This is a genomic window from Microcoleus sp. ARI1-B5 (assembly GCF_036705795.1).
Taxonomy (GTDB): Bacteria; Cyanobacteriota; Cyanobacteriia; order Cyanobacteriales; family Microcoleaceae; genus Microcoleus.
Genome location: NZ_JAUBVK010000044.1, coordinates 1 through 52,440 on the forward strand (window position 1 = coordinate 1; position 52,440 = coordinate 52,440).

The window sequence follows — 52,440 nt, forward strand, 5'->3', positions numbered from 1 at the left end:
TCAGGCGTTAACCTGCTTTCATTGGTGGCCTAAAACTAGGGAACTTAATCATCACTAATCAAACGGACATGATATTATTTGGCACTAATTGCAGGATGTTTTCTTCAAGCTTAACATGACTAAGCTCTCGGGTTTTCTAGAAACCAAATATCAACAGGGAGCCGAGTCATTAAATCTATGACTGTTGCCATTTTTCCTGCTCAATGCCCTTTTGGTATATCTTCTAGGCTTTTGAGCTTGCAAAATAATGCTTCGAGCGTTGAACTATCTACTATCCAAATTCTCGAAAATTTGGTTAAGGCCAATTGAATGCTTTCTGGTAAAGGTCGTTGGTTTCTCTGGTACCAAGCAGTTCTTAAACTTGGTAATAAATTTTTGAAGACTCCCTCAAATAAGGAGGCAGGACAACTTAAAAATCTCACTCGACATGGCTTGTTGAGTAACTGTCGTGGGTCGGCACCACAAAAAGCCTTCTCTTGCTAACATTCTTGTGAGTTCTGTTACTCCGGCTACCTCTCGCCACAGCAAAGTTAATACTGCTGCTACCATCAAGGGTAGGTTAAGAATTCTCAGCGAATAAACCTAGTTGACGGTAGTAATTTTCTTGTGAGGTGATGGCTGGTGTTAGTAATGCCGATAGTTGCGAGGCAATCGCATCATCTTCCACCATCGGTCTTGTGGTTTTTTTGGCGTGGGATCGGTTGGTTTTTTGACTCTTAGCCATATTTACTGACCTACACAATCGCTCAATTATTTGTCAATTATATCGTTCGCTCGTACCAACTCTCGCAATCGATCGTCCTCGCCCCGACGCTCGAAAGTACACTTGTGGTGCAACTATTATCGATCGCCCGCCATTATTTATCGATCGCCCGCCATTATTTATCGATCGCCCGCCATTATTTATCGATCGCCCGTCATTATTATCGAGCGTCCGCCATTATTATCGAGCGCCCGTCATTATTATCGAGCGTCCGCCATTATTATCGAGCGCAGTGCCACGCCAATCGAGCCAACAACTTATTAATAATGATAATCGCCCTAGGCGTGGGAGAGTCTGCCACAGGCGGACTCTCCCACCCTTACCCCTTGTTTGATTATCATTATTATCCAATTATATTTATGCACAAAGGGGTATTGACAGAATCTACTCCTTTCTAACTTGTTACCAATGTTGCCTAACTGCAAATGGATTTGAGCGTCGTCTGGCTTAACTTCTAGTGCTTGATGGTAAAGTTGGATATCGTCAGGGTTGGAAGCGATGAGAAAGCGATAATAGCTTATTATTCCCTCTACACCCTGAGTTTGTTGGATAGGACTTGAGTTTTCCCAATTTAGTAATGCTTCATCGCTTTTATTTCCAGCCAATTCAGAAATACCATACCGCGATCTACCCAAGCACCATCTTGGTCTTTTAGCAACTTGAAAAGATGTTTGGCTGTAAAATTGTTCCCAACATCAAAGTTGGCTTCTACTTCGAGTCTTTTGCAAAAAGCGAGTTCAAAGCCGCATTCACTTAAAATATCAATGATTTCTCCGACAGGTCTAATTTTAAGACAAAACTGGCGCTCGATAGCTTCAATGGGATAATCAATCTGACTTTTCATGTTAGGATTATCAGGTCCTCTATATAAATCTTTAATGTAAATAGTTCCCCGTTTTTTAATAATATTTCGTACCGATTGAACAGCTTTTTGGGGATTATGCGAGTGTGTTAAAGATTCTAGGAAGAATACTGCATCAAACTCATCGGCGCTATAATATTTTTCTAACTCATGAAAATCGGCTTTACATACATTGATTGTTCCTTTCAAATTACTTCTTTTAATATTCTCAAGAGCCTACTTCACTTGCGTTTCGGAAATGGTGACAGCTTCGATGTGAATATGGTATTTTTCAGCTAGGATAATTGCAGGGCCGCACACCCCGCATCCGGCATCCAAAACCTTCATTCCATCTCTAACTCCGATAGTTTGTGCAATGTAGTGAATGAGGTCTTCAACATTTTTAGTTAGCAACGCTTGAAATACCTTACCAAAACCTTCGATATAACGATCTGTCCACTTTTGGTAGTAGCGTTCTACGTCTTCTGAGGTGTTGTGCGGCTTTGTATAAGGGGAAGTTTCCTCCTCATATTTACTTTGCTCTTGATATAATTTCTGCAATTGACTGCGAACAGCAGCATTATCAGGTTTGATAATTAGAGCTTTTTGGTAATGAGCAATTAGTTTTTCTAGTCTGTCTGGCATCTTTTTTTGATTCAAAAAATTCTCGGTTGAAGCTGTAAGGCGCGACGGTAAGAGAGACTTGCTTCGTTAAGTTGACTTTGTTCTGCTAAAATATCTCCTAAGTGTTTGTGCGACCAAGAGTAATCTGGATTTAACACGATCGCACGTCGGTAAGCAGCGATCGCCTCATCCCATTTCTGCTCTTTCTCTAAAACCTTTCCTAGCTCTAAGTGTATTTCAAAGTTGTCTGGGTGAAATTGGAGTGCGGTTTGGTAATAGGAGATTGCCTCATCAAAGCGATTTTGTTTAACTAAGGCATTGCCTAATTGCAAATAGATTTGAGCATCATCTGGTTTAACTTCTAGTGCTTGATGGTAAAGTTGGATATCGTCAGGGTTGGAAGCGATGCGAGAGCGATAATAGCTCATTATCCCCTCTACTCCCTGAGTTTGTTGAAGATAAGACTTAAGTTGTGTTAATTCTGTTTGTGATGTTTGTAATTCAGATTGAGATTGTGCTAATTCTGTTTGAGAGATAGATAATTGAGACTGAGATTGTGTCAATTCTTGCTCAGTCTGTTGCAGTTGAGCTTGTAATTGTTGCAGTTCTGTCCGACTTTGTTGAAAATTCCTTGTACTATCTAACAAGCAATACCTAGCTAAAGCTTCTACGCAAAATGCCGTTGTCAACTCAGTCGAGCCAAAAGTCTCTTTATTTGTTTTGCCACCATACATCGGAATTCTCTGCCAGGAACCATCGCATTGCTGAGTTTTGAGTAAGAAATCGATGGCTTTATCTAAGCTGAGAGGTTGAGAATTGAAATTCAGTAACGCACATATGGCTAAAGCTGTCAGCAACTCGTCACCGAATGAGCCGTCAGCTTTCTGTAAACTTAAAATTTTATTAATAACTGGAATTTTTATAACTCCCAGTGAATTAACACCATTAAAATATGCCCTCGAAAGCATATAGTATAAACTTAATTTATGATTATAAAATGAAGTGTTTTCATTTTCGTTTTCTTGAAGAACAATGCTAATTAAATATTCAATTACTCTCTGAGTCTGTCGATTTTCTCCAAGGTATAATAAGACATTAGCATTTACTACACAACAAATATCATCTTTGTCGGTCGTTTTCCAAAATTTATCTAAGTAAGAGAATCTTTTTCCTAATGTTAGCAAATTTAGAACAATTCCTCTGATGGTTCTAGGAAGTAGCCAGGTGTAGAATAATCCCTGTTGGTTTCTGTTATCAAGAATGATTGCAGTATTCGGTTGAATCGGTATACCATTCATCTTCAAAACGTAGGACGCGCAACAAACATCATCCAAGTCAGGAGGAGCGGCATTATGCTTTTCATTCTTTGAAGACCAATACCTCCACAATCCACCTGATTCCATTTCCTGTGATAGAAAGCCTAATCCTCTCTTGATTAGTTGCTGTACCTTACTCTCATAGCTTAGAAAACTCAGAGAATATACAATAAGTGAAGTTACAAAAGGAGAACTATCAAAAACTAGGTTTTTTGTTGCTTCTTGCTTGAAGCCAATTGTTTCGCAAATCGCCTTTAAATTCTCATTGGGTAAAGTTGTCTGAAACTCTCCATCATCTAATTGGGCTTGGGCTAAGAAATCTATAGCTTTAGTGATACTGTCTCTCAATTTATCAGAAGGAAATACAGTAGATATTTCAATCACTTCTTGCTGTTGTTGCTGAATGTTTTCTTGCCTATTGAGACCGCTCCGCAGCAATTTTACTAAATTTGTAACAACCTTTGAGCCTGAAACAAGAAGTGGATTGAATTCAGAGACTCTTTGGGCGATCGCTGGATAAAACAGTCCTATGTGAATGACTAGCAGGCTGAGAAAAAGTGGTTCCCGGATAGCGAGTAGAATGAGCAATGCTAAAGGCAACCACACTTCGTAGAAATCGTGTGACAGTATATAGGTTTTCTGAGCAGGAGCGGGATCTAAAGCAGTAACAGCAGACTGAGTGATGATAATTCTTAACAGAATGTAAAGGGCGCAGAAAATGAGTAGGGAGGGCGCGAACTGGGAGATAACGAGTATTAGTAGAGTGAGTAGTAAAAGTTCAAGGGGAAAGCTAATATAGGTTATCCCAAACTTTGCTGACTCTACGCCTATTTTGGTTATTAATGTTGTTACACCCGCGCTTAAATCGCTGTCTCGATCCCAAATTTGATGGAGTAAAATGCCTCTAATTCCTGCTAGAAATGCCCAAGCAGTAGCGGCAGTCGCTAAAACGGTACTCTCTGGCTGGGGAGTAGCAGCTAAGTGAGAAAATACTGTGGCTACGAGCAAAGTCGGTACTGCATGAACTTGTGCGGCATCTGCGATTACCCCCCAAATGTCCCTTTCTTTCAGTCGCAAGGGAGGAGCGGAGTAGATAGTCAGTAGGATGTATATGGAGGCGAGTAAGATTGCCGATTGAGTACCCAAGCCGATGAATAGCCAGGGGACTAAACCCAAACCTGCCAGGGTTACGCACAGTAAGAGGCGTTGTGGGTTTGAGAGGGAAGCCATTCTGTTCTGTTTGCCTGCTTGCAAGTCTACTTCGACATCAAAAATGTCATTGATGACGTGACCGTAGGCGGCGACGAAGAACATGGAAGCTAAAAGTGTCAGTAACGTAGCAATTGACTGCTGGGGTGGCGTAGCTTGTAACAGGATTTCGGCATAGGCTATAGCAAGTAGAGGTGGAATCTTGTAGAACCACCAGTCGCTACCTCGAAGCAGGTTGAAAAATGATAAAAGCTTTTCTCTAAATCCAGTGTCTTTCTTTACTTGTGCTTGGGGAGAATTCATAAACTCCACAAGCTGTTCCGGCGTTAGCGGATCGACTTCATAATCAAAAGTACCTAAACTTTTAAGCCCTTCAGGTTTCTGGCCTGCGATGTATCTATCGTAAAACTCGTCCTCTACTTCAAACAGTTCTATCTTGTCAGAGATTTGGGACTCTCTGGAGCAAAACTGAGACAGTATTCCTTGGGGAACTAGGCCGCAAATAGCTGCTACTCTTTCAGTAGCAGTTGTATTGGGAGGAGAACCGTGAAACAGTCGCTTATCATAGATCAGTGCTTGTCCTGCTTTCATCGGGAGACTGGTAAGGTAATGCTCTTGCATCAGTGACAGAACTTCTTGATCGTAGGGAAACCAACTAAAAACCCAAAAAGGTCTTGCTTTTGAATTAAGTAAATGGCTTCTGTTAACAACCTGAAGGCAACCATTTTGTTCTTCAACATCTATGAGAGGACACCAAACTCCCAAAGATTTCATAACTGTTTCGTCTGTTAAAGAGCAATCTTGATGAAGATGCATTTTGCTAGACGAAGCATCAGGCTTTTTATAACCTAAAACCCCAAAAGCTATTCTGTAATTGGGGAATAAACTTTTTAGCTTAGAAGTAAATGCTTTTTTTATTTCTTGACTAATTTTCTGGCGATATGATAGTTCGGTCGTTCCTATACTAAAAACCATACCTGGAGAAGCTACCATATCATCAGGGAGAGATTGTTTTTTATAAAAACTTATGAGACTTTTTACTTCATTCTCATTGAGGAAATTAATTACTGCATATCCCTTCGTTTCAATTTCCCGATGAATAATACGCTTATAATCAAACCCATAGGCTATGGCAAGTAGAGGTGAAATCTTGAAAAACCACCAGTCGTTACCTCGAAGCAAGTTAAAAAATGATAAAAATCTTTCTCTGATTCCAGTACCTTTATCTACTTTTGGCTGCGGTTCGCTCATAAATTTCACCAGTTGTTCTGGTGTTACGGGCGCTACTCGCTCGTCCATAACACCTAAACTTACGGCATTTTCTGGTTTTTTTCCTGGGATATAAGTATCGTAAAACGCATCGTCTACTTCAAAAACTTCTAGTAAACCTGGAGCTTGAGAATCTCGACAGTAGAAATAAACCGGGCTATCTTTAGGGATTATAAAGCAGATAACTGCTAGCCTTTCATTATCAGTTATGTTAGGATAAGAACCATGAAAGAGACGATTATCGTATATTAAAGCTTGTCCTGCTTTCATTGGGACACTGGTAAGATAATCCTGTTTCATCAGAGAAAGAATCTCTTGACTATAGGGAAATTCTCTAGAATACCTTGGCTTTAAATTTAGCAAGTGACTTTTTGGAACAGTATAAAAGCAGCCATTCTGCTCGTTAACATCAATCAGAGGACACCAAATTCCCCAAGTCTGTAAACTTGTTTCGTCCGCAAAAGATGGATCTTGATGCAGCTCTACTTCACTGTCAAATTCATTAGTTTTTTTATTAACAAAAGTACAAAACAATATTCTATGATTTGGAAATAAAACCTTTAGCTTGGGAATAAAAACTTTTTTTAGCTTTTGGATTACTCGTTGACGATAGAATAGGTCTGAACTAGCTATAGTGGAAGATAAAATAGATTCTAGTATATCTTTTGGACTTGAGTTTTCTTCATGGAATTTAAGAAGACTTTGTACTTCGTCTTTTCCAAAAAAATCTGTCACCGCATATCCTTTCTTTTCAAGTTCCAGATCGATACTAAGCTTAGAATTAAGTTGTTCTCCGCTGCTCTTTATTTTTTTCTCCTCACATTCTGCTCGATCTAAGCAGATACTTATTTTTTCTGCTAAAAGATTAACATTAGGATCTTTAGTCATCGATAAGTGATTTCCCGCAACCTCATAGACTTCAACTCCCTTGATAATCCAACGATTCCAAGCATTAGGTTGTAATAGCTCGGAAATGAAAGAATCTTCACTCTTCTCCCGAGCAGCAAAGTAAACAACCCGTCCTGAGTATATCTGTGGTAGATGATTGATTGGAATTTGGAGGTTATACTCAAAAACTTTGGGGTTGAAGTGATTTTCAATCGGGCTGGGATCGGAGTCGTCATTTATTAACTTTCCTCTCCACCTCATTTGTTCGCGGGCTATTGCATTCGGATAATCAATTTTCTCTTCTTCTGTAAGTAATGGTTTTGGACTATCTACCATAACCACTAATAAGACTTTATGACCGCGTTTTTTTAGCTGTTGAGCCATTTCAAGAGCAATATTCCCTCCCGTACAACGACCGCCTAGAAGATAGGAGCCTTCAGGCTGAACGGTCTGTATTTCTTGAATATAGTAAGCCGCCATCTCTTCTATACAAGTATGGGGAACTCCTTGTCCATCTCGTCCTACTGCTCGTATTCCATAAAAGGGACGTTCGGGATCGATACATCGCCCCAACGCAGTATCTATGGTGTGACCATCTGCACCATGTATGTAAAAGAAAGGTCGCTTGTATCCACTAGGTTTTACTGAGATGAGGGAGCAAGAGCCTTCTTTTCCGATCTGCGAATTTTTTTTCATCTTAGCTTAAAATCCAATGTATTCTAGCATACTAACCCAATAGATGCTTTAAAGAGCCTCGTTTTGACCTTCGCTGCACGAAGATCTCAGCTTTCATCGGTTATTAACACAAGGTTATTAACGCAAATTTATTCGTTTGGGATAAATTATTTAAGGTTCTTTATTTAACATAAGTATACATCCCTTGACTCCCCTCTAAGGAGAATGTTATCTTTACATCGTACATTACCTGCTCGTCATTCAACTTTCAGTCCGCACTCCATACTCAAAAGCTATTTCACATCAGGATTGACGGTTATCGAGGAGGTCAAAAGTATATAAACCAGGCACGGTCAGGTTTATAATCTATTGTTACCCTTGTGGCTATTGTCAAGTGCATTCTATAAGCGAGTAGTTCACCAAACTCATGCCTGATGGGTGGACGGGTTTCGCACAGGCTTTTTGAGGCAAGAGAGGGAGAGCATCCCATTGCCAGTTAATTTGTAATAGTACGACAGGCGATCGCATCTTACCGACGTGCGATCGAACTGAATCCAGATGACTCCCGGTCGCACAAACACTTGGGAGATATTTTAGCAGAACGGGGTCAGATTAACGAAGCAAGTCTCTCTTACCGCCGCGCCTTACAGCTTCTACCGAGAATTTTCTGAGATCTAACAATTCTCCAAAATAGATTCTTCAGTATATTTGCTCATTGACAAAAAGCACACTGTCTGTATCTAGAGAACCGGGGAGCGATCGCATTTTAAATTCATTTTTCATTCATTAAATAATTTACAAAACGACATAAATATCTTTTCTTGACATTTCCTTAATCGTGATGTTAGACTTATTGCATGGATTACTTAATCGTAATTCAAGTTTCATCACCCCCCATACTTAAAAGTTTTTCACATCAGGGTTTGTTCAGTTATCGAGAGTGCCATTCGTCTATAAATTAGACTGGATAGGGTTTAGCGTCTATTATCACCCTTGTGCCTCGTATCGGGTGCGTAGAAAAGCCTAGTGGTTCCCCAAACTAATACGTGATGGGTGGACAGGTTTTGGCACAAGCTTTCCAAGGAAGAGAGAGAAAGCATCTCATTGCAAACCAATTCGTATAGGACAGGCGTTTGAACCTGTCCGCTAGATGTAGCGTAGGTGACATAGGATCGCCCTGAGCGAAATTTTAATTCGTATGTGGGATGCAATTGAGTTGAGAGAGGAAGAGAAGGGACGGCTTTTTAAGACATTTGTCTTGCACCAATTAGGTACACTACCAGGTCAGGAGTTATGACAGAATTACAATCAGTTGCTGCATCAAGCCTGTGGGATTGCGCTGAAGATATAGGGACAGCTTTTTGGCAGCATTGGCAGCAGTATCGAGACTCTCTTTACCGTTGCTGCATCAAGTGGATGGGTGGGAACCCGACTGATGCTGAAGATGCACTGAGTCGGGCAATGCTCAAAGCTTGGGAAAAGGTGCAAAAGTATGAAACGGGGGAAATTGTTAATTTTAAGGCTTGGTTGACAAGAGTGACTCATAATCTCTGCGTGGATATTCATCGAGAACGCAGTCGCGGTGCAAATAGAGTTGAGGATATAGAAGTATACGCCTCAAGCGAGGAGCAAGGACTGGTACGGAGTGAGGATACGCCAGAAAGCGCTTTGGAGACAGACGAGAAAAGGATTGTGATTCGTCGTGCGATCGCTAATTTACCGACAAGGCTGCGCGAGACGTTTATCCTGCACTTCGATCGGGAACTGTTGCAGTAAAGTAGATTACTTTTTGTAAATTTCCGGTAATTTCTTGAAAATGCGTTATCCTAATTGCCATGGGAGCGAAGAGCAAGCAGCTAAACATAATCTGACTTGCAAGCTCAATCAAGTGCTGAAGCGTCAAGCAGCTAAATAGCTGTGTTGTAGTAAGCATGACAGAAAAGCACATATTTGTAAGTTGTTTTTCGTCTAACCATAATTTAGGTTGTGGTTCAAAGAGCGCTTTCGATATTTTATTGGAAGCTTTGAGAGATACCTCTTTGACTAGGAGTTTCAATAATTCCAAGTCTTACTATACTTAGTAATCTCGGATTGTCCGGGATTTACCAGGTTAAATGTATCTGTCTTATCCAGAGATTGCCCAACAGCAAGAGATTTCCTACCCGAATGTCTGCAAGCGTATTTCGCAGGCGCGGAAGATTTTGCGAGAGGAGTTGAGGGGATATTTTATCGGGGAGGAAGATGAGGGTTCGTTTCTTTTAAGTCAAAATTCCTCAAATTAGCTTTATCCCAAGGGGAACTTTTGGCGATGCCTTATGGCAAGGTTCGTCTGTTCGGTGTGGATTTTTGTAATCTGTTGGGAAAGCTGGTTCTATGGGGTGGATCGGGTTAGGCAAAAGTGCCTCTAACTTTAAATTTTCAGAAAGTGATTGATGGAATCGTTATTTAGCTCAGGAATGGTTTCGCATTTCATCTAGTTTTTATCACCAAAAGGAGAAACTAAAAAATGGCATCTGATGTTACTTCCGATATCATAGATATTGCCACTATCACGGCAAGCTTTTACTGCTTCCAAAAGCTCAGCAACGGAAACTGGGGAAGGAATTCAAACTTCTTAAGTATTGATATTGAGCAGAAAAAGGAAGGTGAGAAGGAAGGTGTTGTGCGGGTTGGAAAGAAACTTGTTAAAAACGTTGAGTATAACACTAACGTATTAACTTGGAACAACTCTTCCTTCTCTGGGGTCGTCCAAGGTGAGATTAGAATCAGTCGAGACGTTAATGGTTTTTTGATTAAAGGTGAACTGTTTTTAGGAAAAGATATAACAAAGGCTTCAAGGTATGAAATTATAGGGTTCTCAGTGAAGCCAGTCACTTACACGATCCAAATATCTTCAGATACCTTTCCATCTGACACAACCGAACTACCCAATTTGAAGGATATCGTATGGAAAGACTGTGGCGAGATGCAGATCGATTATGGTGTTGAGGGCACACTACCTAAACCAAAAATATCGATTGGACTGAACGGTGATGAAATAACTGATGATTTTGTAGTCGTCTCATGTACTCAAAAAGAATCTCAGATTGAGGTAAAAAAAGAAGTTAATTTTAGGCAGTTCCCCGGTGAAAAATTTAAACTCAAGCTTACATTTGACCACTATCTAGATGTCTATAAAGCACCGACACTAGCAGAAGTTATCGGTCAGACAACCTTAAGATATGTTCAATTGAATGCCAAGCCCGATCAAGAGAATGTTGGCGTTCCTTATCCGGAAGTAGAAGATGATGAATCCTCTCAAGGCCATGATTCCTCTCTGAGTGTTGCAGCTTTGCGAGCGATAAATATCTCGCCTGAAAAAATTGCCGAGTCTACCAACGCCCTCTTGTCGCGCAATATGAAATGGGCTATGGGACAAGATCCAGTACAAAAGGACTGGTTAAACAGAATCTATGGCGAGGAACCCCCAAGCTTGGATATCAGGTCGCAGAAACTCGCTAAAAATGATGAAGTATGGTATCGCAATACCTTCTCAAAGGTTTTACTCACTGACAGCATAAACCAATTTAGTTTAGAGAAGGGGGTTAATATCCACCTGTCTCAGGAACAGAGTCAGAAACTGAAGTATTTCATCAAGCATATGCTCCCTCGGTCAGTTAATTACGTGCGTCAGGCCGAGGGGCTAGCGAGAGAAGCCGTACTGAATTCTTACCCATCACTACTTTCCTATGTGGCTGGTGAAGAAGGAGAGAAATGGGCTAAACGTCTATTCAATTCTCTGTGCGATCGCCATTCATTGATTCAGATGATCGAGCGAGTTCATTCATCGTCAGAACCAAGTTTGGCAATGGAACCAGTTCAAAAGCTTGCTACTCTTTTGGGGACATTACAACCGAGTGGAGACTGTGCGAAACAATACTATACACTTGTGTTGCACGGAGTTATCGGCAAGCTATTAGAAGATTTTTCTCTTCATGATAAAGAACTGCTCAGCGAATGGTTGCCGGAAGGCATTAAAGCCTTTTTGCAAAAAATTGGTGATGGTACGCTTAAATTTGATGAAGCTGAGCTAAGCGAGAAAGCCGTGCGCGATTTGCAGGACTATTACAGCCATAATGCTGTTGAGTTCAATGAACTCTTTATCAAATCGCTTGATGTATCAGGGGCAGGAGAGACTTTATACACCACTATAAATGGCGAAAAGTTTAGATTGAATGCAAAAGCAATTATAAACCGATACCCGAAACTGACCTTGGTAGTGCGCAGTTGCCACATTTTGCTTGTAGCTTATTCAATCTATAGCATGTATAAATTATTATCTCATTCGGATGACCGCGTGGCGATTCCGCTTCGAGAGAAGATCCAGCTTGTTGGAGAATGCGTTATGTTGGCTTCGCAATTCGTTGAGGCATCGCACAATCTATATATAGCGGGTCGGGAAGTCTTTAGGCCAACAAAAGTTTTGTTTAGCTACGAAGGACTGAAGGCTATGGAAGGATTATCAGAGCAGATGGCCGTCGCCAAAGTGCATACAGAGCCGAGTATCGCCTCAGAATCTGTTTTTATCAGACGAGCTGGTCAAAGAATGCTGAAGACTATCAGGGATGCGAAAAACTCGGCTGTGTTAGAAGAAGAAACATCGTTCAAACGGATATTCAGATCTGGTAGGGTGATTGGAACTGTTCGTCTAATTGGCGGTGTCGCTGCGGTTGTACTTGCCGCTTGTTCAGTTTGGCAACTCTGTGAGAGCCTAAGCGATGAAAAAAGGGAAACAACACAAAAGTGGTTGGATGGGGTTGAGACTGGTATTAGTGTCGTTACTAGCTGTCTCATGGTTGCGGAGCTATTTGTCGTTTCACCCTACTTGCTGCCTGTGGCAATGGTTTTGATCGTGGGTGGCTTAATTTTTAACTGGACGCGGCAGGGGTTGTATCCGCCAGAAAGTCAATTAGATAAATATATGAGGGAGGTTGGTGTTCCCTTTGTCAAAGGCATTGATCTGGACGCTAAGGTCGAGGCGCTTGTTGCAAACAAGGATATGGATGGGGCGCTTAAACTTCTTCAAGACAATCAAGAACGGCGTGATGTCATACTTTCAGTCCGATTAGAGAGCCCAGTTGGTGGCACTGGTTCTACGTTTGTTGATTGGCCATCTTGGTCTGCACGGTTATCTCGACTGAATGTAAACTCTGGTGACATTGGCGATTCGATTCAGGCAATCTACCGTAACCAGGATTGGCAGCCTCCGCAACATGGCGGCGCGGGGGGTAAAATGGCAAGCATCGATTTAAAAGAGGACGAGTACATTACTAAAATCGTCGGTATGATCGGTGATTATTTCGGGGCAAAGCATATCACGCAGCTAACTATAACCACGAACAAAAGAGAAAACGTCCAAACATACGGGACGAACACCCATACCACCAACCTTGAACCGTTCTCGTTCGAAGCACGTCCAGGGGAGATGATCAACTCGTTCTTTGGACGCACTTTCACGCATACGGACAGCACGGAATTCTTATCAGCGCTTGGCGTATGCTTCAAGATGTGTGAATAACAAGGTAGGGTCTGGCTTACACAATTACGCGATCACCTGCTCAAACGTTGATGGGGTTGCTTTAACATCGCCAAGTCCGCCACTTAATCCGGCACAGATGTCACAGCCCCGGCAGCTAGAGCGCCGGTTCAGTAGAAGTCGTTGACAAATCAGTCAGAATGTGGATGAAACTATCTCTAAGCTGTACTCTGGTCATCAAGCCACAGCATCTACTTTTACTTGAATAGAGACAACGTAGAAGTTGTAGAGAGTGCGATCGCACTCTACCTATAACGAAATCGCCAACAGCGATCGCGTAACCGCCTGCCGTAGGCGATGCTTATCTTCGCTCAGGAAGTAGGATACCATCAACTTCCTCTAAACAAGCGTTCAATTTTTCTGCTAAGACCCGAACGTGGGGTTCATTATGGTAAGTCCCATGTCTACCCGGAACCCCAATAACTTCAATTCCACCCTCTACCGAGCTATTCCAGCCATTTGATTGCATGGGATTGAAGTAATCTGCGTACTCTTTTAGATACTCTTGATTTTCCTGTGCTGAGAAGTAAACCACTCGTCCCGAATATCGTTGTGGTTGGTGGTTAACCAAAATTTGATGATTCGCTTCTATCACTTTCAGAGTATTGTCAACTTGACTAGGGCTAAAACCACTACTGATTAATTTTTCTCTGTCGCGTTGTTTACCCAACGCTCTCCAGTGATTCAACCATTCCACTCTTTGCTCTTGTTCAATAAATGGATTGGGACTATCTGACATCACAACCAGTAAAACTTGCTGACCCTGCTTTTTCAGTTCTTGAGCCATTGCAAAGGCAATATTACCTCCCGAACATTGACCCCCTAAAAGATAGGAACCTTCAGGTTGAACAGCTTGAATTTCTTGAATGTAGTGCATTACCACATCTTCGATGCGAGTGTAGGGGGCTGCTTCTCCACCTAGACCTACTGCTTGCAGTCCATACAAGGGGCGTTCTGGGTGCAGATAGCGTGCCAATGTGGGAGCAAGACCAAAACCGCCAATACCGTGAACGTAAAAAAACGGTCGCTTGCAACCACTGGGTTTAATAGAGACGAGGGATCTGGAGCCGATTTTTTTCCAGTATTCCTGAACAAAAAGATTAGCTAGCTGCTTAATGGTTGGTGCTTCCATTAAGATTGCCAAAGGAATAGCTTGACTGAACATCTTTTCTACTTCAGCCACCACCACCGCAGCCTTGAGCGAATCTCCCCCTAACTCAAAGAAGTTATCTTTGGTGCTGATTGATGTAATGCCTAAAACCCTTTGCCAAATTTGAATTAATTGGAACTCTATGTCATTCTGAGGAGTAGTTTCCTGCTGAAGGTCGGCACTTGCTAAAGTCCAAATAGCGATACTATCCAAACTGCCATCAACAAAAGCTTTCCGACACGCTTGCCGCTGAATTTTACCACTAGAAGTCTTAGGAATGCTCCCCCGCTTCAGCAGCACCACCCCATAAACAGGTAACTCGTAGTGTCCGGCTACAGCATTGCGGATAGCACCCACCACTTCATCCACATTAAGATTTTTACTCTTCTGGCGCTCGACCTCAAAGGCAATAACTAATTGTTCGACTCCATCAACTTCAATAACAAAGGCTGCCCCATAATTCGGACGCAAAGCCGCATGACTCTTTTCCACCACCCATTCAATATCCTGGGGATAATAGTTTTCTCCCCGAATAATAATCAAATCCTTGAGGCGACCTGTAACAAACAACTCTCCATCTTTATTAAAAAATCCTAAATCCCCCGTCCGCAGAAACGGCCCCTCCCCCGTATCCACTAAATAAGCTCGAAACGTCTCCTGAGTCGCATCAGGACGCTGCCAGTAACCCTGCGCTACCCCCGCACTCGATACCCAAATTTCCCCTACTTCATCACAAGCGCATCGAGTTAACTTTTCTGGATGCACAATTGCCACAACAGTATTCCCCAACAGCCGCCCCGAACCAGCCAACCTTTGTCCTGTCGGTGTCTCCACAATGCGATTTTGTGCCAACTTCTCAGCAGAAACCGTACAGAAAACCAAATCGTCCGTTCTCCGACTCGTCGTAACTAACAAAGTGGCTTCCGCCAGTCCGTAAGCTGGGGCAAAAGTCTGGCGACGAAACCCGCAAGACTCAAACGTTTGACAGAATTGTTCCATCACTTCCGGGTTGATGGGTTCGGCGGCATTTCCCGCAGCTTGCCAACTGCTAAGATCGAGCGTGGCGCGTTCTTCTGACGTTATCCGGCGCAAGCAATAAGCATAGGCAAAATTCGGGGCTTGGCTATGGGTAGCGCGATAGTGGGAAATAGCTTTCAGCCAGCGTAGCGGCTGTTTGATAAACGCCATTGGCGACATCAAGTAACAAGGAGTGCCATTATAAAGCGGTGCAAGAATCCCCTCTACCAGTCCGTAATCGTGAAAATAGGGCATCCAAGTCACGGTGATGCTGTTGGAGTCATACCCGCAAGCTTGTTGAAGTGCCACTAAATGTCCCATCAGGTTTTTGTGGTCGAGCATCACTCCCTTGGGTGTGGAAGTAGAACCAGAGGTATATTGCAGGTAAGCTAGGGTATCGCTGCTAATTTCCGGCAGTTGCCATTGGGCAGCAAGTTGGAAAGGAATTTTCTCGGTGGCTGTCCAAGGAATAGTGGCGAGTTGGGGTGTTTTTTGGGCGATTTCTCCCTCTGCCAAATAGTAGTTGAGTAAGAGTGAAGCCCTGCCGTTGAGTCGGCGGACAAAGCTTCTTGCCTTAAATGTTAAATGGTTGCCATCACGGTTGGCTAGCAGGCTGGCAGTGGTTAAGATTAATGAAGCTCCAGCATCGGCGGCGATCGCCTCCAATCTCGGTAAAATACGTTTTAGCCGCGCCGCTTCCGGTGCGGGTGCGGGAATGGCAACAACTCCAGCGTAAAGGCAACCGAAAAAGGCGACAATGGACTCTAAACATTGGGGATAGACCAGCAAAACTCTTTCCCCAACAGAGAGTTGAGATTGTAAATAAGCGGCGATCGCCCTAGCTTTTTCCTCCAAGGAGCGATAAGTTAAACTGGCACTAGGTTTTTCTCCATCTTCTAGGAAAGTGTAGGCGATGCGATCGGGATGTTGGGACGCGAGATTTTGCAAGAGACTGACGAGGGTGAACAGTGCCATACCTTTGTTTTTTTGCCAGATAGCCGATTTTAACTCAACTTACAATTAAGTTACATCCCGTTAAAACACGACCTATGACCTACACCCCAGCCAAACTACTTAGCTTTGAAGAGTTTATCGCCCAATATGGGGATAATACACGCTATGAACTAATTGACGGAGAACTCAGAGACAGGTCACCTACTGGCCCTCACGAAGCTGTTGCTGGGAGTATTGCAGGTAGAATATATGTCGAAATTTTTCGCGATAATTTCAACTGGTTAGTTCCAAAAAATTGTCGGCTCAAACCACTATATGCTGAAGCCACAGCGCTGCGTCCTGACGTAGCTGTTTTAGATAAAGCAGAACTAACTCAAGAACCACTTTGGCAAAAAGAACCAGTGATTTGTAACGGTAGTACCATTAAGCTTGTTGCTGAAGTGGTCAGCACCAATTGGCAAGATGATTATGCAAGAAAAGTGGAAGAATACGCTTTTTTGAATATCCTCGAATATTGGATTGTGGACTTTCGGGGTTTGGGTGGTTTCCAATTTATCGGCAATCCAAAGCAACCGACTTTCACAGTCTGCCAGTTAGTTAATGGTGTGTACCAACAGGAACAATATCGTTTGGGAGATACGATTTCTTCTGACCTGTTTCCAAATTTACAACTGAGACTCGACGACATTATGCCGACTTGAAATGGTATTTCTCTTTTGTTACTAGGCGTATGTTTTCCATCTATCGCTCAACGGTTTGGGGGTTTGCGGGTCAGGGCGATCGCGCGGGTGGGAAAAACAACAGCAAATCTTTCTAGACAATTATGCTCAAAATAAGTATTTCGGCCAAGGAAATTGTCAAATGAACCCAGTAGATATAGAAAAACTTTGTTCCGAACACACAAAATTTCATGTTGAGATAGAAAAGATTCTGCGTCAAACTTATTACAAAGGGATAGATGAACAACTTTTTGAAACTGAAGAGCTAAAAAATGATATCAAAGACCACGTATTTCGGCGATATGAAAGAACCTTAATTTCTTACATTCCTTGGATAACCAAAGTATTCGATCTAAGCGATAAAGAGATTATTGAGATTGGGTGCGGAACGGGTTCCAGTACAGCAGCATTCTCTCATTTTACCAAACATATCTATGCCTATGAGGTTTCTGAATCATCCGTTTTAGCAGCCAGAGCCCGAATGCAGATTATGGGAATTAACAACGTTTCCATTATTCAATCTGCTCCTGATGATTTACTGGAAACACTGAAATCTAATCACTGTTCAGGAGTGTCAGTCATCTTATTATTTGCTGTACTGGAACACATGACTATCCAGGAACGGCTGAAAACTTTAAAAGAGGCGTGGGATCTGCTTCTACCGGGTGGAACTCTAATCGTAGCGGAGACTCCTAATCGGCTAACTTATTTTGATTATCACACCTCGCAGCTTCCTTTCTTTCATTTTTTGCCCTTGGAATTAGCTGTGAAATACTATGAAAACTCTTCAAGAAATCAGTTTAAGTTAGCAATAAGAAAACAGTTGGATAGCGGCACAGTTGCAGATGCAAAAAATGCTTTAATTCGTTGGGGAAATGCGGTTAGTTACCATGAGTTTGAGATTGTGTTGGGTTCAAACTTGAAAGATTTACTTGTTGCAGATGGTGATTCTGAGGAGATGAGGAATCTCTATCCTCTTTCCACCGAGGAGAAACTTTTACAGCAATATTTTATTGAAGCAAAGATAGATCGGCCTCTAGCCTTTACTAATCAAATATTCAACCTTATTTTTCAAAAAAAAGCCTCAACGTAATGATTGAAATTGCTCAAACGAACCCAATTCAGCGAATCCATCAAGAGCTTGAAGAGAATGGATACATAATAATTAATCTCCTCAATGAAAATGAAGTACAAAGTTTGCTCAGTTTTGACAAACAGCATTCTCTTCCTGATGATTTGGTAGCTCCTGCTATATCTTTCAGCTTTCATACTTTAGACGTATCATACCGTCAGGTGGTTACTCAAGAAATAAAAAGAGCTTTTGCTCCAAAATTAGCCCCTTTATTCCCTGAATATAGAATACTAATGGGCAGTTTAGTTCATCAAAAAACTGATGCACTATATAGTATAATGCCTCTACACCAAGACCCATCTTTATTGGATGAAACCTTACTGAGAGCCTTTAGTGTTTGGTGTCCTCTTATTGATGTAGACGAGCAAAACGGCTGTCTTCAAGTTGTTAAAAAAAGCCATTTGCTTAACTCAAAACCAAGACCAGTTTTTGCTTTCGATGGATTTCCCTACAGTCAGGATATTCTGTCGCTTATGCAACAGCATTATCTTACCAGCGTAACTATGAAAGCCGGACAAGCACTGGTATATGACAAACGGCTTTTTCATGGTTCTGCCCCCAATTTAACTGCTATTGAAAGAGTCGCGGCTGCCTGTATCATAGTTCCCCAGGAAATCTTGACCCATTTTTGTTACAGAGAGTCGCAAACGTCTGATAAAATAGAAGTCTTTGAAGTAGACGATGAATTCTACGATCGCTACATCATCGGTCAAAAACCAGAAGGCGTTAAAAGTCTAGGCATCTTCGATTACGAAGTCGAACCCCTCACCCCAGAAAATCTTATGGAAAAACTCGAAGAAAATAGTCAGTTGTCCTCAAAAAATAACCAGGTTCTATCTCCCCAATCTCAAGGTTGGATGCTAACCGCACAGCAACTTCAAGACGAACTCACACTGACTCAAGCTGAGTTGAAAAAGTCTAACGAGCAACTCCACCAAACTCAAGACCAATTAGAGGAACTAAAAATCCAACAATCACAAAGTCAAGACCAATTAGAGGAACTAAAAATCCAACGATCGCAAACGCAAGCAGAACTCGAACAGTCTCAAACTCAACTGCAAACTCAGTTAACAGAGTTTAACGAGCAACTGCACCAAAAAACGAGAGAATTGGAAGCACTAAAAGAGGAACACTCTCAGGCGCGATCGCAACTCGAACGGGAACGGGAACAATTGCAGACCACTCAGACCGAACTCGAACAGTATCGACAACAACTCCAAAAAAATCAAGCTGAGTTGGTAGATTCTCACGAAAAATTGCACCAAAAAACGAGAGAATTGGAAACAGTAAAAGAGGAACACTCCCAGGCGCGATCGCAATTTGAACGGGAAAGGGAACAATTGCAGACAACTCAGGCAGAGTTAGAGGCCGATCGCCAACAACTCAATCAGGCGCGATCGCAAGTAGAGCAACTAGAGTCTCAGCAGCAGCAAGATCGGGCAGAACTAGAGCAGTCTCGACAACAGCTACGGCAAACCCAAGCTCAATTACAACAGTCCGATCTGCAACTGCACGCCACTCAGGCAGAGTTAGAACAGTCTCAAGCTCAACTGCACCAAAAAACAGTAGAATTGCAAAAAGTGAAGTCTCAGCAGCACCAAACTCGACTGGCCCAGATAATTCAGGGGCGAATCCCTAACACAAAAGAGAGGAAACTATGCAAGTCCAACTTAAACAAATTATCGTCCCCCCCGGTCAGCAACTCCTGATGACCGATGTCAGTTGGCAAATGTACGAACAAATGTTAGAGGAGTCTGGTGAAAAACGGGGGTCGCGGATTAATTACAGTCAGGGAGTTTTAGAAATTATGGTGCCATTACCGGAACATGAAGATGATAAAATTATTATTAGCAACTTAGTGGAAATTTTGCTGGAAGAACTAGACGTTGAGTTCAGAAATCTGGCTTCTACTACATTTAAAAGCGAAACGATGCAACAAGGTTTAGAAGCCGATAGCTGTTTCTATATCGAAAACGAAGCAGCCGTTCGGGGTAAGAAACGCATCGATTTAACTGTAGAACCGCCCCCAGATTTAGCCATTGAGATTGACATTTCCTCCCGCACCCAGTTGAATAATTATGAAGCATTAGGAGTCGGAGAATTGTGGCGGTTTAACGGGACAAAATTAGAAATCAACGTGCTGCAAGTGGGGCGTTACGTGCAGGTTACTGAAAGTCCTCATTTTCCAGGGTTGCCATTGCTCGGGGAGGTGATTCCCCAGTATTTAGAACAAAGTAAAATCGAGGGAAGAAATAAAACACTGAAAGTCTTTCGCGCTTGGGTGAAGAAACAGATTGAAGAAAGATAGAAAGATTAGGTGTAGGGGCATTAGTGTCAACTTAAAAAGACTTACGCAATGAATCAATTAACTTTACTCAATGAAATTTCTGCAAATCATTTTGCAGTGCGCTTCCAGCAACCCTTTATTGAAAAAATATTGGCCTCCACAGAACCCGTAGCAATCCTCGTCACTCCTGAATATGAAGGCATTTTCCGAAACGGTGGAATTGGCACTTACTATGCCACATTGAGCCAAAAATTAGCAGCCCAAGGTGCAGATATTATTTTAATTATATGTCAAACTCAAAAAGAATTTCATGGAGAATCGACTGTCCCCCATATCCGCCATATCTTTTCCGCCTCTGAAGCCGAGCATTTTTTAGAACTACAGCCAATTCATCTAGCAATTTTATCTCAGTTTAAGCAATGGGACTGGGTAGAATCAGAAAGTTATAAAATCCTCTTTTTTATCCAGGCGATCGCCACGCACTTTAGCCAATCTCCAATGTATATAGAATTTCCGGATTTGTGCGGACTGGGATATCGCACGATTCAAGCAAAACGTTCGGGTTTGTTAGGGAAAAATTGCCTCACAGCGGTAACAATGCACAGCGGTCAAGAGTGGTTAAATGAAGCCCATGAAAAATACGTTGTAGGGGGCGGAAATTGGTTTAGAAATGTTTATATTTACGAGCAATATTCTTTTGAAAATGCAGACTTAGCCTTTTTCCTGTCTTCTTTCATGGAAGCAAAAGTCAAAAGTTATGGCTGGAAAACGTCCCATGCGGTTCATTTGCCCTACTGTTTCCATATTGTCCCTCCCCTAGATAAAAACCGACCCATGTTAGCGAAAGTTGCGCTGAACCTCAAACGGGAACAGATACCCATTGTCTTTTTTGGCAGATTAGAGGAAAGAAAAGGACTCCTGACTTTTATCGAGGCTATTCAGCAATTAGGAGAGAAAATCAGCCAGCAAATTCACATCATATTTTTAGGCAAAAACGTTTCGCTTCATTCTGCTCAACTTCAGCCACAGGATAGTCAGCAATACATCCAGCAACAACTAGGAAACAACTTTGATTATACCATATTATCCGACTTATTTAGCCAAGAAGCCATTGCCCTAGTCCACGAATTAGCACCGGCCATTGTTTGCCTGACAAGTCCTCAAGAAAACTTTCCTAACAGTTCTTTAGAAATGGGACAATTACCCGTAAGTTTAGTAGTTTCAAATACGGGGGGATTTCAGGAAACACTAAACTGGATCGATCGCTCAAATGGTGTACGATGGTTTGACCCCGGAAACTCCCAGTCTCTCGCGTGCCAAATTGCCAGTGCTATTGCCGCTTATCCTGAAACCCCACCCCTTCCCCTACGCGCATTTTTAGAGCAAGTTAATCAATGGTTATTCAACCAGCGACTAGAGTACATGAACCCAGCATTTTTTCAAACATCTCCCAGTCGCATTCGTTCCAATAATGAAGATTCATCAACATCTTTATTATTAGGAATGACTGCTGCACCCGAGCAAGTTTTTCTCCAAGATTATGCCCAAAATGAGTATTCTGGTAAAGGCGAAATCATCGATTTGGGGTGCTGGCTTGGTTCGGCAACAATTTCTGTAGCCAAGGGATTAAAAAAAAATCTTAAAGTAACTGTTAAAGACAAGCGCATTCATGCTTACGATCTCTTCATTTGGGCACCATCGTATATGGATGCGTCTGTCAAACGAACTTCCCTAGAAGGCAGATATAAACAGGGAGATAGTTTTCTGGACGAGTTTGTTGGCAGAATTAGTCCCTGGAGTCACTCGATCGCAGTTTACCCAGGAGATGTGATGAAAATTGGCTGGAACCAACGCCCTATAGAATATTTATTTGTGGATGCCATGAAAAGCTGGGAACTCACGAAAAGCATTTTCCTAAACTTTTACGCTCATCTAATCCCCATGACTTCTCTGGTACACTATAATGATTTTGCCCACTTTTACACCGCTTGGATTCATCTATTGATTTACAAACTGAGGCCATACTTCAAACACCATTGTAATCTCTACCAAGCCGCAGTATTTCAATATGTCAACCCTCTACCGATCGACACCTTACTACTGGAACAGGATACTCCTTTTAGCATATTTTCTTACGAAGATATTGATGAGGCTTTTGAATACTCGCTTGAAATCGTTACCGAGGAATTGCGCCCAAATATTGCCGCAGCCAAAGTCATGGCTTTTATTCATTGGGGAGATTTAGAACAAGCTAAACGCGAACTCATTAAAGCCAGAGAGAATTTTGGAAATATTCTTGAGATTCCCGAAGTAGCCAAACTATTATCTACGATAGGGGGACAAGTGAACATCCTGTAGGGTGGGTTAGGCGCGGCGATCGACTTATTATGGCAAATGGATAAATCTTAAACCGCGCCGTAACCCACCATCCTCTAGAGCATAATATAAGTAGGTTGGGTAGGTTGATCTGGGGGAAAGCGAAACCCATTGGTGACAACTTAACGTCAAAGCGACCGTCTCTCTTGTTGTATCAAAGTCTAGATCCCCCCTAACCCCCCTTAATAAGGGGGGGACAAGATTTTTCTCTTTCGTCCCCCTCCGGCGGGGGAGTAGGGGGTATGCGAGGGGGATCTAGACTCGACTAAAAGCGACATTAATTATGGGTTTCAGTCTTAAGTTGTCACCAACGATCGAAACCAGAAATCTACAAGAGTTTGAGAAGTTGGGTTTCATACCTCAACCCAACCTACATCTGTTTAATGGGTATTTTTATGAAAATGCAACCGGAAAATTTAGTATCCCATCTCCTTTCTCCTGATAATTCAAAATTAGGCTTTCAGCCCCCATTTTTAGAGGCTTTTAACACCTCCGCTCAAAAAATTGCAATCCTAGCAAGCAACGAATTTGAAGGATTTTCTAAAAATGGTGGCATCGGCACTTATTATAACACATTGAGCCAAAAATTAGCAGCAGAAGGTTGGTATGTCATCCTCTTGCTTTGCCACAATCATGAGAACTTCCAAGGAATTTCACAACTGCCAAATCTCCACCACATCTTCTCTACCGGCGAACTAGAAAAAGTTTTAAATCTTCAACCAATCCACCAAGCAATTTTGTCTAAATCCCAAAAAGACTCGATCGGTCAATGCTTCGATCGCGAAAGTTTCTGCTGTTTGTTCTTTACTCAAGCAATGGTTGCTACTTTTCCTGAAGCAGTTGTTTATGTTGAGTTTCCCGCAATCTGGGGATGCGGTTATCGCACGATTCAAGCCAAAAAATCAGGGGTGCTAGGTAATAGTTGCCTCGTTGGTGTAACAGATCACGGTGGTTTTGAGTGGTTGCGGGAAACTAATAGCAGATATACAGTAGATTATCCCAAGTGGTTTTGGCAGGCTTATCACTACGAACAATATTCTTATGACAATGCCGATTTAACCTGCTTTCCCTCCTACTTTTTGAAGTCAAAAGTAGAAAGCTATGGCTGGAAAACTTGTCGTGCTGTTCATTTGCCTTATTTTATTCCTATCCTCAACTTATCAGCGGATGTAGGGGCGAAGCATTCGGGCGATAATTTACCGCTAAAAACCAATGTTTTGTGTCCGAATGCTTCGCCCTTCCAGAGTTGGAAAATACGCCCTCTACTAACAACTCAAGTCGATCCGAAACAGATTCCCCTGATATTTTTTGGCAGGTTAGAGGAGAGAAAAGGACTGTGTACTTTTGTAGAGGCGCTTCAGTTACTTAACCCCGATATAGCTGAGAAAATTTACATTCTTTTTCTTGGTAAAATCATCAAATTAGAGTCAACTGTGCTTCAAGGGGTGGATAGTCAGCAGTATATTGATGGCGCTTTAAAGGGGAAATTTTGTTACCATATTTTGCCTGATTTGTCCAGCGTAGAAGCAATTGATTTAGTCAGCCAGTCACCGACACCCATTGTCTGTCTTTGTAGCTTGGAAGAAAACTTTCCCCATACCGCTTTAGAGATGGGACAGTTAGCCGTTAGTTTAGTAGTTTCAGATACGGGGGGATTCCAAGAAACCTTAAATTTAATGTCAAGAACCGATGGCGTGCGCTGGTTTGAGCCAGGAGACGCGCGATCGCTCGCCGGCATCATCAGTGAAGCTATCTCAGCTTGTCCTGAAACGCCGATCGTCCCAGATCGGGCTTTATTAGAACAAGTGAATCAAAAATTACTCAACCAAAAACTTGAATATATGAGTGAAGCATTTATCAAATCGGCACCCAAAGAACCCCAAAATCCCCGCGTAACCATAGGCATAACTTGTTTCTTCGATACAATAAAAGTTTGGGATTGCTTGGAAAGTCTGGCGGGACAAACTTATCAAAATTTAGAAGTTATTGTTCTGTATGAAACACCCGCCGGCGAATCCATACCAGAGGCGATCGCTCTGGCTAAGGAGCAGTTTCCCACCTATCAGTTTATCGAGTTCGATGTTAATAAAAGTTTGGGAACAGCTTATAATCGGTTGGTAGAACTGGCGACGGGAGAATATTTCTTGCAGTTGGCGGGCGATCGCATCGCACTACCTCTAATGGTGGAAAAATTTGTTAGGGCGGCTTGTGAATCTGACGCCGTAGTTGTCGTATGTCCAGATATGAAGCTAGACAAAGATTTGGAAGTTATTAACTCGAATGACGGCTCTTTACTCAAGCTACTAGAATTTAATCAAACCCAGGATTTGTGCGCTCTATTTGCGGTGGAGTTGCTGCGAGAGTTTCGGTATTCCGAGGTCAGGGATTTACTAGCTTTAAATTGGCATATTTTAGCCGCTGCGATCGCCACTGGTAAAGAGATTGCTTACTATCCCTATCCCCTCTACCTCTCTGACTCCCACTCTGCGCTCGTGATTAACCCGGCAAAATTCCCAAAAGAACGGTATTATTTACGTCAATATTTATCTCAAATAGAGGTGTCCAGATGGACTCAACGCCAACTCAATCTCCTCCTCACCTGCGTTGAACAACTTTGGCAATCGGAGACACAAAAGCAAAGCCAAATGTGGCAACTCGAACAAGATAGAAATCGATATCAAGCTTTAGCATCTCAATCCCAAGCTTGGATGCAGACAGCGCTAGAAACCCAAGACGAACTCGACGCGCTGCAAGCGGAACTGCAAAAGACACAGGCAGCGTTATAATCTATTAGATATCTCCTAAAAAGATAGTCAAAGACAGGCAAGATGCCGGCCCCGCAGGAGTTATTGGAGATGTCTATTAGACCTCTCCAATAATTATTGTGGAACAGGCAGGATGCCTGTTCAAGACTGGCTTTTCTGGAGATGTCTATTGAAAAATGAAAAGACTCAGGTTTGACTAAAACGATGAGATTTATCAACCCCAAAACGGACTATGCCTTTAAAAAAATATTTGGTTCTACGGAAAGCAAAGACATTCTGATTAGCTTTCTCAACGCTCTAATTTATGAAGGCAATTCTACAATTGAAGACTTAGAAATCATCAATCCCAATTTGCCACCCAAAATCCAAGGTTTAAAAGATACTTATCTCGATGTCAAAGCTACACTGAATGACGGCACACTTGTCATTATTGAAATGCAGGTTTTAAACGTGCAGTCTTTTGGCAAGAGGGTTTTGTTTAATGCTACGAAAACCTATGCTTTTCAACTCCAAGCGGGAGAAGGCTACCGAATGCTCAAACCAGTTATTGCTTTAACCATTACCGATTTTGAGATGTTCGCTAATCGCAATAAACTTATTTCCCGCTTTGTTTATCGAGAGAAGTCTGAAGCCTGGATCTATCCTGACAATGATATTGAGTTGGTATTCGTTGAGTTGCCCAAGTTTACCAAAGAACTCGACCAGCTTGAAACTATTACCGATAAATGGATTTACTTTATCAAGTTTGCGCGATCGCTCACTTCCATTCCTGAAAATATGGACGATATCCCCGAACTACACCGAGCCTTTGAAATCGCCAATCAAGCTGATTTAACTCCCTCTGAACTAGAGGATTTGGAACGCAGAGAAATGTTTATCTACGACCAACAAGGAGCGATTAATCTCGGTCGTGAAGAGGGACGAGAAGAGGGACGAGAAGAAGAAAAGCGTGGCATTGCTCGAAACTTACTGGCTCAACTTAATGATGAGGCGATCGCCTCAGCAACAGGATTAAGTCTTAAAGCAATTGAAGAGTTGCGTCAGGAAGTGAGTAATGATTGATATCACGTCCGTTTGATTATAACTTGTACGATCGCAGGTTTTGTAGGGGCGGGTTCACCAAGATATTTGATAATTATCAACAATTATATAAACCCGCCCCGGCCATATAATTCCGATGCAACCGGATTTGATATAAATTGAGCGGGGGGCTAGGTTTTCGATGATTACTCGTCCCAGTTAAATTTCATGCCGAGATATTCTTCTAACTTCTGGTTGTGAGGACGGAAAAACTCGGCTAAAGTCTGCCGTAGATCGTCGCTTATTGGATTATAAGACCCCGGATTATAATTGGGATATTCTGGAAGGGGATAATCCGGCACCCCCAAAAAATCGAAAACTTGAGTTAGAGTAGCCGCCGGATTAGCATAAAAGTCTTCACTCCTTAAAATCAAAAACTGTTCTCTCGGAAATACAGCCATCCACTTCTCGATAAAGTAGAAATATAAACTAAATAATAAACAACCTTTTTCTGTCTGCCAATAATCGGAGTCAGCTTCACCAGGAGATGAGAAATTTTTAATGGCTTCAATTTCTGAGCTAATTACCTCTGCAAACGACCTCTGCTCTTCTCCCCATCTTAATTGCATTTGGTAGTGAGAAAAAGACCTAAATATAGGATTTCTTAAAAGGATAATTAACTTAACATCAGGAAAAACATGAGCTATTTTCTTTGCGGATTCAAAACTCACAAAATACCAAGGAGTCGCTTCTCCTGTCAAAAAGTTAGATTCCTTGGGAAGGGGCGGAAAATGAGACAAATACCAGTCTAATCCCCGAGCCATATTTTCACTAAAGAACTGTATTTCTTTCTTAATAGCAGGTAGGATTTGAGGATGCTTTCCTAGGTAATAATACAGCGAACTGGTTCCTCCTTTTCCAATGCCAATAATTAGAAAATTGGGTTCGCGTCGGTTCTGTGGATTCCAATAGTTTTTTGCCAAATCGGGGTGAGAACTTAAAAGGTGTTTGTAACTCCCAGTTTGGTAACAGGAGATAGCCTCTTCTAAGTTTCCTTGCTGAGTCAACATATCTCCCAAATCAAGGTAAGCCCGGTAAAAATCAGGTTTCTCCCGAATTATCTGGCGGTAGCTACTAATCACTTCTTGGAGCGGAGAATTATTTTTTATATCTATTAATTTGTAATAGGAGTCAACAAATATCTGCTCTACATCGAGACCTTCTTGGTAACAAGAAATCACTTGAAGGTAACAATAAATACCCTCCTGCCATCGCTGTAGTTCTTGCAATATTTCTCCTAATCGATAATAAGCTTTATAAGCGTCTGGTTTTACCTCAATAGCACAGCGGTAAGCAGATGTCGCCTCATCTAATTGACCCCGCTTGTAATATAATTCTGCCAAATTGATGTAAATTTCGGCGCGATCGGGCTTAATTAGCAAAGCTTTTTGATAGTGTGCAATTAGTCGCTCAATTTGGTCAGACATGAGGGCTTTTTGTCTCAAAAGTTAGAAGATTCTAGGTTTAAGCTTAATAGCGCAGCGATAACAGACAGTTGCTTCATCAGTTTTCCCCTGTGCAGCTAGAATATCGCCCAAGTTTCTGTGCGACCAAGAATAATCTGGGTTTACCTCAATTGCCTTGCGGTAGGAGAGTACCGCTTGCTCCCACTCACCTTTACTCGACTGAACTTTCGCCAAGTTGTGATAATGCCAAAATGAAGGATAAGGATTAGTTTCAATTGCTCGATAGTAGCTGGATATCGCTTCGTCTTGCTTACCTTGCGCTGCTAAAACTTCGGCGAGTTCGTGATGAGACCAACAATGATTTGGGTCAATCTCAATAGCGCGGCGGTAGGCAGCCAGCGCTCGCTCCTGGTCATTTTTTTGAGCAAAAGCCTTACCTAAATCCAAGTATACTTCTGAATTTTCAGGGAAGGTATAGAGCATTGTTTGATATAAATTAATCGCTTCATCCAGCCGATTTTGTTTCACCAAAGTATTGCCCAACTGTAAGCAAATTTCCGGCGATTTTTGCTTAATTTCTAGGAACTCGTGATAAGTCTCTACTTCATTGGCATTGACTTTAATAGCCTTGTGATACCAGCTAGAGGCTGCATCTAAATCTAATCTAGCTCGTTCTCGGAAAGCACCCGCTAATTTGCTTTCAATCCCCGGTAGTTCGGGGTTGAGTTCGACAGCGCGAGAGTAGGCGGCGATCGCCTCCTCCCAATGCTGGCATTGCGCTAGCGCTTCCCCTAAATTGTAGAAAGTCCAAACCCAGTTTGGGTTAAGCTGTGTAGCATAACGGTAGGGAGCGATCGCATCCTCCCACCGTTTCAATTTAATCAGTGTATCTCCTAAATTATTGTGCGACCAAGAATTATCCGGGTTTAACGCAATTGCCCGACGATACACACTGACGGCTTCATCCAACTTTTGTAGCTTTGTCAGCGCATCTCCTAATTGATGATAAACTTCCGCCGAATTAGGATTAAACTGGATAGCTTTTCGGTAACTAGCAACTGCTTCTTCCCAACATTCTTGCACAAACAACGCCTTTGCCAAACCATAATGCGACCCCGCATTATCCGGTTTTACCTGAATGGAATGACGGTACGCATTAATTGCCCCTTCCCACTCCTGTTTCCTGCTCAAAATTTCCCCAATATTATGATAAGCTGCCGATAGCTTAGGATTCAACTCAATAGCCAGACGATAACACGCCACCGCCTCATCAACTTTCTCCTGTCCCAACAGCGTATTCCCCAGAATCAAGCATTGCTCTGCGGTGGCTCCTCGGGGTTCTAAATTCAGTGCCTTATACCAACAAATTGCTGCTTGTTCTTGGGAACCAATTTGCTCATAAACTTTCGCCAGTTTGCGATAAACTTCCGCGAAATCAGGCTTGAAACTAACTGTTTTTTGGTAATAATTAATTGCCTCCTGCCATCGTTGCTGCTGTGCGAACACATTGCCAAGAGTTGCCAAAACATCAGCAAAATTTGGTTGAATTTCTAGCACTTTAAAATAACAACGTTTTGCCTCTTCTAGTTTCCCACTCAGTTGCAGTGCTTCCCCCAATATTTTGTAAGCTACAGCAGCCTGGGGTTGAAGTGAAATCGCTCGTTGACAGTGCGCGATCGCCTCCGATAATTTCCCCTTATTATAATAATGTCCTGCCAAAACAATCAACGCCTCCGCATCTTCGGAAGTAAGGGGTTCGGACGATTCATGGCTGTCATGTAGCCCATTTTTCTGGCTAGATAAATCCAAGACATTCGCCGATTCATGGCTATCATGTACCCCATTTTTCTGGCTAGATAAATCCAAGACATTCGCCGATTCATGGCTATCATGTACCCCATTTTTCTGGCTAGATAAATCCCACCCATCCGCCGCATTGTTAGTTAGTTCTATTACTTTTTGATAATAAACCAGCGCCGATTCTAACTTTCCTTGTCGCTTCATAGCTTCCCCCAAATTTTGATAAACTCCTACCAAATTGGGGTTTAATTTCAAAGCGCGTTGGTAACAATAAATGCCCCGCGTAATATCATCCAGCCGCACCAAAGTATTTCCCAGGTTAACGCATTCTTGTGCCGAAAACTTTTCCGGTTCCAGACTCCATGCAGTATACCAACAGTCTGCCGCTTCGCTAGGCTTGTTTAACTGCGTCCAAACTTTTGCTAAATTCCGGTAAGCTGCCGTGAAATTAGGGTCAATGTGTATGGCTTGTTGATAATACCTTACGGCTGAATCCCAATGTTGCTGCTGTGCGTACAAACTGCCTAAATTTACATAAGCGGCGGCAAAATTAGGCTGAATTTCAATCGCTTTAATGTAGCACTTTTGGGACTCTTCTATTTTACCTTGTGCGTGCAGAATATTCCCGAGCAATTTAAGAAGCAGTGCTGACTTCGGTTGAATATTCAAAGCTTGCAAACAAGTTGCTTTTGCTTCTTCTAATTTTCCTTGTGCTAAATAAACTTCGGCTTGTTCATTTAACTGCACTAGGGTAATTTCAGAATTGATAGTCGTTTGCATAGAAGTGGGTTTGGCGGCGGAGGGATACTGCACAGCGGTAATTTCATAATTCATAGGACTTTGCTTCTGAGTCGGCTTTGCGATCGAGGGATTGAAATTTATTATATTGGCAATTTTCATCATTTCTTCCAATTGGCTCAAGCTAACTTTAATATCTTCTGTCAGCGGATTTTGATACATCAACTCTCGAATAGGATAACAGGCAAATACCTCCCCTATTAAATAGTAATGTTCCAGCCCCAAAAGTGGACTGATGATACAATAATAAGGTCTAAGATAGTGGGGGGAAAGAAGTTCAATGATTTTAGTACCATTCTGGCCAAAAATAATATTAGTTAACCCACTACCATGCGGGGCTACGATTATTTTAGCATGATAAAATAGCGCAATCTGTTCCACTACCGACAAAGATTCTGTTACAAAAGTTTGAAAACCGAATTTAGCCAGGTAATCCATCACTTCTTCTTCATTGATTACCCGCCGATATCGTGATTTAGCGCGACTGATATAAATTCGCTCTGGGTAAGAGGAACTTAGCGAGGGAATTTGTTTCAGAAATTCCTGCCGGAGAAATTTCAAAGCGATCGGTTGCAGCCAACCGATCGAGCCCGAAAAAGATGGTACAATGAGTTGTTTAGCTTGAATGTGAGGGTGGCGATCGCTCTCGATAATTTTGGATGTTGAAATCCCCAACAGAGATAGCGTTTCTCGCTGAAAAGGTTGCGCGATGCTATTAACTAAAAACCAGTCTATTTTATCCAAATCTACCTTACTTTGACGTAAGATGTCGAGCCGGGGCAAAATATCCACCATCCAATGAAAGTAAACATTTCCAGAGAGTCCAGATAACACTGCAACTGTCCCATCAATTCGTTCTAAGGTTGGTAATTCTTCTAAATTAAAAACCCGATGTTTATTGGCCTCGTGTCGCAGACACCCAGGCAAAGAACCCGGATACTCGCGAGAAACATCTGCTAATAGATAATTATCGGGAGTAATAATAGCAATGGCATTACAAATCATCCAAGAGTTTTTTTGCGGAACAATCCAAGCGCGTCCCTCTGGAATCACCGCTACAAAATTAGTGGGTAAATCAAAAGAAATATTCGCTCGATTATTGTTAAAAACATGAATGCCTAACCCTTGATGAATGGGAGCAAACTGCTGGTAAATTCGCTTCAAGCAGGGCGTGCAGTTTAATCCCTCACATCCCGGTTGAGGGGCATCGGAGTCTGGTAATTTATTAGAAACTCGATTAGACTCAAGTTCCGATAAATCTACACTAATTGACATCTCTAATAAGCCTTGTGGGGCAGGCATACTGACTGCATTTGACTGGCTTTGTAGGGCAGGCATACTGACTGCATTTGACTGGCTTTGTAGGGCAGGCATACTGACTGCATTTGACTGGCTTTCCTGGAGAGTTCTAATATAGCTAGCCCCGTTTAATTGTACGGTAACAACCCAATCTTTGGCAGACAAAGCGCCTTTTGGAACTGAGTTATACCCTTTCTTAAAATTTTTGCTACAAGTAGGGACACGGCAGTGCCGTGTCCCTATAGATTTAATGTAGGGCGAGGGTGCATCTGGTTGAATAATTCTTGCAATATGGCATACCATCACTGCCGCGTTGAGCCGTTTCTGTTTTGCCAAACAGTGACTCAACCGCCATAAAATATCTGCGTCATTGGGTTTAATTTGTAAAGCTTTATGATAATAAACTTCTGCCTGTTTGTATTCGCCATACTCGAATAAAACATTTCCCAAATGAACGTAAGTTTGCCAGAGATTGGCATAAAGTTCGGGAGCGTTTGATTGCCGCTGTAGTGCTTGGAGAAATCTGGCACAGGCAATTTTAGCCTGTTCCAGTTCGTCAATTTCTTTACCTTCTACAGAGCTTTCGTGTAAGGTTTGGAGAACCAGATCGCAGTAAGCTTCAACAAATGTCGGTTGTAGGGAAATTGCTTTCTGAAAGCACGCCATTGCTGCATCCAGCTTGCCTTCTCCCATGAGAGAATAGCCCCAATCGCTGTAAGCTGAAGCGTTATCGGGTGCGAGTTCTATCACCTTCTCAAAACACCGACCCGCAGCTCCGTGCTGACCTTGGCTCTGCCAAACTTGGCCAGCATTATAATAAGCTAAAACCAGATGTGGCTGCAATGCGATCGCCTCGATGTAAGCAGATAGAGCGTCACCGACTTTTCCTTGTGCCTGAAGTGCTTGACCGAGGTTATTATGTAAAGTAGCCCAGTTGGGAGAAAGAGCGATCGCTTGTCGGAAAACCTCGATCGCCTCGCATAACTTATCCAGCTTGACAAGAACGCAACCCAGATTGCTGTAGGCTTTGACATAATCAGGTTTAAGGGCGATCGCTTGTCGGTAGTTGCTTTCTGCTTCTTGTAGCAGATACTGCTCGTCAAGGACGACTCCAAGATTATAGTAAGCGATTGCATTGTTGGGTTCGCGGGCGATCGCTTGTCGGTAGCTAGTTTCCGCATCCGTCAATTCTCCTTGTGGGTAAAGGACGTTATCGTGACTATAGTAGATATCTGCCTTGTTTTCCACGATTGCAATGAAATGGGGAACTCGGGAATGGGAATCTAAAAGCCTTAACACATTAAGGTTGCTTGCTCTTTCTGGAAACAGGTTTAACTCGATCGGGACTTATATCAATTCCGGTTGCATCAGTATGATAAGTAGATGAGCGACAAAATACATAAGTAGTCAAAAGCGAGGGTCACTCAGCAATTCGCTTTCGGTTATGATAGCAATACACATTCTGTGACATACCAAAGTTTATTTGCACCTACCTACTTAACTGTGGAATACAGATTTGTCGTGATAGAAATGCGGCAATAAACATCCTAAATTCGGGAATGAAGATGCTGGGTGTAGAGTGGCAACATAACGATACCTCTGGGCAAGAGGAATCCGCCTCGCTTGAGGGAAAGCATGGGGAGAAGACCGCCTCTACTATTGATGGGAAACCTGAAATAGCAAGTGGATTTCGATGAACCATGAATTAGAATCCTTGTACCTTGGCTGTCGGGGAGTATGTCAAACGATATCAAAGTCGTTGGAAGTGATATTCAGATTCGGTTGAAGCTGCATTAACGGCACTTCATTCCCTAGCGTACCCAAAGGATTGTAGTACACCAAACCGCTTGTTTTGTCGTAAATTACCCGAGCCGGACTCGCACCCTGATTATTGACGTTAAAGTTATCGGTAACGCTAAAAAGGTTTGCTGGCAACGTACCGGGTTGCAACACGGGCAAGACTCTGCGATCCAATTGAATCTTATCTTGTGCGGGTGTGAAATCAGTCAACGTATCTAACGCAAAAGGATTTCCGTTTAGGCCGCCACCAACTGATACCGCTGATTCGCCCGATTCGAGATACTGGAACCGGAACGTATCTGCCCCCTCGCCCCCCGCTATTAAGTCATTGCCGACCCCACCAAACAACATATCATTGCCGGCACCACCACAGAAGGTGTTATTTCCTGTACCGCCATAAATAGTATCATTGCCATCACCACCGCAAGTTGTATCGTTGCCCTCATCGCCGAACAGCAAATCATCTCCGCCGCCGCCGTCAACGATATCATTACCCTGATTCCCGTATAATGTATCATTACCTTCACCGCCAGAAAGCGAATCCTCACCTTCATTACCAAAGAGCAAGTCATCTCCAGACCCTCCAAATAGCAAGTCACGCCCTTGAGAATCTAGATTGTTCGGATCTCTAGTACCACCGTATAAAGTATCATTGCTCTCACCGCCTACAAGGGTATCATTGCCAATTTCGCCCCAGAGCAAGTCATTATCTTTGCCACCCAAAACGATATCATTACCCTTTCCGGCATAAATAGTATCGTTGCCAATGCCACCCGCGATCGCATCATCCCCACCATTGCCAAAGAGCAAATCTCCCTCATCATTTGTATCCGCAGTATTTGGATCGCCGTAATCACCGATAATCGTATCTTGACCTTGACCGCCATAAAGAGTATCAGGCCCTTTTTCGCCATAGATCAAGTCATCTCCTTTACCCCCATAGGCAAGATCGTTGCCATTACCGCCAATGATGGTATCGTTTTGTTCCATCCCAAACAGTAGATCGTTGCCACTACCACCAAAGAGCAATGCAGGTTGATTCTGCATTTGGGCAGACAAAGGTTGATTCTGATTGCGCTTTAATACATCTACGACACCACCATATATTGTGTCATCGCCACTGCCACCAATTAAGGTATTAGCACCGAGATCGCCCCAGATTAAGTCATTGCCTTTGCCACCCTACACCTGAACGTCGCTCTTGCCGGCGTGAATGATATCATTGCCCTTGCCACCGAAAATGAGATTGTTGCCTCCTCCATCAAAGAGCAAAAAGTCATCCTTAACCCCACTGTCGGGAAAACTGCGACCATTATCGCCAATAATTGTAATGCGCCCGTCGCTGGTAACTTTTGGCGGTTGCACCGGTGGCTGAAATATGACCGTTGGCGGTTCTGGGAGTTCTGGACACTCACAGTCTGAATTGGGTAAGCTGACTTGGGTGGGAATGAGAGTTGGGCTTGAACTTGGGGATGATGGCTCGATTGGAGAAGCAGGCGCTGTTGAGTTGTTGGGAGTTGTTACTGGTGGTATTGACTCCGTAGAAGTACCATTACTTGGGGATGATGGCAGGATTGGAGAAGCAGGCGCTGTTGAGTTGTTGGAAGTTGTTACTGGGGAGGATGGCGTGGTAGAAGTATTATCACCGATGGGTGATGGCGTTGTAGAAGTATTATTACCGATGGGTGATGGCGTTGTAGAAGTATTATCACCGATGGGTGATGGCGTTGTAGAAGTATTATCACCGATGGGTGATGGCGTGGTAGAAGTATTATCACCGATGGGTGATGGCGTGGTAGAAGTATTATCACCGCTGGGTGATGGCGTTGTAGAACCACCATCACCCAGCGGTGATGGGGGGGTTTCGACGCCTTGGATATCCATACCACCCGCAGCAACGGGTGGAGAGGGCAGGATTGGGGAAGAAGGTGCAGTCGAATTGTTGGGAGTTGTTACTTGTGACATTAGGTTTTTTGGAAATAAAAATTATTCACGCTGGGTGATAACCGCGCATGAAACCAATAGGTATTAGGCGCCGAAACCAAATTTTTAGGATTTGAGCCTTTCTCTGCGACGAGTGAGGAGTATGGAAGCCTCCTCAAAGCCTTTTTTTTTGGAGTGCGTGATGCCTAACCTAGATATAATCTAGGGTGAACCCCGTTGTGTTAAAAAAATATAGGTCTCCTATTGCCAGCCCGCTGGCTGAGTGCGATCCTCTTCGAGGGCTGCGCTAACGACGGATTTGCATTATCAATCGCGTTGGCGATCGTCGTCTCGTCTCTTCAAAGAAGAACATTTAACGATCGCCCTTCGCGAAGCGGTAATTTCCAGCGTTTGAGGGACTTCTATCACCACCAGCCACGCGGGCTGGTCTCAATTAGCAAATCATTCACCCTGAATCACATTGTCCCCCAGTCAATCTCTATCTTATATGCTTGAGTTCTATTTGAAAAGGGAGAAGACTGCGAGCGTGGATTGGGCGATCGCGCTTTTTTGCCACGGGGCGACGTGCCGTTTTTTGACGCGAGCGGGTTGTTTGCTGATAGATTTGTTGCACTTCCTCCACCCTACTCACCGTTCTGGCGTTGTAACTTACTGTCAACTGAGTCAGCTCTTTGGGCACAGTTTCCTGAACTTTTAGGAGATGCGATCGCCAAGAGTGTTGGGTTTGTTAAGGACTCCTAAAAATAGATGCAGAAAATACGAGACATTCTCACGAGTTGGGTCGAACACAGCGATCGTCCCCATCGGGAAATTTCTCGCTCAAACTTTGAGCGAAATAATACTGACACCAAAATTCTGCTACTTCCAACGAACTTGCTCAAAATGTTGGGTGCGATCGCTCTTCAAAGAGCGATTGCAGTTTGAGCAGAAGAATTAATGATAAACGGTTAATTCTCGCTCAGTTGAAAGAGTCGAATTGAAGATGAGAGTAGCTAATCCTGGCAGGTCGAAAGTTTGTGTAATTCGATCGAGAACATAGTGGTAAAAATTCACCCCGTTCTTGCGACAGGTGTCAACCAGAGACAAAAACACTTCCCAGGCACGAGTACCCTCTGCCGTGCGTGTACCGTTAGAAATTTTGCGTTTAATCACATACTCCCGCACGGCACGTTCCGCCTCATTGTTATCCAGCGGCACTTCAGGAAAATCTAACGCCAACAGTAATTGTTGTTTCTTTTGTTTAGTTAAAGCAATTCGATCGGTCAAAGCTTGATAAGTCGATCGTTGTGAGAACAAACGGTCAAATTCTTGGGATAAATTGCTTTTCTCTGTGGGAGTTGGGTGACTTTGATAAAGTTTTAACCGCTCGTAGTAGTCCCAAAACTCTGTCACGAAATTTTCGACAGCCAGTTGGTGAGATTTGAGGAAAGGAGTCAATTTATGGTAATGGCGGCCTTCATGTATCCAGCACAAAGACCGAGCTTGAGTCAGTTGACTGAACTGACCTGCGTCATCACTAACCAAAATCTTAATATATTCTCCCAAACCTTTGTCACCGTCGGTCAACAACTGGGACAACAGTTGATTCACCGTTTCGCGATTCACGGGCGAGCGATTGGTGAAAAAACTGGTATAGTACGGATTACACAGTGTTACTACATAGTGATTCACTCCGTTGACCCGCATTCCTGTATCGTCGATGTGTTGATAAGGTGTGCTAGCTAACCCCGCTTGTAAGACAGCTTGATACTAAGCGCGTAAACTGACTAACGTGTTTGTGAATCAATATCTGGGATATTTCCCCAGCCGAAATCACGATCCCTTGCGATTGGAGTAGTTTGAGAATTTTTTCTGGCGGTACTCTGAGTTCAAAATAGAGCATGATGACAAATGCTGCTAACTCATTACCGTAAGATTGACAACGCAATGGCTCTGGTAATTGTGCTTCATACCACTGCTGAGTCGTTGGACAATACAATCGCTCTAAGCGGTATAAAACATTGTCTCTTTGAAACAAGATGTTTTGCAGCACTACTTCCCTATAGCCGCGATGGTCAAGATTAGGAGGTAGTTGAGTGCGATCGCATTTGAGTGTTTCTTCTCGATCGATCCTAATGCGTTGTTTTCGTGGTAATTGTGGTGGTTTTTCTGCTGGCTGTGATTTGTGCTCTTTCTTGGAAGTGAGTTTTTGTGGCTGGCGATTCGCCTTAATGTCTGGCTTGCCTTTTTCTCCTTTGAGTCTCGCTATCTCGTCTTTGAGATCTTGGTTTTGGGAGCGCAGTTTTTGATTTTCGGCGAAGAGGATTTCAATATGATTGAGCAGTTGACCTAATAATTCCTTGGTCTGCTGGTCAACTGGCAATTTGGAAACATCTAGATCCTTGAGTTCTTGTAACATAATGAACCCCACCTTACTTTCTTGATACATCCACTGTCAAGCTCTTCTCTATTATCTTAACTTTAGTTTACCTGGAGAAAGCGATCGCACCCAACATTTTGAGCAAGTTCCTTCGACTTTAACTTCCCAACAAAAAACAATAGGTGTATCGAATCCGACAGACTTATTGAACGTTAGTTTTTTGAACCATTTTGAGCCCTTGACCGATCCAAGAAGAGAAAGAAGTAAAGAGCATTTACTAATAGATATTGTAGCCATTGCTATTCTAGCTGTCATCAGCGGTGCGGATGGATGGGGAGCAATAGAAGTCTATGGAAAAGCTAAATATGAATGGCTAAAAGGTTTTCTAGAACTGCCGAATGGAATTCCTTCTCATGATACATTTAGTCGAGTATTTGCTCGAATTGAACCGAAGCAGTTTCAAGAGTGTTTTTTGAGTTGGGTAAATTCAATTACCCAAAAATTGGAGCTAGAAGTCATAGCCATCGATGGCAAAACAATGAAACAATCTTATGACCGGAATCAAAGCCAAAAACCGTTACATATAGTCAGTGCATGGTCGGCGTCCCATCAATTAGTTTTAGGGCAAAAAAAAGTCAATAAGAAATCCAACGAAGTGACAGCGATTCCGGCTTTGTTAGAGCTGCTAGAAATTGAAAAAAGCATAATAAGCATCGATGCTCTGGGATGTCAGAAAGAAATAGCAGGGCTCATAATTAAGAAGAAAGGAGATTATCTTTTAGCGCTAAAGGGAAATCAAAAACTTATTCATAAAGACGTAAAAAACTGGTTTGAATTAGCTCGAAAAGAAGAGTTTGCTGGCAGAGAGCATAGCTATTATCAACAAATAGAAGGAGGGCATCATCGAGTTGAAAAAAGACAAATGTGGACGGTGGCAGTCTCGAAGTTGCCACCTCTTCATAATCAATCATTATGGACTGGATTAAAAACGGTTGTGATGGTCGTCAGTGAAAGACGTTTGTGGAATAAAGCTACCACAGAAGTTCGGTTTTATTTAAGTAGTTTAGCCAGTAATGCCGAGAAGATTGCTCAAGCAATTCGCAGTCATTGGGGTATTGAAAATAGCTTACATTGGACATTGGATGTTACTTTTTCGCTCAGACAAGAGTCGCATTCGTAAAGATCATTCTCCTGAAAATTTTGCTCTTCTACGTCGTTTAGCTGTCAATTTACTGAAACAGGAAAAAGAATTTAAAGGAAGTTTAAAAATGAAGCGGTATCTGGCGGGAATGGATAATAATTATTTAGTTCAAATTTTAGACTCTGCCCGCTAACCCTCGAAAACTAAAACGGATTCCCGATCTAAATTGATTCAGCTTTGAGAATTCAGAAGTTCTTAAAGCTCGATTTTAAATGGGTTAATTGCATCAGATTTAAGAGTTTTAAGAATGGTTTTTTCACAGAAAAGTAAGGCCCAAACATGATTTTCTGTCAACTTAATTTAGATGCGTTTACCCTGATCCCCATATACTTTTTTTACTTTTTTTGACCACGCATAAACACAAGCATGAAACTCTTCCAATCCTGATTCATCAATAAATACAATGCTTTTACTACCATGAAGCTTAATTAATTTTCGAGGGTGTTTGGTAGTATTTTATTCTTTCTTCTCTATTCCTTTCTTTATAACGAAATTATTTTTTTTTCTCGTTATTTTCATTTTCTTTAAAGCATAGTATATGGCACTCGCTCTCACCCCGAATTTCCTTGCTCTTTCTATTAATCTTGCTTCGGGATTTTCTTCTACATCTTTTCTGAGTGCTTCCCAGTCTATCTTTCGCTCACGGTGTTCTACCTTGGTTGCTCGAAGGTCTTCCCTCCCTAGCCATCTGTATATTGTTGCTCTTCCTACTTTAAACAGGGCGGCGGCTTTGGTTATACCCCCTCCATTTTCCACATAATCCACTACTCTTTTTCTCAAATCTAGACTGTATGCCATTTTTCGGCTCCGAGTTAACAATTTTTCTTGATTTTACATCATCTTGCATTTGTCTCACATTTATTTGAAATGACTATAAGTTTTTGTTTTCGCTCTTGCACCAGGGCATAAATTTTGACGCTCGCAGGAACAAAACAAGTTGTTTTTGATGAAATTGATTAAAGCGATCGCATATAAAACTCCCGTTCAATCCTTTTGGTTCAATAAACCGATTTGCCTTACCCAAAGTCGGCGATTAGCGTGTTCTAAATTCAAAATGTCTTCTAAAGACCAGTGGAAATGAAATGCGATGCAGGCTACCTCCTCATAAACTCGGTCTAAGGGGTAGCCTTGGACTCCCCCGATAGTTCGAGCTCCACATTAAAGTCGTTACTGCATCTGGGACATTTAACGGGAATAGATGCGATACCCTGTTGGTTAATTCGGTTATAAAACTCTCTTAAATAGGCAAGATCGTAGGTAAAAAGATTTTCTAACTTTTCAGGTGTGACTTCAGCTAAATCGCCCAAACTGGTAATTACGAGGGAAAGCATCACTAAAAATCCATAAGCTGGATTATCCTGAACTAAACGGTCTTTTTGAACGCAGATTTCATCTTTGGCAGTGGCAAGGCGCATCAATCCTTGGGAGTGAACTTTTCCCCCTTCATCTACTAAGCCTCTAGGGAGGATAAATTTAAATTCTGTTTGCAGTGGGTTTTTGTTCGGCATAAGCAGGTTCGTAATAGATAGTCGAGGGGAGAGTTTAGGGTTGAGGGTGTTGAATTTTTGCTCTGAATTTCGGTCAAATTGGTGTCTTGAATTTTTCTAATAACAAATCCCTCTGTTGCTGAGCTAACTCGTAATTGGGATTAATGTTTAAAGCTGCTTCAAAGGCTTCGAGAGCTTCTCGATCGCGCCCCATTCCTGATAGCGCTAAACCTTTACCAGTGAAAACATAAAAGTTGTTGGGGCTGATGCTGCTAGCTTTTTCGTAAGCATTTAATGCTCGATCGTACTGTTTCAAAGTTACCAACACTACAGCTAGATTGTACCAAGATTCAAAGGACTTAGGGTTAAGTTTAATGCCCTGGTCTGCGGAATTCAGTGCCTTTTGGTAATCCCTCGCGTTCCATAATGCTACGCTTTGGTTTGCTAAAACATCAGCACAGTAGTTTTGTGCGGATTCTAAAACTTTTTCGTAGCCTTTCAAAGACCATATTCCTAAATTGTTTGGGTTATACAAAATATTATTACAGGTTAAATTAGCTTGAAAATTAATCTCGCTGTCTAAGGCTTTTTCGTAAGCTTGAATTGCTAAAATATCTTTCCTTAATGTACTGAATATTCGGCCAGTGTTGAACCATGCTTGAGTGTATTTTGGACTTATTTCAACTGCTTTTTGCAGGGCAAATAGGGCGAATTGATACTTTTGTAAATACCACAAACTGACGCCTTTGTTGTTCCAAACTTCTGCCATATTTGGATTAATATTAATAGCTCGTTCGGCGGAAGAGAGCGCTTCTTGGTATTGTCCCAGTCCGATCGAGGCACTGCTGTATTGATTCCAAGCATAAGCGGGATTTTTATCTCCCCAATTGCCATCTCCATTCATCGCACTATCGCAGGCGTTGAGTGCTTCTTTGTAGTTGGCTAAACGATTGAGTGTCGCGCAGCGATTGACTTGAGCTAAAGCAGATTTAGGATTGATTTGAATGGCTTTGTTATAAGAAGTCAGTGCTTTTTCATTTTGCCCCAGTTTTTCAAAGAGAATTCCTTGGTGCGTCCAGACAGTAGCATCCTTGGGATTAATCGCTAAAGCTTGTTCGTAAGATGCGATCGCGTCTAATATTTTTCCCGCTCTTTGTTGCGCTGTAGCGCGGTTGGTAAAAGCTGGTGCCGGTAGCGCATAGATCGCGCGATCGCAAGCCGCAATTGCTGCTTCCTGTCTCCCTAAATCTGATAGAGTGCCGCAGCGTTCTACTTGGGCGAGCGCATCATCTGGATTAATACTTAAAGCTCGATCGAACGATGTTAAAGCTGTTTCATTTTGCCCTAACTTTCTTTGCACTAAACCTCTATTATACCAGGCGATCGCCGGTGTTGCATTGCCCCAATTGCCATTTACTCGCAATGCTTTTTCCTGAGATGCGAGTGCTTCATCATACTTACCCAATTGATATAATGCTTCGCCGCGACGAGTCCAAGCTAAAGAGTTTTTGGCATCAAACCGCAGTAAAAAATCATAGGAATTTACCGCTTCGGCGTATCGTTTTAGCTGCAAGAGAGCATTGCTGCGACTCAACCAAATCTGGCGGTTTTTGCTGTTTGGTTTGAGGGCGATCGCTCGTTCGCAAGCTGCTAGTGTTTCTGCATAGTTTTGTTCGCTTTCTAACACCTGACACTCTGCCGCCCAGAATTTAAAATCTTTTAAGTCAAAGTTGCCCGATCGCGCTTGAGATAGCAGTCGATCGATCGAGTAAGCTGGATTATCCCCGACCGCCAACGAGCGAGGTACACCCCCCTGACCGGGTTCCTGTAGCGGTAGCATTAATGTTGCCGTTACCCAAATCAACTTGTATGAAGTACGACCCTCAAGGGCTGTATTTATTAGATGTTTAATAGCGAAAGCTATGAATCGCAGCAATTCAGCAGATATTTTAAACATATAATATTTCAGCCCAGTGCAGAAACTGAGAATTTTTTTCAACAACTTTTAAACTAATTTATAGCAGAGTTGATTTTTTGCAAACAAAGTAATACAATTTTTAACAATAAGTTTTACTATGTTAGCTCAAATCATGAGAAGCCAAATTTCGATCGGCTCCTTAACGGCGATCGCGGGGCTGTACCTGTTGGGAGTGGGGACAGCAGCGCGATCGCAAGATACCCCAGCGGTGCAACGGCTGCGAGAAACAAGAAACTGTGCGGGATGCAACCTCAGCAACGCCAACCTGGCAAATACCTACCTGCACCAAGCCAACCTGAGAAACGCCAACTTGGGTAATGCTAACTTGAGTAATGCCGACTTAAGCGGTGCTTACCTGAGAAATGCCAATTTGAGAAATGCTAACCTGCGCGGTGCCAACCTCAAAGGTACTAATTTAATAAACGCCGATTTGAGAGGAACAAATCTGAGAGATACTAAACTTAACGACGAAACCGAAATCGATCGCAAGTGGCGAATTATCTGGGAAATTGCGAATCAACCAGCCAGCGTTCTCGATCTGCGTCAAGCCGATTTAGAAGGTGCGAACTTGAGCGGACTAAATCTCAATCAAATTAACCTAGAAAATGCCAATTTAATCGGTGCCAACCTCAGCGGCACTAACTTACAAAATGCTAACTTAAGTAACACCAACTTATTGCAAGCAGACTTGTTTGTTGCCGACCTGAAAAATGCCAATCTCAGCAATGCCAATCTCGCTAAAGCAAACCTCAGTCAAGCTAACCTCGATCGAGCCAATCTCACTCAAGCCAATCTCCGTCAAGCTAACCTCAATAGCGCTAACTTGCGCGACGCCAATCTGAGCAACACAAACCTAATTTCTGCCAATTTCAAAGATGCGGACTTGACGGGAATTAATTTGAATGGAGCCAACTTAAACAACGCTAATTTATTTAATGTCAGCCTGAGAAATACTGACTTGGGCAGCAGTAACTTGCGGGGTGCTAACCTCAGAGGCGTGAATTTTAGGGGAGTTAACCTCAGAGGAAGCAAACTGGGTCGAATCAATTTAAGTGACGTGAATTTGAGCGGTGCAGATTTAAGGGGTGCAGATTTAAATGGGATTAATTTGCAAAAAGCTATCTTGACAAAAGCCAATCTTAGAGGAGTGAATCTCAGAAATGCTAACTTGAGGAATGCCGATTTAAGCGGTGCTGACTTGAGCGATGCTGACTTGAGCGGTGCTAATCTGAGTAAGGCCGATTTAAAAGGAGCAAATTTAAGTGGAATTAATTTGAGCGCTGATACTAATTTATGCGATACAATTATGCCAGATGGCAGTCAACACCGCTGTTGATTGTCTGCTGCTTTTGCACCGGAAGAATATCTAGATTTTTTTTAACCGCAGAGTGCGCACAGGACGCAGAGTACGCGGGCGACAGAATAGATAGATAATTATAGGGTGCAAATAAAGTAAAATAGAGCGGAAAATATTTCGCTGTTTGTTCATTCTGAATTTTGCCTAAACATGAATCATCAATCTTTTCCAATGCCGCCGATCGCTCCTTTTAAACGCCTTCATATTTATGACGGTTTGATGATGAATAGTGAACGGTGGTTGTTGGCGCACGATTACCACCGCCGCCGCCAAAACCTTCACTATCAATCGCTCAATCAGCCGGGAATTGTTTGCGGATTGGGAGTAAGATTAATCGCTCCACCGCCTGAAGTTGCAGCAAAATTTCGCGATGGGCGTTGGTTGGAAATTCAACCAGGAATTGCGATCGATGTAGAAGGAAATCCTATCGTTGTTGACGAAGCTACCGATCGAAGATATCGAATTAAAACCGAAGCACCTGTAACCGGAAATCTCACAATTTACTTGGTGGTTAAATATGAAGAATCTAAAAAGCTCGAACAACAACAAAATACAGAAGTATTGCTAGAATGCTTTCGATTTGATGAAAGCACTCATCCAACAGCCGAAGAAATAGAATTGTGCCGGATCGAATTGACACCCGGTACGGTTAAACTAGAAAATCCAGTAGATGTTTTATTTCCTTCATTTAATCAGTTAGATTTACGCTCCCGCATTCAAGCCCAATCCCGACCTCAAGCAGTAATAAAAGTTGCTCAGTTGAAACACAAAGAGACAAATGATGAGTACAATACTGCCAAGCAAAATTTGAGCGCTCTCTACCGAGAGAATCTCTCTTTTTTAATCCAATCTGTAACCGCACTTTACCCGCATTTGCAAGCAGAGACAGAAATCGAACAAGCCAGCTTGGAAACGTCAAAATCCGTCGCTCCTTCTGTCGAACCTTACGATCTGCTTTATCTCGCCGATTGGCAAATAGTTGAATTAAACCATCGAGAAATTTCCACGATAGAGACTTATTTAACAACAGGTGGCATCATTTTAATTGAGTCTCAAACTAATAACGAATCCCTAGTCAAGGACATCAAGGAAATCGCAGACAAGGAGCTAAACATTGATTTGAAACCTTGGCAAGAATTGAGTCGCGCTCATCCTCTAAAAACCCAACCTTTTTTATTTGCTGCTCTACCAAATATTAATCAATCCCTTCTACAAGTTTGGCAAGGCGGTGGAATTATTTTAGTTACCGGCACTTTGTCCAATGCTTGGGGATTAGATGATGAATTGCTGAATCGAAATGACATCCGTACTGCTCAAGAGTTAGGAATCAACTTCCTGCATTTTGCCCTGCGCCGGCGTCAGATGACGCAGTTGATACAGTAATGATGAAGTGAGGCGGGCGGGTTTATTTATCCCTTGAGTTAGTTTAAAATATTTTTGGGCGATACCCCTCCTACAGTACAAAAAAACTTGCACTACCGAAGCTACCGGACAGGATATAATTATTAATTACATGGGAGACCGAAAAGTGTCAGATAGTGTTAAAGCTGTCGTTTCAAAACGGGAAATCAGATCGATCCCAGATATCGCCACTGAATCTGCAGATCGAACTGCCAACAATGAGAATGAATTTGATGTAACTGTAGTCAACGAAAGCAGCAAATTTGCCAGTTTTTACATCGAACTATCAGCAATTGGAGCCGATGCAGAATCCAATGTTAAATGGTACAGCCTTGAACCCAATGTTTCCACCAAAAAACCACCGGGCGCTCGCACCACTTTTCACGTTATTGTCACCAAACCGCCAATCCCCGTTTGCGATGCAACTATTGAACTAACTTTAAAAGTATTTTCAGTAGAGTATCCCAATATATATAACAGTCAAAAAATTAACTTAATAGTTGAAAAAGCACGGAAACCTTTAAGATTAGATCTGCCGATTAAAGAATTCAAAGTTTTGCCCGGGGAAAAAAAAGAAATTCTAGTTAGAGTCCATAATTACAGCCAAAAAGCCGCGGAGGTAAAACTCACAATATCTGGCTTAAATGCCGAATGGATGATTCAAGGAACCGAAAAAAAATTGCAAATAGATGCGGGAGAGTACCAACAAACAAGTTTTTGGTGTCAGCCAGCAGAAAATACTCGGGATATCAGCGGCAAATATAATTTCGCGATCGAGGCCAAATCCGACACTAGCAACTACACAACCCCCAAGGAAGAAGGTGTTTTAGAACTTTTGCCGCAAGGAACTGTAGAGTTTATTTGTAAAAACAAATTGCAAAGAATTCCGGTTTTCAAAGTAAAAGGTGCTAAAAAACAATTTAAGTTTGCCACTTACGAATTGGAATTTACCAACAACAGCAATTTATCCCAAGAAATCCACTTAAAAATTTCCGAACCAGATGTACGGCAATGCGGTTTAAAGATACCCAGTCCCGTAGAACTTGCTCCCGGTGAAAGCAAACCGATATATTTGGTGGCGAAAAAGCGACGACCTTGGTGGTGGCTGAAACAAAGACTATTATTTGAAGTATCGCCGATTTTAACTAATCCCGATACAGCAGAACCAGACCCACAAATTCGTTCAAATCCCAACACCCGAGTTTTAGAACTGCAAATTTTACCGATTATTCCATTTTGGCTGCAACTACTTGGATTACTTTTACTGCTGTTGCTAGTTTGGTTGTTGTGGTATTTAAATCCCCAAGATTATCATCAAGGCCCCGTTCATTCTGTACGTTTGATTGGCAATGGTGGCTTAGTTGTCAGCGGTTCCAGCGACCAAACTATTCGACTTTGGCAAGTCGATCGAAACCCTTGGCAACTGGATGCGCGCCGTCTTAAATATGAAGGTTTTATCGCTGAAAAAACCGAAAAATCCGTGCGCGTCATTCACCAAAGTCCCAGAGAAGATTATATTATTGCCTCGGGATTGGAAAGTGGCGATATTAAACTTTGGAACGTATTATCAAAGAAAGAGCCGCGGCAGATTTATCAGGGAACAGACCGCGTTTTTGCTCTAACTTTTAGCAAAGATTCTCGCTATTTATTCAGCGGGCATGGAAGTGGAGTTGTGCGCAAATGGTATCTAGACGCCCCTAAAATTAAACCTCAAATTGCCGACAGTCGCTTTACTATTTATGCGCTGGCTATCAGCGAAAGCCGGCAAAAACCTAATGTGCTAGTTGCGATCGCCGGACGGTACAATAAATTATCCTTGTGGGACTGGTTCAATCGCCGAATTTACGAACTCGAATATGTCGGGCAAGATGGGCAAGAAGATAAAAATTTTTCTCCCATAGTCGGTCAAAATCAATACATCGATAGTTTAGCGATCGCCGACAGTCAAAATTTATTAGCTGCGTCTGATAACCAAGGATATATTAGTTTGTGGGACATGGATAGCATCCGCCAATGTATTAATAATTCTGCCGCAGCACTCGCAAACAACAGCGAGATCGGTCAGCCAAAAACAGATGCTTATGGAAATATAATTATTTCCTTAGACTGCGACGATGCTCTGCTCGATCGGTGGCATCTAGGTAACAACAACCCACCCGTTAGATCCGTTGCCTTAAGCCAAAATGGTTGCTACCTAGCCAGTGGAGGGGATGACGGACGAGTCGTACTTTGGCCCTTGGAAAACCGCAGGAGAGCGTCTCAATATCGAGATGGAAAAATCATCGCCGAGTTTCAGGGTGTCAGGCTCAACAGCGTTGACATTAAAGCATTAGATGATAACCTGTTGATTGCCACCGGGGATGATAAAAATCGAGTCAGATTATATCGTGTTAATGGGAGCGACGAAAATAACAATGCAAAGTGCCAATAACCCTCTATTTATCGAAGACTTTTCGGTTGAAGCGAATGAAATTACGCGAGGAGCGACTGCTAAACGCGACATAATTGTCAAAAATTTAGGCGATAAAAAAGCAGACATCGTTATTTGGATTGCCGTGGGGGATGCCAAAGCCGAACCTTTGCTACGTTGGTGTAATTTTAGCGAAAAGAATCCGCTAAAATTAGAGCCAAAAGATGAGCGCAAAGTCACTTTATTGTTTGAAGTGCCAGCCCAAGCAAACCCCGGTTTATACAACTATGAGATTTTGATCGAAGCTCCCGTTCAATACCCCGACAAATTATTTCGTCGCCCCCAACAAATACGGGTTTCGCGTGCGGCCGATCGCGATGGAGAATGGGACACAGAGCCGGGATTTACCCTGCAACCGTTAACCAGTTCAACTAACCCTTATCTCCTCCAAGTAGGAGACAAGTTAGAAGTCAAAGTTACCGTAAGAAACCGTTCTAAAAGAGTCGATCGATTTTATTTAATTTGTCCTGAATTAACCCACGACTGGTATAGCGTCCGCTATCCAGAAAGCAGCATCGAAACGGCAGGTTTGGTACAAGAAACCGATGGGTTACAACTCAACCCTGGCAACGCAGGTGAAATCACTCTAATTTTGCATCCACCTCACTTTACTACCGCTGGCAATTACTTTCCTACCGTCCGCTTGATCTCCAGAAACCGAGAAGATTTAGTTTTGCTGGATCTGGTATATTTGCAACTTCTTGCCGATGAAACATTGGATGTCCAACTGCATCCGCTTTCGCTGAGAATCCCGACGGAGAATGGAGTATTTGAAGTTAAGTTAACCAACCAAGGTAATATTACTCGCGAAATCGCGATCGCAGCTAGCGATCGCGATCGGCTTTTTAACTATACCCCCGAATTTCCTGCCGTACTCCTATCGCCCCAAGATAGCAGCAATATTCCCTTTAAAGTACAACCCCGCAAGTGGTGGCGGCGTCCTTTCTGGGGAAAAGCATTAGAATTTAATTTTGAAATCCAACTCGAAAATAACCCCGTTTCTCTTCTCCCCGAAACTCTCAAACCTCCAGCACTTCCCAAGGACTTACCTCAAGGAACTTTAATCTGGGAACCGCGTCCTTGGTGGCAAGTTTTGCTGCCTATTTTACTATTGTTATTGCTGTTATTGGGATTGATTTCAGTTGGTGCATTTCTATTTTGGCAGAAAGCTTACATTCTACCCAAAATCAACCGAGTGGAACCAGTCGCAAAAGTTTATCAAGAAATAGCAGCCAAGCCGGTTAATTTAAATTTAACCCTGAGTAACTGGCGCAGTTGGGAGTTTAAAAATTGGAGATTTCAACGCAACAGCAAACTCTCGACGGTAAAAATTATTCCCCAAAGTCGTGCAGGCAATGATAAAATTATCAGTTACAACTATAACGACTTATTGAAATTTTGCCAGCAGGTGGGCGAGGGACTAAACTGCAAAAATATACCGACTGAAACCAAACAAGCAGGTGAGTATACGTTTAAAATCGAAGTTTATCCCCTAGGTCAAAATAAACCTTCAGATGCTAAAGAAACCGATTCGATTATAATTGAACCGATCGCCACGCCAAAAGTTATTCAATTTTCATCGAGCAAGTCAATTTACCGAGAAATTATCGGAGAACAAGTGCTTCTAAATTGGAAAATCAGCAACCCCGATCGCATCCTAAACATAATTATAACTCAGCAAAATAATAACGCTTCGCCTGTCAAGAAAACATTCATTTACTGCAATCCTCAAAACTCGCAAACTCAAGAACTGCAACCGAAGACTAACAGTATCGAAAAAATCAACAATCGAGAATTTCTCGTTTGCCAAGGCGTAGCTACAAATGTTACTCAACCCGGAGATTATACTTTCAAACTCGAAGTATTTTCCAAGCAAAATCCCACCCAACCTTCAGATACCAAACAAACCGATACGATCGCCCTTCAGCCTTCGCCTATTCCCAAAGTCCTCGACAAAATTTTACCTAACAAAGCCAATTATGAATATAAAGAACCCGTGTTTTTAAATTGGCGGCTCAGTCACCCCAGCCAAATCAAAGAAATGAGAATCATTCAACAAGGAAGTGATGGTTCAATGATGCAAAATACTTTGCCGCTGAGTCAATGTAAAATTCAGCGATCGAGTCCTTCGATCGCTCAGCCAAATCCTCCTGCAAGCACTGAACCTGCGAATAACTTAGATGTAGATATTGTTACCTGTGAAAATATCCGCTTTACACCTACCGCAGCGGGAAGTTATACTTACAAATTACAAGTATTTTCCCTGCAAAATCCTAACCAACCCTCAGATACTCAAGAAACAGATAGCATTACAGTTCAACCCTTACCCGTACCGAAAATTACCGACATTTCCTCGACTAAACCCTTGTATGAAGCTGCTAAAAAAGAACAAATTTTACTCAATTGGAAAATTAGCGAGGCAGATCGAATTCGAGAATTAAGGCTGATAAGTTTAGCTCCTGACGGTTCGGTTAACAGCCCCTTACAGCGTTATCCTATTAATAATACCTTGCCGCTACAACTAAGAAACTTTTGTACTTTAACAAATAACTTGATTTGCCAAAACCTGCCGACAGGTGCCAAGCAAGCGGGTGATTACACGTTTAAATTGACCGTAATTCCCGATCGAGCAGAGGGAGACACAGAGATTGCTAAAAACACGCCAACTGTTAAAATTAAACCCGTACCGCCCCAGCCGCCCAAGCCAGCTACTCCCGTCAATATTGTTTATTTTAAAATCAACGGTCGGGATGTTAGCGAAAAGCCGAAATACGTTTATGAAATTAATAAAGACAGAAAACCCGTCGATATTATTGTATCTTGGAAAGTAGGAGATGGTGAAGATATTAAAGTTGAATTGTTGCCGTTTGGAGATGTTCAAAAACCCGAAGGCGCTAAAACTTTGACGCTGAGTAAGCCTCCCAGCAGCATCACGATCGCGCTGAAAGTAACTAATAAAGCTGGCGAACAAAAAACCCAATCAGTGACGATCGACACCGTTGAATTCAGCCGCTTAACTCAACCCCAAACACCTACACCCGGAGGAAGCGCACCCGGAGAAACTGCACCCGGAGGCCGCGCGCCCGGAGGCCGCGCGCCCGGAGGAACCCCACCCGGAGGTGCTGCACCATCACCTTCTAATCCAGATAGACTGTCGCCAATTGAATTGCCGCCTAAAGCGGATTGATGTTTGTGTAGGGTGCGATCGCGCCGATTGACTAAACGTTCGGTTAGACGGAACTTATCCCTCTTTTGTCACTTGAGGATGTTGGGCGGAGTGAAACGGAGGGTTCATGCTTCAACCCAACCTACGGGCGAGCTGAGGGCCCTATATCATGAAGTCGAAAAAGAATTTGTATCAGACACGGTAGCAATTATATGGATTAAGAATGATATATCGTTATCATCTACACCACTAAAACACCACACATTTTTACGTCCCGCAACAGGTGTAGGCTCATTTTGGTACTTTAAGGAGCCAAGTGTGAACTTTGGTTTAGTTTCCGAACATCTACTCCAAGAGATTAAAGCGCCTTCAACATCCGTGCTCTCGATCTGCTCAACTATTGTTGAGCCTTCTTTCTCTATAAAAAATGTAAAAAGCATAATTACTTAGTTTCTCGTGGCTGGCTTTTGGCTTTTCTGAGCGTGGTTTTCTGAAGCTCTAAGATCATTTTCTGCCTTCTTGAGCGCTTTATCTATCTTGTCTATCTGTTCCTTATCCTCAGGGGTTTTGTTTGGCTTACTTCTAAGAGCATCTCTCTGTCGTCTTATTTCTTCAACCCTAGTTTTTTGATTCTCAATGACATCTTTACTCTTCTTCCGACCAGTTTTCGACATCGTGTCAAGATCTTCTTGATTGTCGTCTTGATTCGATGGAGCTTGAAGTGGCTCACCAGTCACACGATCAATTGCTGGAGTGTCAGGCTGATTGGCTGGAGCTTGAACTGGTTCGCCAGTTGTTGGATCAATCGCGGGAGCAGGGTTCTGCCCTTCTTGCTCAGGTAATTGGGCTGGGGAGGGATTCTGATTCGTGGGCTGCTCATTCATTGTTGGAGTTAACCAATTGGCAAGTTGCCTACCTATTGTTTGTGTATACTCAGGCTTGGATGGATCAGCCCATAAGGAAGTCAGGGCTTGATCAGTAGAAGTTAGCTTTTTGGCTATCCCATTTGAAATTGAGTAGTCACCCTTGTCATCTCCTGTAATTTTCTGACCCAAATAATTGACACCTTTGTCAAGCCCTATGCCAGCAGCGATACCCGCAGCGCCAGCAAGTGCAACAGGAAGTATTGCTCCAGCACCTAAGCCACCCGCTGTAGCTGCTGCACCTTCGGCTGCAACGACTCCAGCACCTTCGGCTGCAACGACTCCAGCACCTTCGGCTGCAACGACTCCAGCACCTTCGGCTGCAACGACTCCAGCACCTTCGGCTGCAACGACTCCAGCACCTTCGGCTGCAACGACTCCAGCACCTTCGGCTGCAACGACTCCAGCACC

32 protein-coding genes and 3 pseudogenes are annotated in these 52,440 nt (G+C 42.7%); 18 read left to right on the forward strand and 17 right to left on the reverse strand.

Annotated elements, in window-relative coordinates; genetic code table 11:
- Nucleotides 1–82: 82 nt before the first annotated feature.
- Nucleotides 83–670, reverse strand: a pseudogene (locus QUB63_RS32475) (IS4 family transposase); the annotation flags it as partial.
- Nucleotides 671–828: 158 nt separating this feature from the next.
- Here QUB63_RS32475 and QUB63_RS32480 point away from each other — a divergent pair.
- Nucleotides 829–1,161: a hypothetical protein gene (locus QUB63_RS32480; protein WP_332949503.1), complete on the forward strand. Its 333-nt coding sequence runs from the start codon at nucleotides 829–831 to the stop codon at nucleotides 1,159–1,161.
- A gap of 173 nt (nucleotides 1,162–1,334) precedes the next feature.
- On the opposite strand, the gene QUB63_RS32485 is transcribed toward QUB63_RS32480, so the two are convergent.
- From QUB63_RS32485 to QUB63_RS32495, 3 genes are read right to left on the reverse strand one after another with little or no spacing between them, the layout of a single operon-like run.
- Entirely contained in the window at nucleotides 1,335–1,829 is a 495-nt protein-coding gene (locus QUB63_RS32485; RefSeq protein WP_332949531.1) for a methyltransferase domain-containing protein, read from the reverse strand.
- Nucleotides 1,830–1,841: 12 nt separating this feature from the next.
- On the reverse strand, nucleotides 1,842–2,249 hold the full coding sequence (locus QUB63_RS32490; RefSeq protein WP_332949504.1) for an SAM-dependent methyltransferase: 408 nt from the start codon (nucleotides 2,247–2,249) through the stop codon (nucleotides 1,842–1,844).
- An 11-nt stretch (nucleotides 2,250–2,260) separates the two neighbouring features.
- Entirely contained in the window at nucleotides 2,261–7,606 is a 5,346-nt protein-coding gene (locus QUB63_RS32495; protein ID WP_332949505.1) for a phytanoyl-CoA dioxygenase family protein, read from the reverse strand.
- A gap of 485 nt (nucleotides 7,607–8,091) precedes the next feature.
- On the opposite strand from QUB63_RS32495, the gene QUB63_RS35240 reads away from it, so the two are divergent.
- The 3 genes from QUB63_RS35240 to QUB63_RS32505 all read left to right on the forward strand — a co-directional run bounded on the left by QUB63_RS35240 (nucleotide 8,092) and on the right by QUB63_RS32505 (nucleotide 13,142).
- Nucleotides 8,092–8,256 (forward strand): tetratricopeptide repeat protein, encoded by a 165-nt coding sequence (locus QUB63_RS35240; protein WP_442921881.1) that lies wholly within the window; start codon nucleotides 8,092–8,094, stop codon nucleotides 8,254–8,256.
- Nucleotides 8,257–8,878: 622 nt separating this feature from the next.
- Nucleotides 8,879–9,361, forward strand: coding sequence for an RNA polymerase sigma factor (locus QUB63_RS32500; protein ID WP_332949506.1), 483 nt, complete (start codon nucleotides 8,879–8,881; stop codon nucleotides 9,359–9,361).
- Between the two features lie 730 nt (nucleotides 9,362–10,091).
- A complete protein-coding gene (locus QUB63_RS32505; RefSeq protein WP_332949507.1) occupies nucleotides 10,092–13,142 on the forward strand; it encodes a jacalin-like lectin in 3,051 nt (1,016 codons plus the stop codon).
- 319 nt (nucleotides 13,143–13,461) lie between these two features.
- Here the strand turns inward: QUB63_RS32505 and QUB63_RS32510 are convergent, their stop codons facing one another.
- A complete protein-coding gene (locus QUB63_RS32510; protein WP_332949508.1) occupies nucleotides 13,462–16,302 on the reverse strand; it encodes an AMP-binding protein in 2,841 nt (946 codons plus the stop codon).
- A gap of 74 nt (nucleotides 16,303–16,376) precedes the next feature.
- On the opposite strand from QUB63_RS32510, the gene QUB63_RS32515 reads away from it, so the two are divergent.
- The 7 genes from QUB63_RS32515 (at nucleotide 16,377) to QUB63_RS32545 (ending at nucleotide 26,622) form a co-directional block, all read left to right on the forward strand.
- Entirely contained in the window at nucleotides 16,377–16,982 is a 606-nt protein-coding gene (locus QUB63_RS32515; protein ID WP_332949509.1) for a Uma2 family endonuclease, read from the forward strand.
- A 160-nt stretch (nucleotides 16,983–17,142) separates the two neighbouring features.
- The gene (locus tag QUB63_RS32520; protein WP_332949510.1) at nucleotides 17,143–18,093 is read left to right on the forward strand and encodes a class I SAM-dependent methyltransferase; all 951 of its coding nucleotides are present in this window, start codon (nucleotides 17,143–17,145) and stop codon (nucleotides 18,091–18,093) included.
- A complete protein-coding gene (locus tag QUB63_RS32525; RefSeq protein ID WP_332949511.1) occupies nucleotides 18,093–19,841 on the forward strand; it encodes a phytanoyl-CoA dioxygenase family protein in 1,749 nt (582 codons plus the stop codon). Before QUB63_RS32520 ends, QUB63_RS32525 begins: the two co-directional genes overlap by 1 nt.
- Nucleotides 19,790–20,440, forward strand: coding sequence for a Uma2 family endonuclease (locus QUB63_RS32530; RefSeq protein WP_332949512.1), 651 nt, complete (start codon nucleotides 19,790–19,792; stop codon nucleotides 20,438–20,440). Before QUB63_RS32525 ends, QUB63_RS32530 begins: the two co-directional genes overlap by 52 nt.
- Nucleotides 20,441–20,488: 48 nt before the next feature.
- Nucleotides 20,489–22,777, forward strand: a complete 2,289-nt coding sequence (locus QUB63_RS32535; RefSeq protein WP_332949513.1) for a glycosyltransferase family 4 protein — start codon at nucleotides 20,489–20,491, stop codon at nucleotides 22,775–22,777.
- A gap of 413 nt (nucleotides 22,778–23,190) precedes the next feature.
- The gene (locus tag QUB63_RS32540; RefSeq protein WP_332949514.1) at nucleotides 23,191–25,581 is read left to right on the forward strand and encodes a glycosyltransferase; all 2,391 of its coding nucleotides are present in this window, start codon (nucleotides 23,191–23,193) and stop codon (nucleotides 25,579–25,581) included.
- A 183-nt stretch (nucleotides 25,582–25,764) separates the two neighbouring features.
- A complete protein-coding gene (locus QUB63_RS32545; RefSeq protein ID WP_332949532.1) occupies nucleotides 25,765–26,622 on the forward strand; it encodes an Rpn family recombination-promoting nuclease/putative transposase in 858 nt (285 codons plus the stop codon).
- 164 nt (nucleotides 26,623–26,786) lie between these two features.
- Here the strand turns inward: QUB63_RS32545 and QUB63_RS32550 are convergent, their stop codons facing one another.
- The 5 genes and pseudogenes from QUB63_RS32550 to QUB63_RS32565 form a co-directional block, all read right to left on the reverse strand.
- Nucleotides 26,787–28,067 (reverse strand): tetratricopeptide repeat-containing sulfotransferase family protein, encoded by a 1,281-nt coding sequence (locus QUB63_RS32550; RefSeq protein WP_332949515.1) that lies wholly within the window; start codon nucleotides 28,065–28,067, stop codon nucleotides 26,787–26,789.
- A gap of 21 nt (nucleotides 28,068–28,088) precedes the next feature.
- Nucleotides 28,089–33,191: a tetratricopeptide repeat protein gene (locus QUB63_RS32555; RefSeq protein WP_332949516.1), complete on the reverse strand. Its 5,103-nt coding sequence runs from the start codon at nucleotides 33,189–33,191 to the stop codon at nucleotides 28,089–28,091.
- A gap of 492 nt (nucleotides 33,192–33,683) precedes the next feature.
- Entirely contained in the window at nucleotides 33,684–34,802 is a 1,119-nt protein-coding gene (locus QUB63_RS32560) for a calcium-binding protein (protein ID WP_332949517.1), read from the reverse strand.
- Nucleotides 34,803–34,850: 48 nt separating this feature from the next.
- Nucleotides 34,851–34,913, reverse strand: a pseudogene (locus QUB63_RS35245) (hypothetical protein); the annotation flags it as partial.
- 12 nt (nucleotides 34,914–34,925) lie between these two features.
- Nucleotides 34,926–35,108 carry a hypothetical protein gene (locus QUB63_RS32565; protein ID WP_332949518.1) on the reverse strand — a complete coding sequence of 61 codons (183 nt, stop codon included), beginning with the start codon at nucleotides 35,106–35,108 and terminating at the stop codon, nucleotides 34,926–34,928.
- A gap of 13 nt (nucleotides 35,109–35,121) precedes the next feature.
- On the opposite strand from QUB63_RS32565, the gene QUB63_RS32570 reads away from it, so the two are divergent.
- Entirely contained in the window at nucleotides 35,122–35,775 is a 654-nt protein-coding gene (locus QUB63_RS32570) for a hypothetical protein (RefSeq protein WP_332949519.1), read from the forward strand.
- A gap of 659 nt (nucleotides 35,776–36,434) precedes the next feature.
- Nucleotides 36,435–36,611, forward strand: coding sequence for a hypothetical protein (locus tag QUB63_RS32575; RefSeq protein ID WP_332949520.1), 177 nt, complete (start codon nucleotides 36,435–36,437; stop codon nucleotides 36,609–36,611).
- A 9-nt stretch (nucleotides 36,612–36,620) separates the two neighbouring features.
- On the opposite strand, the gene QUB63_RS32580 is transcribed toward QUB63_RS32575, so the two are convergent.
- Nucleotides 36,621–37,373, reverse strand: a complete 753-nt coding sequence (locus QUB63_RS32580; protein ID WP_332949521.1) for an IS66 family transposase — start codon at nucleotides 37,371–37,373, stop codon at nucleotides 36,621–36,623.
- A gap of 31 nt (nucleotides 37,374–37,404) precedes the next feature.
- Nucleotides 37,405–38,085 carry a hypothetical protein gene (locus tag QUB63_RS32585; RefSeq protein WP_332949522.1) on the reverse strand — a complete coding sequence of 227 codons (681 nt, stop codon included), beginning with the start codon at nucleotides 38,083–38,085 and terminating at the stop codon, nucleotides 37,405–37,407.
- 139 nt (nucleotides 38,086–38,224) lie between these two features.
- On the opposite strand from QUB63_RS32585, the pseudogene QUB63_RS32590 reads away from it, so the two are divergent.
- Nucleotides 38,225–39,380 (forward strand): annotated as a pseudogene (locus QUB63_RS32590) (ISAs1 family transposase).
- Nucleotides 39,381–39,703: 323 nt separating this feature from the next.
- On the opposite strand, the gene QUB63_RS32595 reads toward QUB63_RS32590, so the two are convergent.
- From QUB63_RS32595 to QUB63_RS32610, 4 genes are all read right to left on the reverse strand, one after another.
- The gene (locus QUB63_RS32595) at nucleotides 39,704–40,045 is read right to left on the reverse strand and encodes an IS630 transposase-related protein (RefSeq protein ID WP_332949523.1); all 342 of its coding nucleotides are present in this window, start codon (nucleotides 40,043–40,045) and stop codon (nucleotides 39,704–39,706) included.
- A gap of 186 nt (nucleotides 40,046–40,231) precedes the next feature.
- Nucleotides 40,232–40,390 carry a DUF6760 family protein gene (locus QUB63_RS32600; protein WP_332949533.1) on the reverse strand — a complete coding sequence of 53 codons (159 nt, stop codon included), beginning with the start codon at nucleotides 40,388–40,390 and terminating at the stop codon, nucleotides 40,232–40,234.
- Entirely contained in the window at nucleotides 40,363–40,755 is a 393-nt protein-coding gene (locus QUB63_RS32605; protein WP_332949524.1) for a phage tail assembly protein, read from the reverse strand. Before QUB63_RS32605 ends, QUB63_RS32600 begins: the two co-directional genes overlap by 28 nt.
- 73 nt (nucleotides 40,756–40,828) lie before the next feature.
- Nucleotides 40,829–42,691: a tetratricopeptide repeat protein gene (locus tag QUB63_RS32610; RefSeq protein ID WP_332949525.1), complete on the reverse strand. Its 1,863-nt coding sequence runs from the start codon at nucleotides 42,689–42,691 to the stop codon at nucleotides 40,829–40,831.
- Nucleotides 42,692–42,809: 118 nt separating this feature from the next.
- On the opposite strand from QUB63_RS32610, the gene QUB63_RS32615 reads away from it, so the two are divergent.
- The 4 genes from QUB63_RS32615 to QUB63_RS32630 all read left to right on the forward strand — a co-directional run bounded on the left by QUB63_RS32615 (nucleotide 42,810) and on the right by QUB63_RS32630 (nucleotide 51,127).
- On the forward strand, nucleotides 42,810–44,048 hold the full coding sequence (locus QUB63_RS32615; protein WP_332949526.1) for a pentapeptide repeat-containing protein: 1,239 nt from the start codon (nucleotides 42,810–42,812) through the stop codon (nucleotides 44,046–44,048).
- A gap of 171 nt (nucleotides 44,049–44,219) precedes the next feature.
- Nucleotides 44,220–45,452: a DUF4159 domain-containing protein gene (locus tag QUB63_RS32620; RefSeq protein WP_332949527.1), complete on the forward strand. Its 1,233-nt coding sequence runs from the start codon at nucleotides 44,220–44,222 to the stop codon at nucleotides 45,450–45,452.
- 145 nt (nucleotides 45,453–45,597) lie between these two features.
- A complete protein-coding gene (locus QUB63_RS32625; RefSeq protein WP_332949528.1) occupies nucleotides 45,598–47,901 on the forward strand; it encodes a hypothetical protein in 2,304 nt (767 codons plus the stop codon).
- Nucleotides 47,885–51,127: a COG1470 family protein gene (locus tag QUB63_RS32630; protein ID WP_332949529.1), complete on the forward strand. Its 3,243-nt coding sequence runs from the start codon at nucleotides 47,885–47,887 to the stop codon at nucleotides 51,125–51,127. Before QUB63_RS32625 ends, QUB63_RS32630 begins: the two co-directional genes overlap by 17 nt.
- 425 nt (nucleotides 51,128–51,552) lie before the next feature.
- Here the strand turns inward: QUB63_RS32630 and QUB63_RS32635 are convergent.
- Nucleotides 51,553–52,440: hypothetical protein (locus QUB63_RS32635; RefSeq protein ID WP_332949530.1), on the reverse strand; the 888-nt coding region annotated here is incomplete at its 5' end.

Excerpts from the sequence above, each read along its gene's own strand:
- QUB63_RS32545 (WP_332949532.1), top strand. The coding sequence starts at position 25,765 with ATGAGATTTATCAACCCCAAAACGGACTATGCCTTTAAAAAAATATTT.
- QUB63_RS32630 (WP_332949529.1), top strand. The coding sequence starts at position 47,885 with ATGCAAAGTGCCAATAACCCTCTATTTATCGAAGACTTTTCGGTTGAA.
- QUB63_RS32610 (WP_332949525.1), bottom strand. The coding sequence starts at position 42,691 with ATGTTTAAAATATCTGCTGAATTGCTGCGATTCATAGCTTTCGCTATT.
- QUB63_RS32495 (WP_332949505.1), bottom strand. The coding sequence starts at position 7,606 with ATGAAAAAAAATTCGCAGATCGGAAAAGAAGGCTCTTGCTCCCTCATC.
- QUB63_RS32605 (WP_332949524.1), bottom strand. The coding sequence starts at position 40,755 with ATGCCGAACAAAAACCCACTGCAAACAGAATTTAAATTTATCCTCCCT.
- QUB63_RS32540 (WP_332949514.1), top strand. The coding sequence starts at position 23,191 with ATGAAAATGCAACCGGAAAATTTAGTATCCCATCTCCTTTCTCCTGAT.
- QUB63_RS32500 (WP_332949506.1), top strand. The coding sequence starts at position 8,879 with ATGACAGAATTACAATCAGTTGCTGCATCAAGCCTGTGGGATTGCGCT.
- QUB63_RS32595 (WP_332949523.1), bottom strand. The coding sequence starts at position 40,045 with ATGGCATACAGTCTAGATTTGAGAAAAAGAGTAGTGGATTATGTGGAA.
- QUB63_RS32580 (WP_332949521.1), bottom strand. The coding sequence starts at position 37,373 with ATGCGGGTCAACGGAGTGAATCACTATGTAGTAACACTGTGTAATCCG.
- QUB63_RS32575 (WP_332949520.1), top strand. The coding sequence starts at position 36,435 with ATGCAGAAAATACGAGACATTCTCACGAGTTGGGTCGAACACAGCGAT.
- QUB63_RS32535 (WP_332949513.1), top strand. The coding sequence starts at position 20,489 with ATGAATCAATTAACTTTACTCAATGAAATTTCTGCAAATCATTTTGCA.
- QUB63_RS32620 (WP_332949527.1), top strand. The coding sequence starts at position 44,220 with ATGAATCATCAATCTTTTCCAATGCCGCCGATCGCTCCTTTTAAACGC.
- QUB63_RS32550 (WP_332949515.1), bottom strand. The coding sequence starts at position 28,067 with ATGTCTGACCAAATTGAGCGACTAATTGCACACTATCAAAAAGCTTTG.
- QUB63_RS32570 (WP_332949519.1), top strand. The coding sequence starts at position 35,122 with ATGACCGTTGGCGGTTCTGGGAGTTCTGGACACTCACAGTCTGAATTG.
- QUB63_RS32505 (WP_332949507.1), top strand. The coding sequence starts at position 10,092 with ATGGCATCTGATGTTACTTCCGATATCATAGATATTGCCACTATCACG.
- QUB63_RS32615 (WP_332949526.1), top strand. The coding sequence starts at position 42,810 with ATGTTAGCTCAAATCATGAGAAGCCAAATTTCGATCGGCTCCTTAACG.
- QUB63_RS32510 (WP_332949508.1), bottom strand. The coding sequence starts at position 16,302 with ATGGCACTGTTCACCCTCGTCAGTCTCTTGCAAAATCTCGCGTCCCAA.
- QUB63_RS32490 (WP_332949504.1), bottom strand. The coding sequence starts at position 2,249 with ATGCCAGACAGACTAGAAAAACTAATTGCTCATTACCAAAAAGCTCTA.
- QUB63_RS32525 (WP_332949511.1), top strand. The coding sequence starts at position 18,093 with ATGATTGAAATTGCTCAAACGAACCCAATTCAGCGAATCCATCAAGAG.
- QUB63_RS32515 (WP_332949509.1), top strand. The coding sequence starts at position 16,377 with ATGACCTACACCCCAGCCAAACTACTTAGCTTTGAAGAGTTTATCGCC.
- QUB63_RS32520 (WP_332949510.1), top strand. The coding sequence starts at position 17,143 with ATGAACCCAGTAGATATAGAAAAACTTTGTTCCGAACACACAAAATTT.
- QUB63_RS32530 (WP_332949512.1), top strand. The coding sequence starts at position 19,790 with ATGCAAGTCCAACTTAAACAAATTATCGTCCCCCCCGGTCAGCAACTC.
- QUB63_RS32585 (WP_332949522.1), bottom strand. The coding sequence starts at position 38,085 with ATGTTACAAGAACTCAAGGATCTAGATGTTTCCAAATTGCCAGTTGAC.